Below are 57,671 nucleotides of genomic sequence, written 5' to 3' on the forward strand. Positions count from 1 at the left end.
AAAAAATCTACGTTATGTTTGAACAACAGCTTGAGCAAACATAGTGTTTAACCGCCATGCGGTACAGACAAAATCGTTACGATTTTAGGTCTGATAAGTGGCATTCGCAGTCGTTGAGTACCTAATTACCAACCACTGTATTTTATGTAAATGGAGATAATATCGTGTCGAACACATTAAAAAGAACGCGAATTGCACTGTTAACGGGATTAACATTATCAGCTACCCTACTGGCTCCACTCGCTACGGCAGAAGTCTCTGGTGCAATCACTGTAACCAACGACTATCGCTTCAGAGGTGTGTCACAAAGCGCAGCAGATCCCGCCCTACAAGGTAATATTGACTGGAGCCATGATAGCGGATTTTTCGTTGGTGCTTGGGCAAGTACCATTGATTTTGATGAGCCTGAATACAATGGCCCAGATGTAGAGATTGATTTGTATGCTGGTTATTACGGTGAAATTAACGATGACACTAGCTATGACTTAACCTTGTACCGTTATAACTACCCTGGAGAAAGTGATTTTGACTATCTAGAAGTCAGCGCAGGTATCGACTTTAGTGGTTTTAGAGCAGCTTACTGGTTTACTAATGATTATAGTGGCAGCGATCTTGACCTACATTACACTGAAATCAATTATGGCTGGGAGTTTGCTGAAAACTGGAGCCTAGATTTGCACTATGGTTACAATTTTGGCGACGCCATTGATGACGGAGAAGGCTTTGACAGCTATTCAGACTACTCTATTGGTGTATCAACAGAAGTATCAGGTTTTGCCATATCGGTTGCGTATTTAGACACCGACATTGATGGTGATAATGAAGTAAGTTCTGATCTATATAAAAACACCGGTACTTTATTAGCGAGCGTTAGTTACGCGTTCTAAGCCGAATTGAGTTAATCAGTACCCATCACTACAAGTAAGTCTTAAAAACAAAAAAACCGCCAATGGCGGTTTTTTTATGACTAATATTTAACGAAAAATAGTAGCGATACAATAAAAGCAAAAACAGAAATTACTTAGTCGTTAAACCTGTTAGCGGCTGCCCTTGGGCTTGTTTTTTAACGCCTTGCCAACCATCTGCAAGATTTTGTAATTGCTCGTTTCGTTGTGGAAACTGGCTGGCTAAATTACGCATCAGTGATGATTGAATCTCACAAATTTCGGCCCAACGATCAGCATTAGATAATGGCATTTTTAGTCCTTAAATAGGTTATACATCCGTTTACATGCGCTCATGCAGTACATTAATGTAGCACATCAAACTAATTTAGGAAGCAGTATTTACACAGTAAACCCGCCTAAAAAAGCGTCAAACACATGTCGATTGTGCTTTTATTTGATTTAAAAGAAATTTTGTTTCAAAAAAAAGAAACACGCATTCAATTAATTTGAGTCAATCAATGAACCGTTAATCTAAAGCACTTATATGACAAAAAAATGATATGACAAAAAATGATCAATAAACAAATGATGCCTTATAGACGCGGTATAACTTAGATCTTGCGCATAGATTTCAATAAAATAGCATTGCATCCATGGCATACGGGAGTATCTTATTGTTATAGCAACCGTTAAATATACGGCACAAAGGAGCGAACTATGGCTGATACAATCATAAAAATACTGATAATTGCAGGATTATTTTTTCTGGCCTATAAACTGATTTTTAGTGGTAGCCGTGGGTTAACACTTTTTGAGATGCATTTTAAAGATGGCAAGCTCAACAAGCATAAGGGCAAAATACCGGAGAAGTTTGAACGTGATTGTCGTGCCATAGCCAAGTCTAATAAACTGACTTGCACAGTCAGAGCTGAAAAATCTGGTGACGTACGTTTACACGTGTCGGCCAATATTGGCGATAATTTAATCCAGCAAATTCGTAACCAGTTTCCGTTTGAGTATTACGATAAAAAACAGTCAGACGCATCTAAACTTAAAGGCTAACATTGCCTGTTGAGCAAACGAAAAATGGACTCTAATGAGTCCATTTTTGTGTCTGTTTTCATGCTTAGTCGATTTGCCTATTCAATGACTTAGTCAGACTGCTTAGCAATAACCAAGGTGACTTGCGCAACCGTGATACCAAATTTAATAATATCGCTTTTATTGATAATGGTCTTCTCATCTACCAGAAACATCCAGTCGTCGAAATGGACTTCATATTCACTATCATCAACTGGCAATATCATGTCATAACGCCATCGCAATGCACTACCGCGAGACTCACCTTGAGCAATGCCTAATATGTCATTGGCTGTGCCCTCATAGAGCCCATTTCCTTTGTCAGTAATGTTCCACACACGAGTTTGCTTTTCGCCATCATCGTAAATAAACCATTCGTTTATCACACCCTGCTTACCTTCAGGCGAATCAACCCAGTGCGCTTCCATGGTGACGGTAAATTTGCGGGTCACCTTACCTGAAAAATCTTGCACGACTCCAGCTGCCGTTAATTTACCGTCAAAAAATGTGGCTAAATCTAACGTTGGTGTCGTTTGTTGATAATCTTCAATCGATGCTGATGAACATGACATAACGCCTAATGCTAGTCCTACATATAAGCCGGTTTGAGCCAGCTTTCGCGCGAATTGCTTAGTTAAGGGTTGAGTTAACCCTTGAGTAAGCATTCGGGCACAAAAATGGCGCTGCTGGCGGATGAATAATAGAATCGCGTGCATTAGTTAACTCCAATCAGTTGGTTACGTAACTCAGGACGGCTGGTTTTTTCAGACAACCAAATGTCGAGGAACGCCTCAGGGAACTGGGCATTACTGACTTGATAATAAGGCGTATCGTTAAGCAAAAATGCCGCATCTTCAGGGTTGTTAACCCTAAAAGTCAGCCTGTCGCCCTCTTTAACATCTGGCCAGGCATTAACTAACTGCTGCCTGTACAGTGCAATATTGGCTTCGGTAAAACCTAAATGCTGCCATTGCTCAATAGTGGCATCAACTAAATCAATAGCGTCAATATCGCGGTGGTATTGAATGTCGAGAGTCATAGGAAAACGGTTAGCTTGGTACTTACCGTCAATAGAAAATAACTTCGCACTATAGATATCAAGCCACAACAGGCTCATGTCTGCTGTGCCTACCTGAATCAATGCCGCTTCGCTTATACCGCTCTTATCGCTTTTATCTTTCTTATCGTTCTTATCGCTCTTATCGCTCTTATCGCTTGTATCGCTTGTATCGCTTATATCACTTATATCGCTCTTATCGTTCTTATCATTTGCAGACGCATCGTTAATGCTCACTGCAACAATCAACGTTAATACTAACGCACCCATCACACCGAACAGTAGTTCGACAAACCAATGTGATGATTGAAACTGCTTGATGTGTGGTTGCGACTTGTCGCCGTTATGTAAGGTTTTCATCTACCATCCTCCAAAGCAAGGTCCACCGTTGTGATGCGAGAGCTAATAATGAGTAATACGGGAAATAAGCAACTCCAGATCAATACCAATATAAGCCCACTCCAAACCTCGCCTAAGGGCAGCATAACGGCATCAAACTTAGCTCCAGCGAGATAACTTAAACAACCAAAAATACCGCCTAATAAGGCTTGTAACAAAAGAGGAAACTTTCTAAATAAGGCTAAGCTGTAATCCAAACAAAGCGCAAAGTAAAGCCACAACAATCCCAACCAGTAAGGCATATTGTCGAACTTAAATACGCCAAACCACACCAGTAGACTGTCAACCGTTATGCCAATAGCACCACAGACACACATTACCAGCGCATCATGACGAACTGATTTTGATAACAAAAAATGGCTAATGAGCAATAAAATAGACAACAAGATAAGTTGGTTGTGCGCTAGCACTCCGGCCCACCAAACCAATTGGAAGCACACGGCGTTGATTAATATAACTAGTTTTGACGGGAGACAATGAGTAGACATAACACCTCGCACAAACAGGAGGAGACGTCCCGGTAACTCATTACCGGGGAATATAATCACTACAAAGCTGAGAAACGATATTATTTTGGGCGGTATTGAGGTCGAACAGCAACAAGGTGAACCGTGCTAGTAGTGCGCTCTAAAAAGCCACCTTCGCAGTAGCTCAAATAAAATTTCCACATCCGGATAAAATCATCACCGTAGTTTAAAGCTTTTATTTTATCGTAGGCTGCATCAAAATTTTCATGCCAGTGCTTTAAGGTACGCGCATAGTCCTTACCCATGTCATCAATAGACCAGGTTACCATGTCGGTTTTCTTGGCAATATGTTTGGTCATTTCACTCACCGACGGTAAACAACCACCAGGGAAAATGTAACGTTGAATAAAGTCGACGCTCTTGCGGTAGCTGTTGTAACGTTGATCAGCAATGGTAATAGCTTGAATAAGCATGCGACCACTGGGCTTAAGCAGATGCTGTAGTTTTTCAAAAAAGCCTGCTAAATATTCATGCCCCACGGCTTCGATCATCTCAATTGAAACCACGCGATCATATTCACCAGTCAGTAATCGATAATCTTGTTTTAGTAAAGTAATCTGCTCTTCAAGCCCTTCTTGCTTAACGCGATCTTGCGCATAATCGAACTGGGCATCAGAAATGGTAGTGGTAGTCACATGTACGCCATAATGTTTTGCTGCATAAATGGCCAACGCGCCCCAACCAGTACCAACCTCAAGCAAGGTTTGACCTGGAGTTAACTCTAAACGCTCGCAAATGGTATGCAATTTATGTAATTGCGCTTCATTCAAGCTGCTGTCATCTGCCGGATAAAGTGCACTTGAATACATCATTTCTGGGTCAAGAAACTCCTTGTACATGTCATTACCTAAGTCGTAATGAGCCAGAATGTTGCGTTTTGAACCCGTTTCAGAATTACGGTTAAAGACATGCTTAAAACGATTAATGCCGTTGCTCAACCATGAAAAATAACGTTCAATATTGTCTAGTAATGCTAAATTTTGGGCAAAAACCTGCACCACTTTAGTTAAGTCTGGGCTACACCAATGGCCTTGAATATAAGCTTCGCCAGCCCCAATTGAACCACCAAACACCACTTGACGATAAAAGTTGGCATGCTGAACTTGCATAGTTGCGTGAACTTCGCTTTTGGGATCGCCAAATTCTGATGTTTGATTACCATCAACAATCGTTAAATGACCTTCTGCAAGATGTGCTAATGCACGAAGAAGAATTTTCCTTGCTAGGCTGTCAGATAAACTCGCTTGAGTCATGCTGCTTTCTGTCGCCGTATTTTCCATGTCATCTCTCCAGTTCATACACTGTCTAATTGGTTCGCTTTATTGGCGTAATTACAGACTAATACGTGATAAGCATCTATTTGGTTTACATTTTGTAAAATTAGTTAGCTTTAATGGTTTGCTTGCTTACAAAAGGGATTCGTTTAAAAAATAGCTTCATTGCTTGCCAATAAATACCCAGCATAATTTTGCTGGTCATCAAGGGATAATTCAGCATAAATCGGCGTATAGAACTCGAATTTATAGATTGGCGCTTTAACACTAAACCGGCATCAAATAATTTATCGTTATTGGCATTTCGATTTTCAATGGTCACTTTCAAGTGTTTAGCCGGAGGCGTAATACGCCACAAGTAATGCATGTCTAAATTCATAAACGGAGATACATGAAAGACTTTGTCTGTTTGAGCGGTATTCGCAATATCAACCAGATAACAATGGCGCTCATTCCAAGGAGTATTACTGACCTCGGCAAGCATATAAACCATGTCATTTTGATGATAACAAAAGTAAAAATTGACCGGACTGAAATAAAAACCAAAATGGCGTATCTGCCCAGAAAATATCACTTTATCGCATGTTTGCGTGGCACCTAAATGCTTTATCGTTGCCAACACGCGTTGCTTTAAAGCGCCGGCATCATCCCCTCGGCTCGCTGAGCTCAGCATAAGTTGATCGCCAAATTGTTGCTTTAGGGAATTGAGGTAATCGCTAGGATTAAATTTAAGCGGGGTAAACTTGTCTGTAGAAAACAATTTACTGACCGCCGTTAATGCCGGCAGTTCATCTAAATCAATTGCCATCATCGCAATGTTATAACCAAAACTGTGCAACTTAGGCGTATGACGGCGATGGTTTATCTTGCCGCAATAAATGCCACTGTTTAATTGATCATGTTCCATTATCGATGTGGTTTGACTCATAGACTTATCCCAAACAGATCGCATACTTCAACTGCGCTACGAACGCCGTCTTCATGAAATCCATTGTGCCAGTAAGCACCAGCAAAATAGGTATTATGTTTACCATTAATGAGTGATTTTTTCGCTTGCGACTTCATGCTGGCATCGTTAAATACTGGGTGAGCATAATTAAACTTTCGCAAAATTTTACTTTCATCAATCGATGCAGTTTGATTTAACGTGACACAAAATGTAGGTGCACTACTCGGTAAACACTGCAAAATATTCATATTGTACGTCACGCTAGCCGGACGCTGAGCAATATCTTGCTGATTAACACCATCTAAACGATAGTTCCAACTTGCCCATGCCGCTTTACGCTTAGGCAATAAATTAATATCTGTGTGCAGCACCACTTCATTATTCTGATATTCCATTGCGCCTAAGACGTCTATCTCATCTTGAGTGGCATCGGTTAACATGGCTAGTGCTTGATCGCTATGGCAACTCAACACCACATCGTCAAAGTGCTGCCATTCGCCGTTGGCAACCTGAACATACACACCATCATCGCTACGTTTAATACCACTCACGGGTGAATTAAGCTGGATACGATCTTTAAACGGTGCGGTTAAGGCTGGAATATAACTGCGCGATCCACCTTCAAGTACATACCATTGCGGGCGATCATTAATATTTAATAAACCATGATGCTGGAAAAAACGAATAAAGAATCGCAATGAAAAGCCGCGCATATCATCAATACTGGCAGACCAAATTGCCGCGCCCATAGGCAAAATGTAATGCTCACAGAAAAAGGCCGAGAAACCTTGTTGATCAAGATACTCACCTAGTGAAGACGTTGGGTATTTGTCGGCCTCATAAATAACTTTACAACCATTATTGAAACGAACAATTTCACCTAAAAACCGGTAAAAACTTGGGCGTAACAAATTACGACGTTGGGCAAATAAGCTCCACAAATTATGGCCGTTATATTCAAGCCCTGTGAGTGCATTATTAACACTAAAACTCATTTCAGTCGGTAAAGACTTAATATTAAGTTGTGCCATTAATATTTCAAATAGCGGATAAGTCCGGTCATTAAACACAATAAAACCAGAGTCAATTGCATATTGCTGCCCAGCCACTTCCACATCAATGGTCGCAGTGTGACCACCAATATAATCATTAGCTTCAAACACGGTAACCGTGTGTTCACGGCTTAATAGGTGGGCACACGTTAACCCCGAAATTCCAGTACCAATTACAGCAATATTTTTCATTTAGTTAATCCTTGACGCTAATACTTGTTCTTGTTGTGAATTGACTTTGGTTTACTATTTAGGTGCCAGCAAAAATACTAATAACTTTTCTGGTAATAAAGAGGCTAATTTGAGTAACCAAGTAAATTTAGTTGGGAAATGGATTTCACGGCGTTGACGCTGCATACCATTATAAATAGCCTGAGCCGCCTGCTGAGCTGTGATTTGCATTGGCATAGCAAAGTCATTTTTAGCCGTTAAAGGGGTTTTAACAAACCCCGGACAAATCACGCTAACCCCAATACCATGTTGTGCAAGGTCAACACGTAAACTACGGCCTAAATAACCAATAGCGGCTTTTGATGAACCATAGGCTTCGGCACGCGGGAACGGTAAATAAGTGGCACTTGAACTCATTAATCCAAGCTGTGCACCACGGCTCAGTAAAGGTAAAAAATGTTCCAGACAATACCCCATCGCAACCACATTGGTATCGATGACTCTGGCAAATAGCGCTGAGTCAAAATGCAGTGCATCGTCAATGTATTCACAGCTGCCAGCATTAAGTATCACCTGCTGTAACTGCCAGTGATTATCGTGTAATAGCTGCTTAAGCTTGGTTGCAGCGGCTTGCACCTGAGTGCTGTCGGTAATATCAAACGCTAGCGGAGTGGCGCCAGTTATGGCTTGCAAGGCTTGGGCATTTCGACCACAAGCTATAACGGCAACGCCTTTAGCGAGGTAATGCTGCGCTAAAGCTAAACCAATGCCAGAACTAGCACCGGTAATTAATACCGCTGTTGTATTTGCGGAAACGGTTGCCATTACTTAGTCACCCTATTTTTAAGTAAGCCAATCAAGCCACCTAAAAACGGTACTTGTTCGTACAGCATTTGGCCTAGATCAAAATAGTCTCTGTGGGAAAAAATCTTATCGGAAAATTTAAGTTGCGACATGCCTTCAACATTAATCAGCTGGCCTTTACTTAATTTAGGGTGTGAATAGCTCATGGTCCAATACAATGCTGCTTGTTGCTTATCAGCACTGATCACCACTTCTTTAATATCAAACTCAATGTGAGTGACATTTTGATACATGTTGGCAAAGTAATCGGTTAATGCTTCGATTCCCTCAACATGATGCATTGGATCTCTAAAGCAAATATCATCCCGGTAAACTTGGCGCAGTAAAAATAGATTATCTTTATTAAGCTGTTGATACATATTAATAAAAGCACCAACAATAATTGGATGACCATCAACGGACGCAGAGCGGTCAGCATTTAATGATTCGGATTGAGTATCAACTGTCGACTGTGCACCTTGCATTAACAGACTCCTATTACGCTACCAAGAAAGAATACACGCAACCTAGATATAACAATGCCTTATATGACAATAAGATAAAAGTATTTCATGGCCGTGAAGTAAATAAAAACTCATTAAGTATTTATACGAGATAGCACAGGAAGTAGATCACCCTTTAAAAGAACCACAAAGCAAAACGCCTAAGCATGGCTTAGGCGTTAGTTGTGTTTATAAATTGAAACTGTTCTTTAGTAACCCTTTTTGGCTACCGGCTGCCAGTGCTTATCAACTTCTTGTTTAATAAAAGCTTGTTTGGCTTTAATGGCGTCGGCTTCAATAAAGCCAATAGCGGCGTGGGCTTTTTCTTTGGTACTGTAATCTGGGTACTCAACCTTGGTCACTGACATTTGACTCAATATGCGGGCTAATGCTTCACGGGCATAAGTAACCTGTTCAGTCGATTTATCCAGTAACTCAATCCCTTCTTTAGGATTATGAGCGTACATTCCATGCGATGCTGTGGCAAAATCCCAGCGCCATTGTGAATGACGAATAGCCATAATCGCATCATTCATTTGCGGCCATGTGGCTCCTGCATCCCAAGCCGCTTTGGCTTCGTAATGCGCTTTAATCAGCAATGACTCTACATTACGAGATTTAGCATCAATATTAGCTTTGGTTTTATCAAGCTTTTTGGTGATGGCCGCTTTACTGCTATGGCAACTTGTACAAGCGCGATCAAAATTGTCTAATGCGCCAGCAACCTTGTGGTCAGTAAATGTAGCGCCTTTTTCATCTGTCGCAGCTGGCATATGACAGGTTATACACGTCACACCTTGCTTAGCGTGAGCCGAACGACTCCAATGCTCAAACTCTGGATGACGCGCTTTTAATATTGGGGTTTTAGAGATTGGGTGGATCCATTCGTAAAAGCGACGAGTGTCGTAATACTTTTCAATTTCATCAGCAGTGCTACCAAAAATCCATGGAATATTAACTTTGTTATTATTTTCAGGCTGGAAATAATAACTCACATGACATTGACCACAAACCTGAGCGCCTTGCATGCTGCGGTCTTGCTTATCAAAAGGCAGTTTGATTTTCTCCATCGCATTTTGAGCATGAGGGCGTGGTAATGCGAGTTTAGCACTGCCATCAACATGACAATCACTACAGTAAACAACGGATTTGATTTCACGGCCTAAATCGACAAAATTGGCACCTGAAAAACCTTGAATACCCATTTCTTTAATCAATCTTGGTGCATCGGGTGTTTTACAGGTCCAACAACTGGCAGATAAACCTTTGTCGCCTTCAGCTATTGCAACACCAGTACGCAAGGTATGTGTCACGTCAGCCACAGCAAACTGATGCCCGCGAGGGCTGTGATATTCTTTCGCAAATGATGAACCTGCCCACAAAATGATATTGGCAGGATATTGTGCCAGTATATCGTCTCGTTCAACTTGCTCTTCTGTTGCTTGCCAAGAATCATATTGTTGTGGAAACTTTAGTTGATTAGGATCCACTTCAGCACTTTGAAGCGACCAAGACGTTAGACTCAGCAATGCCATTGCGCTAATAATAATGCTTAACCCTACCTTGCTTCGCATTGGCCGAGTCGCTTTCATTATCACATCGATAAGTAGATCCATCATATTACTAACCTTTCTCCAATCTCTTAATTTACAGCGCTACATTGTTCGATAAGTCTGTAGCACTACTTTTGCACTGTTTAGTGTAGTTAACTGTTTAGTTAGTTAACTTTAGTTACTAATTTAGTTGGTATTATCCTGGACGGCCATCAAGACGTGGTCGTAGTAAAATCGGCGCGTAAAACCACACAAATAAACCAAAACCGACAAACCAACATGCTCCAGCTGCCCATAACCAAATTTGGGTGTACTCAGGCATCAACAAAGGCATTCCTGCACGTAAAACAGCAGCGAGAGGCAAACATAAAAATGCCCACGTCATGTTGGGGCCTTGATAGATATTGCGACTAGTATGCCCAAGTGAAACGCGAGAAATCATTGATAAACATAATGATGCGATGCCGCCAATAGCAAATAAATGCAATAAGGTACGATAGGCATATTCGTTATCAATGTTGATTGCCATTAATAACAATGTGATTGGCAACGATAGATACGAAATATGCAATGACCACAGCATCGGCTCTTTTAGGGTTTTATGTGCTTGCCAACGAGCAAAACGGACTAAATGCAATATGCCTGCTACTGCTAAAAGTGCTTGTTCAACTCCTTTGGGGAACCAGTGACTTATTGCTTGAATAAACAGTAAACCCATCGCTAATAATAATGCATTTTCTAACACATTAATGGGATCAGGCTTGGGTTGTTGAATTTTCATTGCGGTAAAAAATGGGATGACTCGACCGCCAACAATGGTAATAACCATGGCTAGCCACCAAATCATTCCTTGCCATAATTGGGTCGATAATGAAAAGTTACGTTCGGACAAGGCGTAATAACTGGCTAAATTAACCAACAATGCGACTACCAGCATGAAAGGAAAACCTATATTGCGCCATTGTTTAACCGGATAAATACAACGCCACAATGCCAACGCACTTAATCCTAAAAATAAGCTGTCAAATATTGCAGGTAGTATCAAAGGGATGTTCATTGGTAATAGCAACATTAAGCGGGCAATGAGCCAACAACCAAAGGTGACCATTAATGCGCGTCCCGTAATGGTGGGTTGATTGGTCCACGCTTGTACTGCTGTGAGTAAAAAACCGCACACAATAGCCATAGCGAAACCAAATAACATTTCGTGAGGATGCCACCATAGCGGCACAACATTGGCCCAAAACTCACTGTTAAATAAGCTATATTGCGGAGTAAACCAGCCCATTAACCACAACGGAATGTATAACGCTGCGACACTCGCCCCACCCAAAAAAAACGGTCTAAAACCCAAACGCCATATTGCAGGAGTTTTATCAATTTCAGCAGGATCATCAATATTCAGCATAAGCAGTGCACTCACTTAGTGGATTAACATCAACAAGATTTAAACATGCATAATATATAAATCTTTAATGTAGCCATTCTATGCTGTTAATTGATGTGCTTCAATCAATACTCATCAATCCACTAGCCAGCCAAGCTCATAGTGTGATCTAACGCAAAAAAAGCCGCTATTATCATAATAGATAATAGCGGCCTAATAGTGTTGTTGCTGATTTATCGAATCAAGATGGACTCAGTAACCTGAGTTCAGAGTAACAAACGGCTCTCAAACAGCCTTTTGTCTTGCAAACTGCATTGAATGTTAATCGAAACAATTAACCACGCTTTAATGCGCTTAGTACCTCTATCGCCCGCAAGCGTGCCATCTTGTGTTCGACAATAGGTTGTGGGTATCGATCATCCTGGCGTTGTGCAAATAAGTCATTAACATTGATGGTTTTGGGTTGATGAATATCGGCCAATGACCATGCTGATAACTCGGAAACATAACGCTTTATGAAACTTGCATCTGGATCAAACTTACTGCTTTGGGTCATTGGATTAAACACGCGGAAATAAGGTTGCGCATCGCAGCCTGTTCCGGCTGACCATTGCCAACCACCATTATTAGCGGCTAAGTCACCATCAATTAGTTTTTGCCTAAAATATCGCTCGCCCCAACGCCAATCAACCAATAGGTGTTTAGTTAAAAAGCTAGCTACCACCATGCGTAATCGATTATGCATCCAACCGGTTTGATTTAATTGGCGCATAGCAGCATCAATAATTGGATAGCCTGTTTGGCCATCACACCAGGCGGTAAACTCAGCAAGATTATTACGCCACACAATGCCGTCGCCTAACTCATTAAAGTTATGGTTCATGGATAAGCGTGGAAACGCCACCAGTAAATGGCGATAAAACTCACGCCAAATTAATTCATTTAACCACGTTTTTGCTGGACAAGTGTCTTCGACTAAAGCTTGGGGATAACGCGCTAATATGGCTGCGACACATTGACGTGAACTAATAACCCCAATAGCTAAAAAAGGCGATAATCGACTGGTTCCTTCAAGGGCAGGAAAATCCCTTTCGGCTTGATAATCTGCAACTTGGTTTGCTAAAAACTGATCCAGTATTCGCTTTGCAGCCCCTTCTCCAGCAGGCCATTGCTCACTAGACATTTTATAGCAATTAAATACCACTTCATTAGGCGTTGCCAGTACAGCAGCGATTGGCGCAGGCACCGCAACGGGAACAATCGCACGCTGGCCAGCAATGCTTTTCCACTTTTTAGCAAAAGGGCTGAATACCTTATACATATCACCAGCCAAGTTTTTCACTTGTCCAGCTGCTAATACGCAATCTTGGTCGATTAACGTTAGGGGTACACCGCTATCAATTAATGCGCGGTCTCGACGACGTTCATTTATTTCTGGCTCATTGGCAGCATACACAGCGGCAATATCATGCTGTGCGATATAAGCGGCTAACAGGGTTTGTACTTCATCAAAGTCTTGTGCGTGCAACACATCTAGATGAATACCTAACACCGCCAATGCCTGTGCTAACAAATTGACATGTCGCTGGATAAAATCAATTTGTATCGGCGCAACATCATGTTGTGCCCATTGTGCTGGCGTGACAAAATACACAGCTCGAACATGACCACGATTACTGCTAGCAAACTCACATGCCGCCACTAAAGCCGGATTATCTGCCACCCGTAAATCTTGCCTAAACCACATCAAACTATTCATAGAAGTCATTCACTATCGACCTAATAAGCATAACGAAGCTTAAGCGCTTCTGGGTGTGGATTTAAATACACCTGGTCTTGAATATACGGGGTATGAAACTCACGTACATAATGGTTAATCAAGGTAATTGGCACTAGCAAAGGCAACAGCCCTTGGCGATATTTTAAAATTGACTCACTCAACTCTTCTTTCTGTTCAGCGGTCAATTGCTTCTTAAAATAGCCTTGAATATGCTGCAAAGTACTGGTGTGATTTTTACGGGTGGCAATAATTTTGAGTGCCGTCATAAAGCCTTCAAAATATTGTTGTGCAGTTTGCTCAACATCTTGAATATCGGCCAATATAGGTCCTAAATCGCGGTACCACTTTGGGCTATGAGCCATTAATAAATACTTATAACGCGAATGAAACTGCATTAGTTTGTGCTTAGTGAGACCCGATTGAGTCATTTGCTTCCAATCGTTATAAGCAAATACACGGGTAAAAAAGTTTTCTCTTAATGGCAAGTCATGTAAACGTCCTTCTTCTTCTACAGGCAGAAGTGGATAGCGTTCCATTAATTTCTTTGCAAAAACACCTACGCCAGTTTTGCTACCATTATTGGTACCAATTTTGTACTCGGTGACTCTTTCCATGCCACAGGTTGGTGATTTAGCACATAAAATATAACCGCCAAGGTAATCTAGTTCTTCCACTTTGGCTTGGGAGTATTCATTAAGCTTGTCTGTCACATCGAGCGTTCCATCAGCACTGCGAATATGCACTACATCGCCATCCCGTATTTGACGAATACTTTTACGTGGTGTGCCCATGCCGATCGCCATTTCAGGGCAAACAGTGGTGTATTCAAAAAATGGTTCTATTTCTTGTCTACAGTAATAAGAGTTTTTGTGTCCACCATCAAAGCGAACTTGGTTACCCAACAAGCAACTGCTGATCCCAATTTGGATTTTTTCTGGCACAAATGTATCGATATTTGGCATATTATGCACTCCTGTGGCAACCGTAATATTCCCAAAGTGGGATAAAAAAGGTGTCATGCTAACAACGCATGAGATTAATTAAATATACGAGTAAAACACTCATTAAGTTCATTATTTATAGAGGTATTTATCACTTTTGCAAAATGAGTCTTCATATTAGCCAAATAACGCACACAAAAAAGCAGAACCTAAGTTCTGCTTTATCATTTAGCTTCAACTCAAACTTCAGTCAATTTGCCCAGATTAAGCTTAAACAGGATTAACTATTCGCTTTGTTGCCGACGCGTTCTAATCCCCACACCAAACCAATTCCCACCAGCAGACATACTATGGCAATGATCATTTGTGACGACTCACCAGTGATTTGTTCAAATTGAAACGGAGATAAATTTTGCTCAACCAAAGGCACTAATTCACCCTTAGAATTCTCGCGCCAACTGATAACTTGTTTCCAAGGCCAAATTTTACCCAGCGTACCGAGCATCAATCCCGTTAAAAATAATAACGTCATATCATGAAATTTACGTAACAAAGCCGATAACACATGACTAAAACTTAACAATCCGACTACTGCACCAATCGCAAAACAGGCTAAATAAACAATATCAAAGCCTTTAGCTGCCGCTAATACCGCAGGGTACATCCCTAAAAGCAGTAAAATGAAGCTACCTGAAATACCGGGTAATATCATGGCGCAAATAGCAATAGCACCACAAAAGAAGAAGTTAAGATAACTCACCTGCATTTCGATAGGATGTAACACTGTAATTGCCCACGCAAAGGCGACACCAACAATAAACATGGCAATCCGAATTGCATTGAATTTGTTCACTTGCTTAAGCATATGAACCACGGAAAATAAAATTAATCCAAAAAAGAACGACCACACAGGAATAGGATGCGTCACCAATAGCCAAGAAATCAATTTAGCTAAGGTAAAAATACTGGTGAGGATCCCACCAAACACGCACACGAGAAAAGGACCATTAATGTGTAAAAAGGCGGCTTTAATGCCTTTTTGCTTGATAATGCCCACTAACGACCAGTTAATTTTGCGAATGCCATCCAATAACGGATCTAAAATACCGGTAATAAACGCAATAGTGCCACCCGACACTCCCGGCACAACATCTGCTGCGCCCATGGCCATACCTTTGAAATAATTCAATAACAGTGAGTCAGTTTTCAAAATTCATCCTTAATGTGTCTAATCACGTAAATTATACCTGTGCCCTTTGCAATGAGCGATGGAAAATATTCAACGGGGCTTTTCCGCAGGTTACAACAATGTTAATCTCGTCCGACCAGATAATAATTAGAGTTCATTTATGACCCCAACTAAACCCAATAAAGTCATGTCGCTGTATAAGAAAGTCACTGCTTATCCATTTGGTAAACAGATTTTCTCTAAAATGGTGTCTCGAATGGCGCCCTATTTTGGCACAGTACACCCTTACATAAGTGATTTACGCGTTAACCGCTGCGAATGTTTAATCAAAAAGCGCAAGAAAGTCCAAAATCATATTGGAACCGTGCATGTGATTGCCATTTGTAATGGCCTGGAAATGGCCATGGGCACGATGGCAGAAGCATCAATCCCGGCTCATTTACGCTGGATCCCTAAAGGCATGAGCGTTGATTACACAGCAAAAGCTGGCAGCGACATTTTATGTGTTGCAGAGGTAAAACCAGAACAATGGCAAGTGGGTGATATGTTAGTCGACGTAAAAGCCTATGACACTAACGGTGTTGTGGTGGTCCAAGGGCATATTAAGCTTTGGATTTCAGAGAAACCTCAAAAATAACCAGGTAAATTAATCACCTTTATTCACTTTGCTAGGGAAGCATAATGTTAAAAAATGGTCTGGCGCAAGCTAACACAAATCATCTCGGTAAAATCATTCCTGCCGCAGTTTTACTGCTAATGCTGATCAGTTTATATGGTAGCTGGTATACCATTGATCAGGGCGAACGTGGGGTATTGCTGCGTAACGGTAAAATTATCGATACTGCAGAACCAGGTCTTGGATTTAAAATTCCACTAATGGATACCGTGGTTAAGATCTCAACCCAAACTCACACCGCAAACTACCAAGGTTTACAGGCGTATAGCCGCGATCAACAACCTGCCACATTACGCGCATCAGTCACATTTAGCATACCGCCAGATCGTGTTGAAGAAGTGTATGCTAATTTCAAAAGTATCGACTTAATGGTGTCGCGTTTACTCGACCGCCAAGTACCAACACAGATTGAGAATATTTTTGGTAAGTATACGGCTATTTCAGCCGTTCAAGAGCGTATCAAGTTTGGTATTGATGTGACTGACGCCATTACTAAATCGATTAAAGGCCCGGTGACCATTAATTCGGTACAGATTGAAAATATCGACTTTAGCAACGCATACGAGAAATCAGTAGAAGACAGAATGCGTGCAGAAGTAGAAGTACAGACACAATTACAGAATCTTGAAAAAGAGCGTGTTAGTGCCCAAATTGCCGTGACTCAAGCACAAGCTGAAGCAGACTCACAATTGGCCCGCGCAATTGCCGAAGCTGAAAGTATCCGTATTAAAGGTAACGCAGAAGCATCAGCCATTAAAATTCGTGCTGAAGCACTAGCGCAAAATCAAAATTTAGTTGAATTAACTAAAGCGGAACGTTGGGATGGGCGCTTACCAACAACTATGCTACCTACTGGTACTATCCCGTTCCTTGAAGTACAAACAACCAAATAAGCCTGCCGACTTACTTCACAAAATACTTAACAAACCAAGCGTGCGGCATTACGCTGATCGCTTGGTTTTTTTATAATCGTTCCCCTTCCCTAAACGCATTATCTAGTTGCATTACCGTATTTGGCTGGTAATCTCTAACAGCGCCTCTTTAATGAATAAAGAGGGTTTATAAACAGCTAAAAGCAAAAGGAATTCAGCGATTAACACTGCAACGAACATGGATGAGCATGACGCTCCAATCAAACAAGCACGTTTGGCTAATCTTGACGCTATCAGAGGGCTTGGCGTATTAGGTATTTTCTTCCTTAATATCTATTTTATGGGCAATAGTTTTTTCGGTTACGCTCCTCATGAGGTTCAACCCACCAGCGACATTATCCTGCTCATTTTTAGCAATTTCTTCTTAGAAGGTCGTTTCTTTAGCCTATTTGCGATGATTTTTGGGGTGGGAATGTTAATCCAATACCAACGCCAGCAAATGAGAATGGACACTGCCACCACTAGCCAGCGGAATAAACGCATAAAATGCCGTCTGTATTGGTTAATTGCCTTTGGCGTAATACACGCTATTTTCATATTTCCTGGCGATATATTATTGTCTTATGGTGTCAGCGGATTATTGGCCTTTCGCTACATTAGCCTCAGTGCTGATGAGTTAATCCGTAAAGCTAAATGGTTTATCTTTTTATCATTAATCCCCATAGCACTTATTTCGCTCATGCCTGACGATCAAGTTTATTCACGAGATTCAGCATTCTTCATCGAGCAACTTGCTGCTTGGACTGGTAGCTACCAACAACAACTGACCCTGCACCTAACCATGTTTGCATACATGCTAGCGGTTATTCCATTAACGTTAATGTGGTATATCACCGGCCTAATGCTTTTAGGGATGGCGTTATATAAACGCAATATCTTTGTTGATGGATTGGATAATAAAACCCTGTGGCAATGTGTATTTTGGGCCATCACATTAGCATCATTAGATTCGATTTTAAGTCTAAGCGGCAATCAGATGTTGGAGTCGATGTCAGATCTTTTATTGTGGTTCAGCGCTATTGCGACGGCTTTGATTTACATCCACATTATCGTCAAATTTTGCCAAAATACGCCACATAGACTAAAACTACTGCAAAACGTCGGGCGGATGGCGTTTAGTTTGTACATTCTCCAGTCAATAGTCGGTATTTTACTGTTACGTTATATCGCACCAGACTGGCTGTACTCACTAGACAGGATAGGTTACGTCTCAATTGCGATTATCTACAGTGTATTTCAACTGTTGTTAGCGGATGTCTATTTACGCAAATTCAACCAAGGCCCATTAGAAAAGCTGTGGCGTGTGTTAGTCTCCCGCACAAGCTAATGAAAAATATACACTTAAAAGAAGAATCTATGCAACTACCATTGTGTGCAATGCTGATTGATCTCATCAGTATGACAAAATCAGTATGATAAAATTAATCTCACAGAGCAGGCACTAAAATGAATAAGTTTGCTTGGTTGATGTTGCTGCTCATTGGCGCTATTTTTGCCACTATCCAGCCCTGGTTAGCTGGGGTATATGGCCTAATTAATCTGGTCACTTTTAGTTTGTATTATCGTGACAAATCGGCCGCTAAACAGGGGCAATGGCGCATAAAAGAAAGCACCTTGCAGTTTTTTTCTTTAATTGGCGGCTGGCCAGCAGCGCTACTTGGCCAGTATCACTTACGTCATAAAACCCAAAAATCGTCTTTTAAACGGATATTGTGGTGTTGCATCGTACTCAACTCAGTTGGAGTCAGCTTATTGTGTTATCAGCAGTGGCATCCGTTATTCAATGCATACCGTTAAGCTGTTGGTTCAATTATCGCTTCAATCGTGTTGATGAGTATTAGCCCAGCAATTTTTACGCTAAACTAGTCGCACTATCTACCCAACAATTCGAGATCAATTATGCGTATGATTTTGGCCGTACTGGTCATTGCGGGCGTTATTTTTTATTTTTTCACTCAATCTAACAATTCTAAAGCCGCCAAAGAAAACATTGAGAAAGGTAAGATTTTTTTAGCTGAAAATGCCAAACGCGAAGGTGTAATCCAAACCTTATCTGGCCTGCAATATGAAGTGCTAGTTAAAAGTGAGAATACCGAACACCCTAGCGCAAAAAGCAAAGTTACCGTGCATTACCACGGCACACTCATTGACGGTAGCGTATTCGACAGCTCTGTTGATCGCGGCGAAACAATCAGCTTTGGCTTAAACCAAGTGATCGCCGGTTGGACCGAAGGTGTACAACTCATGAGTATTGGCGACAAATTCCGTTTTTATATTCCAAGCCAATTGGCTTACGGCAATCGCTCAACCGGTAAAATTGAAGGTGGTTCAGTACTGATTTTTGATGTTGAGTTATTTGAAATTAACTAATCAACAATGAATATCAGTTTAAGCAGAAAATGAAAAAGCCTCCATGTCGGAGGCTTTTTGCTATTGATTATCGGCTCTTGGTTATTTAAATGGGGCCTTTACTCCATAAACATCTGATTATCATGCTAGATAAAACGGATCATCAATAGACTTCGCTGGCGCTGTAAACCATTTAGGCCCTTGCGCGGTCATGTAAAAATGGTCTTCATGACGGATCCCAAATTCCCCAGGTACACATAACATTGGCTCGTTGCTAAAACACATACCAACAGCCAGTGGTGTAACATCATTACGCACCAAATACGGCCATTCATGAATATCTAAACCGATACCATGACCAGTACGATGAGGTAAACCTGGCACGTTATAGTCTGGGCCAAAGCCTGCGGCTTCTAACACGACACGAGCCGCTGCATCAACGTCACCACACAGGGTTCCTAAGGTAGCAGCATCAAACGCAGCAATTTGTGCATCTTGCTCAAGTTGCCATAATTGACGCTGACGAGCATTAGGCTCACCAAATACATAAGTGCGTGTAATATCAGAGTTATAGCCTTGTAACTGGCAACCGGTGTCAATCAATACCGTGTCATTTTTCTCAAGCGCTTTAGGTGATTTAACCCCATGCGGATAAGCAGTATCTTCACCAAATAGCACGATACAAAAATACGAACCTTTGGCTGCGCCCACGGCATAGTGAGCTTGGTTAATAAAGTCTTCCACTTCCGTAGTGGTGATGCCTTCACGTAAGATACTGGCGGTGGCTTTATGCACTTCAAGTGTCATGTCTTTAGCGCGTTGCATTAAGGCAATTTCGGCAACCGACTTAATCATCCGACATCCTGCCGTTACTGTTGTCGCACTTACAAATCGATGCTGTGGAGCTGCTTGGGCAATGCCATCGCTAATAAAAAAGGCGGTTGACTCATCAATACCGATTTTTGCTTGGCTCAAGCCGATGTTATCCAGCACATCGGCAAATAATTGATATGGGCTTTCATCTTCATGCCACGTATTTACTTGACCTTTAACGGTCATATAACCCTGTAACGTGTCGAGCTCAAATGCAGGTGCAATATACTGAACCTCACCCACAGCGGGGATAATAGCACCCACCATACGCTCGCTAGAAAACCAACGAGTACCAGTAAAGTAGTACAAATTAGTACCAGCATTCACATAGATTGCTTCTAAACCATGTTGCGCCATCAATCGTTGTGCATGTTGAATTCGTTGATTAAATTCATCATCACTTATCGCAGCTACACCGTGAGTCATATTAGTTAGTGTGGCTAATGCTTGTTGCGGGCTAACGCCGCCGACACCGATTGTCATAGGTTTTCCTTTGGTTATTTTTATTGTTATTTATCTAGAGTCTGTGGAAATCAAATCGTCTTACCTTGTTTAAATATACAAGGTAATCAATACCGACAAGGATACCGCCTGTATCGCTTTGTTACCATTGTATACAATATAAGTTTACAATTTTAAACTGCTTACTCCACATTATGTCAGCGACTTCACTTGCCAGTTTGCCGTCACGCTTGCGATAATCGCAGTTCATTCTACAGAGCTGAGTTCATCAGTCGCCTCCAACGGAGAAACCATGTTCAATATTATTGCTACGCGTCTTAACGCCATTCGCCAACAGCTTGAAGTAAACCACATAGACGCATTCATCATTCCCCGCGCTGACGAATATTTAGGTGAGTATGTCCCTGCTCGTAACGAGCGTTTACATTGGGCCACTGGCTTTACGGGGTCTGCAGGCATGGCAATCGTGTTAAAAGACCGCGCAGCAATATTTACCGACGGCCGTTACACAGTGCAAGTACGCCAACAAGTAGACGGTAACTTATTTGAATATTTAAGCCTGTATGACGACCCGCAAATTGACTGGTTAATTGATACATTACCTGCAGGCTCCAGCGTCGGCATCGACAGTCGCTTACATACCCTTGCTTGGTTTCAACAAACCAAAGCGCAATTTGATAAAGCCCAAATCAATTTAGTTGAAGTAGATAACAACCCGATTGATGTAAGTTGGTTAGACCGCCCAGCACCATCAGCATCCATCATGACTTTATTTAGCCACCAAGGTGCAGGACGTAATAGCGTCGAGAAACGTCAACAAATTGGTCAGCTGGTTAACAAGCAAGGCGCCGATGTTGCCCTTATTGCCGCATTAGATTCATGTTGTTGGTTACTGAATATCCGTGGTAATGACGTTCCACGCTTCCCCGTCATACTTGGCTGCGGATTATTATCGACCAATGGCGATATGACCTTTTTTACCGATTTAACTAAAGTGCCGCAAAATATTGAACAGCATGTAGGTGCTGGGGTGAGCTTTAAAGATGAAGCAGAACTGGCAACCGTATTAGCGCAAATGAATGGCGTTAAGCTATTGGCCGATCCACATTCTGCCAACGCCTATTCGCAGTTACTGGCACAAAAAGGTGGCGCTAAACTGATTGTGGGTACCGACCCTGTTGCATTACCTAAAGCACAAAAAAATAACGCCGAATTAGCTGGTATGCGAGCGTGTCATATTCGTGATGGCGCTGCCGTTAGCCGTTTTTTAGCCTGGTTAGACAGCCAAGTTGAACAAAACATTATGCACGATGAAGCACAACTGGCTGACAAATTAGAAAGCTTTAGATTACAAGATTCGCTATACCGCGAGCCAAGCTTTGACACTATTTCAGCCACTGGTGCCAATGCCGCTATGTGCCATTACAATCACAATAATGGCACCCCAAGCACAATGACCATGGACAGCATTTACTTGGTCGATTCTGGTGCGCAATACTTAGACGGCACCACTGATGTTACCCGCACCATCGCTATTGGCAAAGTGACCGATGAACAGAAGAAAATGGTCACCCTGGTATTAAAAGGCCACATAGCCCTTGATACCGCTCGCTTTCCTAAAGGCACCTCTGGTGTGCAACTCGATGCATTTGCTCGTCAGTATTTATGGCAGCATGGTTTTGATTATGACCACGGAACGGGCCATGGTGTCGGTCACTTTTTAAGTGTTCACGAAGGCCCTCAGCGCATTGGTAAAAACGTCAATGGCGTGGCATTACTACCAGGAATGGTATTGTCGAATGAGCCTGGTTATTACCGCGCCGATGGTTTTGGTATTCGCATCGAAAACCTAGTCACAGTGCAACATTGCCAAGCATTGGCAGGTGCAGAGCGTGAAATGTATGAGTTTGATGTATTAACCCATATTCCAATGGATGCACGCTTAATCGATAAGTCATTGTTAACTGATTTTGAAGTGAACTGGTTTAATCAATATCAGCAAAAAGTTCGTCAAACCTTAGCGCCATTAATGCAAGGTGACGAGTTAGCATGGCTCAATAAAGTGACTGTCGCGATTTAAGCGCCATCCAATTCAGCATAACGCGTTAGCATTTAATTTAGGGCTTTGGACCAATAACACGTCCAAAGCCCTTTTTGTTAAAGCACCATCAAGTGCAAACTAAGTCACCCAAAACGCTAGGGCACTATCTGCGCGGCAATACTTTTCCTCGCCATAACCAACATACTTATTGCCAGATTTGCGATGAATTGAGCATTCGAAAATGTCCTCTACCGAGCTTACTCTTAACGATTTACTGCTACTTCACCAATACGACTTCACCACTAATACTCAGCAATAGCAGCTTAGAATGACCAAAGTAGATCTTGAACTCGCGCCAGTTAATCGACCTACTCACAGCAAACACAATTATCCCTAAACAATGGTATTAAATTGCTATACCAAGGGCGGTAATCCGTTATAAGTGTTGAATACTCAAAGGCAGTGATTACAACAGCGAGTGACTTTTATGGTGAGATATACGAGCAATCTGTTTTTGGGGTGCGTTTTTTACCCATATAGCAAAAAATGTTAGCCGCTTCCTATTTCCACATTGTTGATTGTTGTAAACTCCGCGCCGACAAAGGCTGTGTTGGTAAGAGTAAATTTTACCAGACATGTGTATAACAAATTTGTTTATCACAATATTCGCAGGTCACTAACGCTATATGCGTCAAGTGGATCTCTCACCCAAGTATTTCTCGTTTGGGGCTCTACCTGCCATAGCCGTGTCGCCAATGAATGACCATTGGTTAACTCATCATTTAAGAGATCAAAAGGTATCATCACTATGAAGTCTGAACAGACTCTCTCTAACACTGCTGTTTCTGATTCATTTTTGGATCGCTATTTCAATATTTCTGCCCGAGGAAGTACCTTAAAACGTGAAGTCATTGCTGGCTTAACAACGTTTTTGGCTATGGTTTATTCGGTAATTGTAGTGCCAAACATGTTGGGCACTGCTGGGTTTGACCCTGCGGCGGTGTTTATCGCTACCTGTTTAATTGCCGCGTTTGGTTCGTTGCTCATGGGGCTATGGGCTAATTTACCTATGGCCATTGGTTGTGCAATTTCACTCACCGCATTTACTGCATTTAGCATGGTGCTAGGCCAGGGAATATCGATTCCTGTCACCCTTGGCGCTATTTTCCTAATGGGTATCGTGTTTACACTTGTGAGTGTCACAGGCATTCGTCAATGGGTACTCACTAACCTGCCAACCGGTATTGCTCACGGTACGGGTATTGGTATTGGTTTATTTTTACTGCTTATCGCAACTAACAGCGTTAAATTGATTGTTTCAAACGATGCCGGTTTACCGGTAAAGCTTGGTGATATTAATAGCTTACCGGTTATCGCTACAATTGTTGGTCTTGCTATGACGATAGGGCTTGAGCGCCGAGGCACACCAGGTGGCATATTGCTGGTAATCGTCGGGTTATCGATCTTTGGGTTAATATTTGATCCTAGCGTAACTTATCAAGGCCTATTTGCTTTGCCTGACTTGATGTCTGAAACATCGCTAATTGGTCAGCTCGATATTATGGGCGCACTCAATCCAGTGGTTCTGCCTATTGTGTTGGCGTTAGTGATGACCGCTATCTTCGATGCCACAGGCACAATTAGAGCGGTTGCAGGGCAAGCGGAACTTCTCGATGATAAAGACAATATTGTTGGTGGTGGTAAAGCACTGACATCAGACTCAGTCAGCAGTATTTTTGCAGGTGTGGTCGGCGGCGCCCCGGCGGCAGTTTATATTGAATCGGCTGCAGGAACCGCTGCGGGTGGCAAAACTGGCCTGACAGCGACCATCGTTGGCATACTATTTTTGATGATGATGTTCTTAGCGCCGTTAAGCTTTTTGGTACCGGCTTATGCTACTGCGCCAGCGCTGATGTATGTTGGATTACTGATGCTAAGCAACGTTACCAAACTTGATTTTGACGATAAAGTGGATGCTATGTCGGGCCTAACCTGCGCGGTATTCATCATTTTAAGCTGTAATATCGTTACCGGGATTATGCTTGGATTTGTTACCTTGGTTATTGGCCGCATATGCAGTGGCGAGTGGCGTAAACTGCGACTTGGGGTTATGTTAATCACCCTCGGTTTAGTCGCCTTTTACATGGGTGGCTGGGCGATTTAATTCGATTATAAACTCAATGTTAAGACCAGCCATCGAGGCTGGCCTTTTTGTTGTCGCCGGAAATATTGGCAACGACAATGCGATAATCTCCCGCCCCAAGATCTGAAAGATGGCAATCAAAGTCACGACAGCCGACATCGCTAACTTGTCGATTATTCAATAAATCATTTCAACCTCATTACTAACCACCAGCAGTGCCGTTATTACTCATTTATTAGACAAGGTTAAGTAGAGGTTGAACCGCTCTATTACTCTGAATTGATCTGCGTCAACGCAAAGCACGCCAAAAGGTTTTTAATAAAGTAATGGGCTAAATATTTGCAAGCATTTTGTCAGGATTGATTACTCAGTTTTACGTTGGATATGTGTTTGGTTGAGCTAATGCGTTGGTCTATTCTAGGCTTGTTGACACCTTTAAATAATAACGTCCGTATTTGATTTTTACTGATACTGGTCATCGCCAATCGCATGGTAAAACGGCTCCGCTAGTACTATAACTAATAGACCAATAACACTCGAATAGAACAATTAATTGGCTAACGTCCATAAATGGAGACTGACACTTAATCAAAGTCTAACGACGATGACAAGTCAGTAAGTCTTCTATTATTTACCTCTATGCACTTCAATCTGGTTATCGGAGATAATCGACAGAATATGATGGATAGAAAAAATGCCTCACCCAATTCAGGTACAGTTATAGCGATACGCGGTAGTGTCGTCGATATTCTGTTTGCTGAGCAACTCCCTCCTATTCGTTCCTTATTAACTACTGGGCACCAACATCAAATTTTAATCGAAGTTTTTTCGCAATTAGATGAACATCGAGTGCGCTGCATTGCGCTAACACCAACACAAGGGCTAGCAAGAGGCATGTTGGTAGAAGACAGCGGCGGCCCCTTATTGGCACCTGTAGGTAAAACCATTCTGTCGCGCATGTTTGATGTTTTTGGTAACGCCATTGATCGTAAGGCACCGCCAATAGGTACCCAATGGCGTTCAGTTCATAACGAACCGCCGGCCATCGCTCAACTGGCGACTAAATCCCAAGTATTCGAAACGGGTATCAAAATGATCGATGTGTTAATGCCGCTTGAGCGTGGTGGCAAAGCGGGGTTATTTGGTGGTGCTGGTGTGGGTAAAACGGTATTACTGACAGAAATGATCCACAACATGGTCGGCCAACATGCTGGTGTGAGTATTTTTTGCGGTATTGGTGAGCGTTGTCGTGAAGGCGAAGAGCTCTACCGTGAGATGAAAACCGCAGGCGTGTTGGATAACATGGTAATGGTGTTCGGCCAGATGAATGAACCACCTGGAGCACGCTTTCGCGTAGGCCATGCCGCATTGACCATGGCCGAATATTTTCGCGACGATGAACATCGCGATGTGCTGTTACTGATTGATAATATTTTCCGTTTTATTCAGGCGGGTATGGAAGTGTCCGGTTTAATGGGACAAATGCCAGCCCGTTTAGGATATCAACCAACCTTGGGCACCGAGTTGTCGCAACTCGAAGACCGTATCGCCAATACTGACAGCGGCGCGATTACATCCATTCAAGCGGTATATGTACCAGCAGATGATTTTACCGATCCCGCTGCGGTACATACCTTTTCGCATCTCTCGGCATCAATTGTACTATCGCGAAAACGGGCCAGTGAAGGCCTTTATCCAGCCATTGATCCGCTGCTATCTAATTCAAAAATGGCCACACCGAGCATTATCGGTCGAAGGCACTATGACTTGGCGCAGAAAATACGCAGCACACTGGCACAATACGCAGAACTTAAAGACATTATCGCCATGTTAGGCATGGAACAATTATCGCCAGCGGATCATAAGATTGTGGCGCGCGCTCGTCGTCTCGAACGCTTTTTTACCCAGCCTTTTTTTACTACCGAACAGTTCACCAGTATGCCCGGAAAGCTGGTGAGTCTTAATGATGCTCTGGATGGATGCGAACGAATTTTACACGATGAATTTAAAGACTATCCAGAGAGTGCCCTATATATGATTGGTTCAATTGATGAAGCTGTTAGCAAGTATCGCCCTAAGCTCGACAGAGTAAACAGTCAGTAGTCGTGGACAAGTAAACAGACAAACAAGGACCGGAATATGCAGTCTGCACACATGAACCTTAAAATTTTGCTGCCTTATAAGGTTTTTGCTGAGCAGAAAAATGTGGTGCGCATTGTCGCGGTTACGCATCAAGGTTCGTTTGGCATCTTGCCACATCGGCTTGACTGCGTGGCGTCACTGACAGCTGGGTTATTGGTGTTTGAGTACGATGGTGCTGATGAAGTGTACGTTGCTATTGATGAAGGTGTACTGGTTAAAACGGGCTTTGATGTACTGATTTCGGTGCGTAATGCCATAGGCGGTTTGGCGTTGAGCGAATTACATCAAGCCGTTGAGCAAGAATTTATGCACTTAGATGAACAAGAACAGCAATTGCGTTCGGTACTGATCAAGATGGAAAGTAATTTCATGCGACGCCTGACTGAGTTCCATCATGACAGAGTTTAGGGCCTATCGTTCTATCAAGATGAATGTTGCCTGAAGGGTTCGGCTTAACGCTTTAGTGTTTTTAAAAGCTGAATGGTTGTTGTTGAGTGTTGGCTATTGGCTTGAATGACAAGACGCCACACAGAGTTAGTGTCGCAATGTTATCTGAAGAGTTAGACCTTAGGACACATATTAAATATGGAAAACAACAGGCTCTCACTATGAATCATAAACCAGAGGAAAACATCACTCCGGAAAAGTCACATTCCGAACCGCCAAAGCCTGAAAAAGATAAGTCCAACAACGACAAGTTTAGCCAGCAAGTTGAAGACATGGCGACACGAAAACTGAAGGCGCAGCGACATATCAATAAAACCGTCTGGACCGGTTTTGGGATGATGGGGCTTATTGGTTGGTCGGTGGTAATCCCAACGGTGCTTGGTGCAGTACTCGGAATGTGGCTGGATAAACACTATCCTGGCGAACATTCCAGAACCTTAATGTTATTGATTATTGGGTTATGCCTGGGTTGTTTTAATGCTTGGCATTGGGTTGATAAAGAAGATAAGGAAATTCACCGAGGTGATGAACTCGATTGATTTTTTAGGCCACTTATTTGATGCAACTTATTGACGCAACTTATTTGATACAAAATTAGTTGGTAGCAAATGACTCAATAGAAAAGTACTTGATGGAAAAGTCATTATGGAAAACGTATTGGTAGACAACATATTTGTAGAGCTCACATTGGCATTACTGGCAGGTGCATTGCTAGGGGTCTTTTTTTTCGCCGGACTTTGGTGGACGGTTCGCCAGCTAAAATCGACTCAACATGTTGCGTTGTTATTTATCGCCAGTCTGTTATTTCGCTCCGCCATTGTGATCGCTGGCTTCTATTTTATCGCTGGCGACAATGGATACCATTTATTAGCCGGATTACTCGGATTTATGTTAGTGCGCCTCATGGCAACGCGATACACCCTGCAGGTAGAGCAGGCTCAACCGTTGAGAAAAACACTTATAGTCGATAAACAAGAAGACCGTTTATGAACCTTAGCCCCGACCAAATTATTTTCTGGCAAATGAGCTTTGTAAAGCTCAACGCAACCATTGTATTTACTTGGATAGTAATGATGTTATTGGTGATTGGCTCAATCCTGATTACCAGAAAGTTATCCAAGGATATGCAGCGTTCTCGCTGGCAAAATTTGCTGGAAGTGGTGGTCATTACCATTAGCAAACAGATTGAAGAGGTTGGTCTGAGTAATCCTCATAAATATCTTGGATTTCTCGGTTCGTTATTTTTGTTTATCGCCACCTCAGCTATCTGTACGGTGATCCCCGGCTTCGAACCGCCTACGGGTTCACTTTCCAGTACCGTAGCGCTGGCGCTATGTGTATTTGTAGCAGTACCTATGTTTGGTATAGAGAAGCAAGGCTTGCGCGGCTACCTCGCCTCCTACACAAAGCCTACTGTCATTATGTTGCCATTTAACCTTATCAGTGAAGTGTCGCGTACGCTGGCCTTAGCGGTGCGACTGTTTGGCAACATGATGAGTGGAGTGATGATCCTCGGTATTCTGTTGAGTATTACTCCCTTTTTGTTTCCTATTGTCATGACTCTGCTCGGTTTACTCACTGGCATGGTACAGGCCTACATCTTTTTTATTTTAGCAACCGTGTACATCGCTGCGGCGACTCGCATTCAACAACCGGAGCGCGAACTTGCGCAAGATGGCTCGGCCTCCACCGAGAAACAAGATACAAAAACGGGCTCTCAACAATGAACCAACACCTTGAATTGATTTAGGAGTGATTATGGACAGCATAACAATTATAGCAATGGTATCGATTATCACCGCAGGGTTTACCATCACCATCGGTGTTATTGGACCTTCACTCGGTGAAGGAAAGGCGGTAGCGACGGCTCTATCCTCTTTGGCCCAGCAGCCAGATGCATCAGCCACCATTACCCGCACACTGTTTGTTGGTTTGGCGATGATAGAATCAACCGCGATCTATTGTTTTGTGGTAACGATGATACTGCTATTTGCTAACCCTTTTTGGAATTACGTGATCGACCAAGCTGCGGGTATATAGGCTATGTTAATCGATTGGTTTACCGTATTTGCGCAAGTGATAAATTTTTTGGTACTCGTGTGGCTACTGAAGCGGTTTTTATATCGGCCCATTCTTGATTCCATCGATGCCCGTGAAAAACGAATTGCCGCAGAAATAGCAGACACTAAGGCTAAAAGAATTGAAGCAGAGCTTCAACGAGAAGAGTTTCAACAAAAAAATGCCGATTTTGAGCAACAAAAAACCACTCGTATAAATAAGCTAAAAGATGAAACAGAAGCCGAACGTGTTCGTTTATTTGAAGCTGTAAGACTGGAGTCACAAGACCTACGAAAAAAATTACAATTAGCGCTTAAAAACGAGCAACTCAATTTGCAAGTGGCAATCAGCCAACGCGCACGGGAAGAAATATTCTCGATAGCCCGTAAGGTACTTGGCGATCTTGCTGGAACCTCTCTAGAAGCAGCCATGACAGATATTTTCATTCACCGTTTGAATACCTTAAACGATGAGGAAATAGCCTCGCTACAATCAGCAATATCTCCAGCAATTAATGCCGCTGCACAACCTATTTTAATTCGAACCGCCTTTGCACTTCCAACACCGCAGTGCTCACTTATTGAAGCGGCTATTAAAAAAATATTGAGTCACGACATACCAATCCAATTTTCAATAGAGCCCGATGTCATCAGTGGAATTGAACTCAGTATCAAAGGGCAAAAAATCTCATGGAGTATTAACGAATACCTCAGTTCATTAGCAAAACGGGTTGACGAGTTACTGCAATCCCCTATGAATATTGAACAAGCTAACGATACTCACTCAACAACAAAGACAGACAGTCATGAAGCTAGCGCCTGATTTACTGCAAGCAACCTTTGAGCAGACATTTTCGATTCTGCAGCAAGCGCGACGGTCTTTTTCGCCACAACTGCAACCACGAGAAATAGGCACCATTACCAGTATTGCTACTGGCATAGCAAAAGTGTCAGGTTTACCTGGGGTCGGTTTTGAAGAAATACTGAAATTCCCCAGTGATATTTTTGGCATTGCCTTTAATGTTGATGAAGATGAAATAGGCGCGGTACTGCTTGGGGATTACTGGCATTTGCAGGCAGGTGATGAAGTCGAACGCTGTGGGCATCTAGTTGATGTGCCAGTGGGAGAAGGCCTGCTCGGCCGTATTATCAATCCTATCGGTGAGCCCTTAGATGGCAAAGGCAGACTGATTGCCAGTGCACGCTTACCCATTGAGCGTCCCTCTCCTGCAATTATGAATCGAGCACCTGTTAGTGTGCCTTTGCAAACCGGCATTAAAGTTATCGATGCGCTTATTCCTGTTGGCCTTGGGCAACGTGAATTAATCCTCGGTGATAGGCAAACGGGTAAAACCGCCATTGCCGTTGATACCATACTTAATCAGCGTGACAAAAATGTACTCTGCGTATATTGCGCGATTGGTCAGCGCGCCTCAGGTGTGGCAAAAGTGATTGCGACACTGCATGAACAAGGCGCCTTAGAATATACCGTTGTGGTGGTTACCGAAGGCAATGATCCTCCAGGCCTTGCTTATATTGCCCCTTATGCAGCGACCAGTATTGCAGAATACTTTATGCAGCAAGGCCGCAATGTATTAATTGTGTATGACGACCTGACCCACCATGCCAGAGCCTATCGAGAGTTATCTCTGCTGTTACGTCGGCCGCCCGGTCGTGAAGCTTTTCCCGGCGATATCTTTTACATCCATTCGCGATTGCTAGAGCGGGCAACTCACTTGAGCCCAAATTTAGGCGGAGGATCATTAACCGCGCTACCCATTATTGAAACCGAAGCGCAGGATATTTCCGCCTATATTCCGACAAATCTTATTTCAATTACCGATGGGCAAATATACCTTTCACCCTCGTTATTTGAATTGGGCGTACTGCCCGCTATCGACGTCGGGAAATCGGTTTCTCGTGTTGGCGGTAAGGCACAACGAGCCGCTTACCGAGCGGTGGCATCAAATCTCAAATTGGCTTATGCGCAGTTTGAAGAACTGGAAACATTTGCGAGTTTTGGCGCACGATTGGATGACAGCACACTAAAAACTATCGACCACGGCCGACGCATTCGTGCTTGCCTGAAACAAGCAGAGTCCACGCCTATTTCGATGATTGAGCAAATAGCAGTATTACTGGCATTAACCGCTAATCTATTTGATGAAGTCCCTTTAGATGTAATGAGCCAAGCCGAGCATGCAGTACGCGCGGCCACTGCCGATATCCCTGTTGAAATTACCGCAAGATTAGCAAGCACCGAAAAATTAACAGATGAAGATCGCGACGGGATTTTGCAGCCGGTCCGTGATGCACTTGCACCATTTATGCACAGTCAAAAGCGAAAGGAAATCACATGAGTGAAGGCGTTACCAGTCTACGTCACCAAATCACCAATGCGGAAGAACTTGACTCTGTAGTGCGAAGTATGAAAGCCATGGCGTCGTCTAATATCAGTCAATACGAAAACGCAGTTCGCTCGTTGGATGATTATTATCGTACCGTGCAACTTGGGTTAACAGCCTGTTTTCAGCAACATAAATCCACCCGTTCCATCGCTAAACAAGCGCAACCAGATAAAGCATCCATTGGTGTAATCGTATTTGGTTCTGACCAAGGCCTTGTCGGGCAATTCAATGAAGTCATGGTGGAGTTTGTCAGCAATTCATTAATGAAGTTGCCAGGCAATAAAACCCTATGGGCTGTAGGCGAACGTCTTCAGTCACGGCTAGCAGACACCAAGCTGACGCTGGAGCGAGGTTTTATGCTGCCAAATTCCATCAATACTGTTTCGACACTGGTGGGTAACATTTTGATAGAAATGGAAACGCAGAGAGAACAAGGCACTATTGATAAAGTATATCTTTTTCATCATCGTCCCCATTCTGGTTCAATATACACCCCAGTAAGCCAACAACTTTTACCGCTAGATCACCACTGGCAGCATAACCTTGCTAGCATTCATTGGCCGACCAATAACTTACCCGAGGTCATGCCCGAGCGGGAGCAAACGTTACGCGCTATGGTGCGCGAATATCTTTTTGTCAGTCTGTTTAGAGCTTGCGCAGAATCACTTGCCAGTGAAAATGCCAGTCGCTTGTCTGCAATGCAGCGGGCAGAAAAAAACATCGACGAGCTGCATGCAAGCCTTAAGCAAAAATTTCATAGCCTACGTCAAAGTGGTATCGATGCGGAATTGTTCGATGTCATCTCTGGATTTGGATCAATGGAATAAAAATAGGTTGAATATCAAGGAGCCGAATACTGCTTTGTTTTATTTCAGCTCTACGACTGTAATAATTTGAAGTGCTGCAACCCCCAACCCATACTGAAATGACTAACTAACCTGAACTAGGGATAACTAACTGAGAAAGCCAACCGGACTAAGGAAAGCATAAAATCATGGTGTTAACCAATCCAACGACTTTGTAGATTACTGGGTAACTAGAACGCCTTAGCTGATGGCAAGTTACAATTGGATACAGTGTCCTGATTACAACTGCAATATAGTGACCCCACTAACATTAAACAGACGTAATAAGGATCCAAAAATGAAAAAAATCTGCTTCGCGATTTCAGCAATCGTAATGTCAAGCCATGTCATGGCACAGGACAACACTTACATTCGCAACGGTAATATATACAGTAATCTGGGCCAGTATTTTGTTGGCGCAGGCGTGGCCACTGGCAGCAAGTTTTTTAAAGGGCAAGACGACCAAACAGGGGTGTATTTTAACGGTGGTTACCACGGTGAAGACTTTAACGCCGATTTAAGCGGTATCAATTATCGTTTTTTAGGTGACAATGACAGCGCAATAAATTTCAGTGTTTTTATTGTTGCCAACCCAGGCTTTGATGCAGACAGCGCCGATGTGCTAAAAGGCATGAAAGATCGTGATTTCAGTGGTGATTTAGGCTTAAATGCCGATTTCCATGTAGGCGAAGGCACGCTTTCGGCTAAATTTCAGCACGATGTCACCAGTGTTTACAATGGCTATCAGGCTGATATTACCTATTACCATCCAATGGATTTAGGTTTTGCCAGCTTAGTACCTTATGCCGGCGCCCAATACTTCAGTAAAGAGTTCGTCAATTACTACACTGGCGTATCATCTTTGGAAGCAACCTCAGCACGTCCAGCTTATCAAAGCAACGGTGCACTGGCCCTCAAGGTCGGTTATGCCTTGGTTATTCCTATCACGGAAAACCTAGATCTTACACAAAGTACAGCTTACACCCACCTAGGGGCTAACATGGCTGATTCACCTATCGTAGCCTCTGATAATCAATGGTTAACAACCTTTGGTGTGAGCTATAGCTTTTAATCAATAGCGAGATAACAGGATGAAATCAATAATTAATTTATGCTTATGCGCAGGCATAGCATTAGTGCTGACGGCATGTGCTACCCCCTATGATACCCAAAAGCATTTCTGGTCGTTTGGTGAAGGATTTGAAACCGTGCAAATTGCCCCTAATAGCTGGCAAATCAGCTTTGTGGGCAATACCAATACCGACAGAGGTTTGGCACGAAAATACGTAATGCGAAAATCAGCCGAGCTTAGCCAACAGGCGGGGTTTGCCTACTTTGCTTTTACTAATGAACATTTGGATCGCGACTCAGTAGGTCAATTTGGTGTCGGCTTTGAAGGTGGTCATGACACCTTATGGGGAAGCTCAAGCACAACTCAAGAAACCTCAGTTCTGGTGGAAGTAACAGGCCTTCATGTCAAAGAAGAACACCAAGGATCTCGAGTGTATGACGTCAACTTCATTTTAAGCAATGTGGATGTAGAAGGTTAACCTCTAACAGTATCCGACTTACGTTCGCGCCGTACTAGTACGAATGCACTGGCTAGGCGCGAACCCGCTTTACACAATCAAATTCAGATAATAACTTAGCTAATAGTTCATCTTATGGACCAAATACCTGCAAGAGTGAGCATTAGCTTCACGTCAATATTCTGGTGTATTAATGTATAAGGTTTTTATGAACAAAATTGTCATCTTATTACTGACAACTCTGCTTGTATTACAAGCTTGTGGCTGTTCAGATAATAAAAAGGTCGTCGTTAACCAAAAGGTCAATGACGTTCATATCATTCAACCTGATAACGTCGCCGAATATATTGAGACGTTTAAGTTGCAATATGAACAGCTGGATCTTCAAATTGATGGCGTAAAATACAAGATTTTATTTGTTGATAGGGATGAAACTGACAAGGTCATCATAGCTAAATATGATAAAGGGCTGATTTATCTTGGTTTTGATTTTGAAAAAGAACAGCCCATCAACAGCATCATGCTACTAGAGGGCGACACCAGCAATCTTGAACACTTCAGCCCTACTGCTATATTTAAAGGCATTAATATTGGGCTCAGTGAGCAAGAAGACTATATGGTTTACCAAGGTTCAATTGAAGAAGTTAATACCAAACATCTTCATTCAATTAGTGTTGTCATCAATGAATCGCTACTAGGGGCTGGAGATTCAACATTAACTCTTAATGGTAACGTGGCGACGTTAAATGGCACATTAGGCACATCTACCTATATTCAAATGGATGAGTTAATAAAAACAAAATCCTTCGATACGCTTAAGTTTGGCAAAGTGAACGGCTCAATAAATGATGATATTAATATGCATACAGGCCGCCTTATTCGCGCAGCTAATTTAACAACATTGATGCCAAAAGGCAGCTTCGCTTATTCTGGTGGTGTTGATCTATTTGCCGCTGGTAGTCAGAGGATTTACCAAGATGGTGGTGAATTAGGGGTTCATTCTTGGTGCTGTATTGCCGGAAAAGATGCAGGTCAATTAAGTAAAGCAGACCCTGCCCATGGGGCACAATTAACGTACTTTAGAGAAATGCTTGGCGCAGAAAAAGGCCCCGAATTTTATTTCTTTACCATTAACGCAGCCCCAGCCGCTACTGTTTATAAGATGCAAAGAGCCGATATGATAAAATATAATCTAGTCACTGAGTAGCCACCTAAAACTCAGTTACACTAGCTCAGTAATAACTAGCACTTCCCCTTATAATACCGAGAGCTTGTTGTTTGTTTCAGATAACAAGCTCTCGTTCTGTCTTTATTTACTGACTCACAGTGCTTTAACATTATACAGTCAGACTGCACTGTCTGAAATCGAGCACGATTCAAAAGCCAGTGATAGCCTAGCTCCGCCTAATTCTGGCGCTCGGCTAATGTGAAGCTTTGATCCCATCCATAAACCAATACGATCCACAATTGCTAACCCCATGCCATGGCCCATATTGCCGCGGCTGTGTTTACCCCGCACGAAAGGTTTGATCACTTGCATCGCTTCTAGCTCGTCTATACCTTGACCATCATCATCTACGTGGATCCACAGCACTTGATGCTCAACAACTAGACTTACACGAATATGTGAACAGCTAAAACGCTGGGCGTTGCTGAGTAGATTATTCATCTGCATAGATAAGTATTTAGGATCGACATTAACTGTGACTGCTTGAGGTATAGACAACAATTCAATCTGATGTTCACCATCATCATGATCTAATACTTTATTCTGTAACCAAGCATTTAACTCTATGGTCTGCCTATTTAACGGAATGTCACCTTGGCCTAATCGAGCATAGCTTAGCAAAGTCATCACTAAGTCTTCCATGGTGTCTAAGTCGCGATTTATGCGTTGGAAATACTTAATTTTTAGCTGTGGATTTTGCGTTTCTTCCAATGCTTCAATGCCAAATCTTAACCTTGCTATGGGGGTTTTTAAATCATGCGACACAGCGCGGCTCAGCAATTTATTGTCATCGAGTAGCTGCTGAATGCGGTCAGCCATGCGGTTGAACTCTGCTTCAATAGTGCCGATATAGGAGGTCTTACTCACTGCAATCCGTTGTTGTAATTCCCCCATACCAAATGCTTGAGTGGCTTGACTTAAATTGATCAGACGGCGAATCAACGGTGACACCCACAACAGTAAAATCAGCACCACACCAAGGTAAAACAACATGGTATACAGCCTATTAAGGTTCAAACCACTATCGTTTTCTATTATCAACGGAGTAGTGATATTGAGCACTTGGCCAGTACTGGATAATAAATAGTGCAACGATATGCCTTCATCGGATTCCAACATCAGAAACTTATCGGTATCGAACTGGGCTTTTAGCGTCGGCGGTAATATAAATTCAACGCTGCCCATTAAAGCCAGCTGCTCAATATTATGTTGATTCCAACTCGTCAGAAAAGCTTGGCTTTGAAGCTGATGATTATCTAATGTTTTGGCTAACCCCGTCCCCATTAAGGTTAGCGCGGCAAGCTGATTGGCCGGATTAGGTTGATCATCTTCTTGATGATAAAAACTGGCAAACTCACTAATAGACCACCCTAGACTGGCAATGGTCACTAGCACCACCAACACCAAAGAAACGATAAGTTTTTTCATGATGTAGTCGCTGCATCATCGCGGCAAAACAAATAGCCTTTGCCACGAATGGTTTTGACTTTATAGGGCTGGTCTTGAGCTTCTTGAAGCTTTTTGCGTAAGCGAGATACGCGGATATCCACGGAGCGATCTAGGCCATCATATTCTATGCCCCTAAGCTGTGACACTAGGTCAATACGGCTCACCACTTTGCCCGCCTGCAATGCCAGCAGCCATAAGACATCGAATTCATTGTCATTAAGTCCCAATGCTTGCTGATGAACCGTGACCGTTTTAGCGGTAGCATTAAGCACTAGGGCACCAAATACCAGCTGTTGTTTAGGCTCTTCATCATTGGCGCGGCGCAGTAACGCTTTAATCCGTGCCAGCAAGACTTGCGGCCGAATAGGTTTGGTGAGGTAATCATCGGCGCCCATTTCCAACCCCTGAATTTCATCCCCATCTTCAACACAGGCGGTCATAAATAAAATAGGCCCTGAATAAAAACCCCTCGCCTCTTTGCAAACATCGAAACCGTTTTTCACTGGGATCATTACATCCAGTAAGACCAGATCCGGCAGTTCTTCAGCGATCATGTCTAAGGCATAATCACCTTGACTGGCAACAGTTACCTCATAGTCATGATCCAGTAAATAATCACTGATCCACTCAGCCAAAGAAGTGTCGTCTTCTACCACTAATATGTGCTTTTTCACTGCCATAACTAAAATAACCTCCAACCTGATTGGCTCTGTTTGGGAGCCTTATAAACCCAAGTCACTACTACTTTAACTCTAGCCAAGGGATCAGCTTTATCATCGGTGATTAAACTGAAAGAGGTTGTCTTATCACCTTCAAAACTATAGTGATATTCTTGCAAGCTTGCCCCATTCCAACACGTTAGCTGACGCCCACTTTTACTCATCACTAGGCAATAGTCGCCTCGACTTGGCGTTTGCCAGCGAAACAATACATCTTGATAGCAAATTTGCCCTTTATGCAAGGCAACGCAACGCTCAGGAGTTGCAGTAAAGGCGATGGTATTGTCCTGACTAAAAGCGGAGATAGGAGTAAAGATGGCGACGCAGATAACTGAGTGGAACAGTGCCGAGAAAAATGCAAAAGAGACATTAAATTTCTTCATAATGCCCCCTAAAACACATAGCTAATAGAGGCGTTAAAAAACGACCCATAATCAGCTTGATTAAAAGGACTATTCGTTATTTCCTTGGAGAGCACATTGAGGCGATACATGGCTCGAAATACCAGTTTCTCACTCAGTGGATAAGCTACACCGAGCTCTATACCGTATGTTACAGCGCTACCGGGGCGATACTCAGGAAATAGCTCAGTCGCTTCTGAGCTCTCAACGCCAAAAAGGCGCCGACTGAGCTTCGATGATGCGTATTCAATACTGGCTAATGCATGAAAATTCCAATTACGAACCTGCCAAGATTTCCCCAACCGAGCAGAGCTAGCAATACCTTGAGCATCAAAATAATCACTTACTATTCGATACTGAAAAATATAGTCATCATCCCAATAGCGTGTAGCCCTGAAACCGGCACCAATAAAGAGTGAATCCATCGACATTAGGTATTCATTACGAACAGCTTCATCCAAAGTATTAGGGGCATCATCTGGATTACGGCTGGTGGAACTTTGCAAGTTGGCGGCTAGAAAATCTAGTGACCAATTAGGTGAACTCCACAGATTTAAACCCAAATTAATCCCATCTTGAGATTCATGTATCATCTCTATAAATAGACCTTTGTATTGATACATGCCGCTGATGAGTAAAGAAGGCTGCACTGACTCATGTTCAGTTTGGCGAATATCTAACTGATTGGTACCGTAAACACTGGCTCCAAGCTCAAAGTAACCGCCATCAGCAAGGCGTGATTCTCCGCCGCGGCTCACGCTAGTCGCTATGTCTGAAGCCACTACTAAGTTAGGCGTTAACAGCAGTCCCAATAACAAACTTCTAAGTAAAATTACATTCATTTTATTCATATTTTTTATCGTGATGTTAGTTTCATAGTGCAAAGAGTTGGTGACATTTCAGCTCGGCATAAAAAAGTTATATGCATGCCCACTAGGGTATTTATTCCCCACAGTTCTATTGGCCTGCTTTTTAAACACTGCGATTAACACTATAGGATTGAAAGTTTAAGATTAACAAAGTATTGCTGCCGTTAGTTTACCCTATTACTCTCTAAGGCTAAATCCGCTACTTAGCATATTATCTCTTACAGCTATCTTTTCAGATTCTGAGCCATTTCTAATGCTATAGAATTAAATTGATCAACTTGTCTCTCCGTTATTGAATCCAGCATGACTTTCATGATGTTATTTTCAATATGCAATAATTGCTTCAAAATTTCTTGTCCAAATTCAGATAATTCGATCAAATGGCTTCTGCTATCCAATGGATTAAGCACTTTATAAATTAAATTCTTTTTAAGCATATCTCTAACTAGTCTAGCTACTTGCCCTTTATCCCTATCTAGTTGTTCGGAGATATAAGCCGCCGTACAGCTACCAATGCGATTAATACAATGAAGCGACTGAATTTCCATTGGAGCAATATCAATACCTGCTTCACGTATTTCTTTGTTTACACATGATTTAAAGGTATGAGTAAGCGATAAAAAAGAATCTGGGATTTGTATAGTCAAAATTGACACCTCTTAATAAGTTGACACTATCAACTATAGCAGCTAAGATTCGACCTGTACATTGTTGACAGTATCAACCATTTTTAAAAGGTGATGAATATGAAGAAAATAGCAAAGAAAATCCTAGTTACGGTGTCTTTAATTTTGACGCTAATCGGTAGCCTTACTTTTGTGATGACTTATCAAAATATCGGCTTTGGCGAAAAGTTTTTTTATCAATGGATAGTGTCGACATTATTAGCAGCCACTACTATGGCTCCAATAGGATTCATGATGATTACAGTCATCAGTAAAATTGCTCTTCTTATTTTCCCCAATGTCTCAGAAGCAAAGCGTAACGTTGCTATTGGTGTCGCAATGGCATTGGTAATGGAAGGTATTATGGCATTAGTAACAACCCTTAATAACATTGGATTTACGGCATTATCAGAACTCATTACAGCTTGGTGGAGTGCGCTAATTATTGCTCTACCACTAGGACTACTAATCTCTTTGATGATGACAACATTAGTTAAACCTAAGCTTGAACGGTACCTAGCTAGATAGATAGAATATTTACATAGAATAATACGGAATTGAGTGTGATTATGATGAGATACAAACATGTAAAAGCTGGCGATGCCGAAAGATACAATCTTAACCAAGGTGAAATAACTTCAATTCTTGCCTCTGGTGTTGACACAGATTATCGAGTTTCCATCTTTGATAGCATGCTTCCTAAAGGCAATGAAGCTCCTTGGCATTACCATGAAATTGATGATGAAATATTTTATCTGATTTCAGGAGAAATTGAGTTTGGCGTAGAGAATGAGGAGTTTGTTGCACGTGCTGGCGATCTTGTTATTGCAGGGCCTAATGTAAAAAGGCGTTTTAAGGCTATCATTGATAGCCATTTACTCGTCATCAATGCACCATCTGGCCCATCGGAGAGTTTTATTAGAGATATTTCAAAATTCAACCAGGATAATTTACCAACTGATTCAGACAAGCAGATGTTTATAGATAAATACAAAATTTACATACTCTAACAATATAATATTACTAGGTTTAACAAAAGTTTCTGATGGGTTTTTCGTTGCACTTAAAATCAGTCGCAAATGCGGATATTTTCGCATATTCGATAGCCATCTATTTTATCATCGAAATCCTATTAACTAAAACCACTTTTCTAACTCACTTCAGTCCAAATGTGAGTTATCTGACCCACACTCAAGGTGCTGCAAATAACATTGCTATAACGCCATATCACCTAAACAATTCTCGACTAAAAAATCTTATCGTTAGGCACAGATAAAGTTCAGGATTTAAACAAAAGTTTGTTATACTCCGCGGCCGCTTATCGATGGCGCTCAATTGGGTGTATCATTCAAGCTTAACGTTTTTCAACTATCCTAAGACGTTAATCAACCCAGTTAAGCATAAGTTCAGCCATTTAATAATGGCTATCGGCCCAAATATTCTAGATTGACCTTGTGCAGCTAACTTAGCTTGCTACAACTTAATCGCTTTGTTTTGATGTACATACAGGAACCGCACCATGAAATTCGAATCTTTTAGCTTCGCCCCAGAAATATTACGCGCGATCGCTGAGTGCGGTTATCAATCTATGACGCCAATTCAACAACAAGCGATTCCGGCAATCCGTCGTGGTGAAGATGTCCTAGCAAGCGCTCAAACAGGCACGGGTAAAACAGCAGCATTTGCACTGCCTATATTACAAAGAATGTGTGATAACCCAAAAGAGACGATGCCGTCTAACACTCGTACCTTAATTCTGACTCCAACTCGTGAGCTTGCCGCACAGGTTGCAGACAACATTAGCGCTTACAGTAAGCATCTTAATTTAACGGTATTAACCATTTATGGTGGCGTTAAAATAGATACCCAGTCACAAAAACTTAAACGCGGTGCCGACGTTATTGTTGCTACACCAGGTCGTTTACTTGAACACATTGTGGCGTGTAACTTAAGTTTGTCGAATGTTGAGTTTTTAGTACTCGATGAAGCCGACCGTATGCTTGATATGGGCTTTAGTGCTGACATTAAAAAGATTCTCCAAGCAGTAAACAAAAAGCGTCAAAACATGTTGTTCTCTGCGACCTTCTCTTCTGAGGTTAAAAAGCTGGCGAATGACATGCTTGAAAAGCCTAAAGTGATTACTGTTGATAAACAAAACACTACTGCCGACACCGTTAGCCAGGTGGTATATCCAGTAGAGCAGCGCCGTAAGCGTGAATTAATATCTGAACTTATTGGTACCAAAAACTGGCAACAGGTGTTGGTGTTCACCGCGACTCGTGACGCAGCAGACAAATTGGTCAAAGAGCTTAACTTAGATGGTATTCCATCGGGTGTGGTTCATGGCGAGAAAGCACAAGGCAGCCGTCGTCGTGCGTTACGTGAATTTGTTGAAGGTAAAATTCGCGTATTAGTGGCCACCGAAGTCGCCGCTCGTGGCCTTGATATTAAAAATCTTGAATACGTTGTTAACTACGATTTACCATTTTTAGCCGAAGATTACGTACACCGTATTGGCCGTACAGGTCGTGCAGGTAAAACCGGTGTGGCAATTTCGTTTGTGAGCCGCGAAGAAGAACGCACCCTAGCTGATATTGAAAAGCTAATCGGTCAGCCAATTCGCCGAGTGACGGTACCGGGTTATGAAGTCGGTAGCCGTGAAGTACTGCTTAAGCAAATTGAAAAGCGCCGTAGTTTTGCTAAAAAACAACAACGTGGTGATAACGCTGGCGCCCAGATGATTGCTGAGAAAAACATGGACGGACGTCGTGTTAAAGTGGGTAAAGTCAGCAGCACGGTTAAATACAAAAAGATTAAATAACTCAACTCGAAAGAGTTAATGGTAATAGAAAAAAGCGCTTAGGCGCTTTTTTTGTGTTTGAATGAAATGAATTGTGTGATTATGAGGTCTACTTTAGTCGGGACATTACTCTATAAGGACTTATCATGTTAAAAACTCTGCTTATTGCCACCGCACTTACGTTAACCAGTTTAGCTAGTGTGGCTAAGCCTATTGCCAGTGACGAGAACAATGTCATGCCACTGCTCAATGGCCACCAGATACCAGCAATAACCCTGCAAGATGTTGATGGTAAAGCGGTTGAACTCAGTAAACTTGTGGCTCAAAAGCCGACTATATTTTTCTTTTACCGTGGCGGTTGGTGTCCATTTTGTAATTCGCAAATGGGTCAGTTAAAAGCCATTGAACCAAAGCTGATTGAGATGGGTTTTCAATTAGTGGGGATATCACCTGACACGCCAGAAAAGATGCGCGCGTCGATGAATAAACAAGAACTCGATTATTTATTGCTGTCTGACACCTCAATGGCGGCATCGCAAGCATTTGGTTTAGCCTATTACACCAGTGCAGATATCACTAAAAAATATACTGCCAGTTTAGCGGTAACCAATGAACTGTTTACTACCCCAGCGGGTGACAAACGTTTAGTGTTACCCGTGCCTGCTGTCTATTTGGCAGATAAAAGTGGTTTAATTCATTTTCAATATGTGAATCCAAACTACAAGGTTCGCCCTGCGCCAGAGCTAATTTTAACCGCTGCAGAGTTACTCGTTAAACCTTAGTTAACGCCAAATTCAAATAGAATCTAGCCAACATTAATCCAATAATGTTGGCTTTTTTAACTTACTCTTTTGAGTCAGCACCCTCTAATTCAACACTATAGTGTTATGACACTTACCCAATCACACTTGGTGTTTTCAACAACCACACTTCTACACACCGATACATCTAGACTTATCGTAATTAAATACAATCTTTCATCACAAAAAACCTCGAAATACAGGCGTTTTTAGCCAATTAGTGCATTTTATATTGGATTTTTAATACCTCACCTCGCTACACTGTTCGGCATATAAGAATATCCCTACACAGAGGCTGTAAATTACCATGTCTATTGCTACTACATTTGGCACAGCAAATACTTCTGGCACGATTAAGGCGATGCTATTAGGTTGCGGTGAACTCGGCAAAGAAGTTGCCATTGAGCTACAACGTTACGGAATTGAAGTTATCGGAGTTGATCGCTACCCCAATGCCCCAGCAATGCAAATTGCCCATCGTTTTCATGTGATTAACATGCTGGATGCAAAAGCATTAAAAGCAGTTATCGAGCTTGAAAAGCCGGATTTAGTCATTCCAGAAATTGAAGCTATTGCCACCCAAACGTTAGTGGAACTAGAACAGCAAGGTTTACATGTGGTGCCAACAGCTAACGCAGCCAAACTCACCATGGATCGTGAAGGTATACGCCGACTTGCGGCAGAAACCTTAGCGATACCAACATCAAAGTACTTTTTCTGTGACACCCTAGCTGAATTTGAACAGGCCGTTACTGACATTGGTATTCCATGCGTGGTTAAGCCAGTAATGAGTTCGTCTGGAAAAGGCCAGAGTGTGATTAAGTCAACACAAACCATCCAGCAAGCATGGGCTTACGCCCAAGAAGGTGGTCGTGCAGGTAAAGGACGAGTAATTGTTGAAGCTTTTATTCCATTTGATTACGAAATTACCTTACTGACGATTAGCGCCGTAAATGGAATCCACTTTTGCGACCCAATTGGCCATAGACAAGAAGATGGCGATTATCGTGAATCGTGGCAACCCCAATCGATGTCGGCTGAGGTATTACACAAGGCACAAGCCATGAGCCAACGAGTTGTTGAGGCATTAGGTGGATATGGACTCTTTGGTGTTGAGCTATTTATTCGTGGTGATGAAGTGTATTTTTCTGAAGTGTCGCCAAGGCCACATGATACAGGTTTAGTGACCTTAATCAGCCAGGATTTATCTGAGTTTGCCTTGCATGTACGTGCGATTTTAGGATTACCAATAAGCAATATTGTGCAGCATGGTCCGAGTGCTTCTGCGGTTATTCTTGCCGAAGGCACATCCACCAATATCCGTTACCAGGGTATGGCTGCCGCCTTAGCGCCAGCCGATACCCAATTACGCTTATTTGGTAAGCCAGACATTGATGGCCGCCGCCGCTTAGGTGTGGCGTTAGCCCGCGATAACTCGGTAGAACAAGCGGTCGAAAAAGCAAAAACCGTTGCCAGCCATATCAAGGTACTGTTTTAACGTCTAACTTAATGATGAACTAAGCCGTGGAATATCTGCGGCTTAGTTTTTTGCTTTAGGCATTGGTTTAGGTAGAGGTTTATCCGCTAAATTAAAGTGCACTAACATCAATAATCGAAACAGCGCCTTAAGCTTACGATCTTACTCAAGCGTACCCGCGTTAATCAATTTGCGCAACACAGCTATTTTCATGTATAGATTGTTAACTAACACATCGCGTTGATGGTCTAAGTATTTATCAAACTCTTTATAACCGTCAATGGTTTGCGGAGCCAACTTAGTCTGACGAATATGTAATCCCGACAGCATCGCTTTATCAAACGCTTGAGTTTCTAGCCCCTTGATAATGTCGGCAGCACTGAATTTTGCCCCAAGCCATCCACAATAAAATGAATATTTGATTCAATTTCAAATTGCAGCGCATGAGTGTCATGAAGCACGTTATCAAATCTTGTACGTTCTTTATCGACAAAATCAAACAAAATTTTCAGAGTGACATGTGCAGGTCCCGTTCAGGGCTCAATGCTGAACACTAAAGTTTTACACTCAACACATTCAAAGTGAGTGATGAGTGCTCGTTTTTAGTCGTTAATTCGATTCAACATTTTACCTTGTTGAAATTTGCGTACATTTTCAACCGCAATATTAAGCAGATTTTGTCTAGCTTGTAATGTCGCCCATGCAATATGCGGCGTGATAGTAATGTTGGCTGCACTCAGTAGTGGGTTATTGCTACTGGGTGGCTCTGTCGATAACACGTCAACTGCCGCAAAGCCGTTACCATTGTTAAGCCATTGAGCGAGATCATTTTCATTAATCAAATCGCCACGGGCGGTATTCACTAATAAACAACCCGGTTTAAGTAAGCGTAAACTGTCGCTATTGATCATGTATTTGGTTGCAGCAATCAGCGGACAATGCAGCGAAATAATATCGGCTTGTTGCAGCAGGATGTCACGTTCGCACCATTGAATGGCATCAGGTAAATTGGTTTTAGGTTTAGCACTGGTAATCAACACTTTCATGCCAAATGCGACACCTAAATTGGCAACCTGTTGGCCAATATCACCATAACCTACAACACCCAGCGTGAGGCCTTTTAATGAAGTTAAGGGTGATAAGGTAAAACAAAAATCTCGTTGCGTTACCCATTGTCCTTGTTTTACGGCTTGGTCATGTAAAGCAACTTGTTGCTTATGATGTAAAATATGGGCAAACACCATTTGTGCTACGGCATCGGGGCCATAAGCAGGAATATTAGTGACAACAATGCCCTGCGCTGTTGCTGCATCAACATCGACCACATTGGTTCCAGTGGCGAGAACACCAATATAGGTTAATGCGGGCAGTTGCTTTAAGGTCGCGGCACTCAATAGGGTTTTATTGGTCAGTACGATGTGCGCACCTTGGCAACGACTGACGATTTGGTCGAGTGTTGTATGGTCGTAAATATCACATTCGCCTAATGCCTCAAGCGCTTGCCAACTCAAATCACCCGGATTAAGTGTATAACCATCTAATACCACTATTTTCATTTACTGCCCCATTTCATTGCTTACAAAAATACGTTATTGGCTTGCGCTAACGCATTCCTCTAGAGGTTTTAATGCGCTCATAAGCGGCTTGAATATCTTGTGCTTTGGTGTTGGCTAATTCCATCATCTCTTCAGGTAAGCCTTTAGCCACAAGTTTGTCTGGATGATGTTCATTCATCAACTTGCGGTAAGTTCGTTTTACGTCTTGATCGCTAGCAGATTCTTGCACGCCTAGCAGCACATAGGCATCAGTAAGCGGCATTTTATTACCTTGTGGCGACTGATGATGACTAAACTCAGCTTGCCAACGCGCCAGTAAAGCATCCAGTTGTGCAGCAAGGCCAAGCTTAGTGGCAATAACCGACAATATTTGCTTTTCATTGGCATGTAATTCACCATCGGCCAAGGCTGTTTGAATTTGGATTTCCAAGAACATTTGTGCTAGCTCAACCCGCCCTTGAGTGGCTTGTCGAAACAGTTCTAGCTGCTTTAGCAAATCAAAATCTGCTTGGCGACCTTGACGAAAAGCCGTTTGCGCATCGATACGAGACTGACCAGACAACTTCATTTGATCCATTAACATGGTAGCAATACGAATATCAGTTTCAGTCACTCGCCCTGACGCTTTAGCAACATGGCCCATTACGGCAAATGTAGAATTAAAAAACATCGCCTGACGTTCACTGCCTTTGCGCATTATCGAGGTTAGTCCTTGGCGCCTGTCAAAAGCATGGCCTAACCATAATCCTAAAATCGCACCAAAAAACCGCCCGAACATATACCCAATGATAAACCCAAAAACTTTACCCCAAATTCGCATGTTGTTTTCCACTACGGTTAATAATTAATACATAACTAGCCACCATCAGATGGCGTAGCTTAAAGCGGTAACAGAGTCTCTATATCGACCAAGCGACGCTGTAATTTATCCAATCGCTCAAGTGTGCCGACATCGCACCAATAAGCATCAAAATGCTCACCTTGTATTTGTTGCTGGCCAATGGATTCTTTAAGCAAAGGACCCAAAGCCTGTTTACCTTCAGGCAACTGACTAAATAATTGAGGATGATAAATCCCCAGTCCAGCAAACGTTAACCTTTGTTCATCGCTCAAGGTTAATTTACCTTGGGCATCAATAGCAAAATCACCCTGTTGATGATGTTCTGGATTATCCACTAACCACAAATAAGCTTGTGCTTCACCTTGGTAAACGCGCTGATAAGCCAAGGTGACGTCGGGCAAGTGATCGATAAAAATATCACCATTGATAACCAAAAAAGGTTCGTCCCCCAACCAAGGTAATGCTTGCTTGATCCCCCCAGCAGTTTCTAACGCTGTGGTTTCTTCGCTATAGTTAATCTGCAAACCCCATCGACTACCATCACCTAGCATTTCAGGTAACTTATACCCTAACCAAGCTTGATTAATCACGACCTCAGTCACACCAATTAACGCGAGTTTTTCTAAGTGATATTCAATTAAAGGTTTACCTGCAACACTCACTAATGGTTTAGGTAAGGAGTCTGTTAACGGGCGCAAACGCTCCCCACGACCTGCAGCCAGAATCATCGCTTTCATGCTTCGCTTACCACCTCATGAGTATTTTTGTGGTTTACTAACGGTAAAATCACCTTGTGGATCCACAGACTAAAATCGGCAATTTGTGGGTATTTAATCCCAATATCTGCGACATATTGCAAGGTTAATGGAATATCAGCCAGATAACCGCGCTTACCGTCACGATGATATAACCGCGCGAAAATCCCCGCGGCTTTGATATGGCGTTGTAACCCCATTAAATCAAACCACTTTGTATAGGTAGCAAAATCAACATTTTCATCAATCAATTGATGAGCTATAGCAAGCTGATAATGATATCGCATTAAGTGATTAACGATATCGTCCGGCCAACGCACGTAACAATCGCGCAGCAATGATACCGCATCATAAGTCACCGGCCCATGCACAGCATCTTGAAAATCTATCACTGCTAGCGCTTGATCATTTATCAGTAAATTACGGCTATGGTAGTCACGATGCATACCCACTTTCGGTTGCGCGAGTACATTGTCTGTTAAGGCGGAAAACGTGGTCGCAATCATTTGCTGCTCATTGTCCGTTAATACGTAATCTAAATGCTCTTTTAGTAACCAATCGACAAAAATAGCTAATTCTCTTGCCACGAAAGTATCATCGTAATCTGCTAACGGTCCATTGTCGGTTTCCGTTACCGTAGCAATGACCGGCAATAAGTTTAATGCCTGCTTATAATAGTCGGTTACATTGTCTTTATTCAGCACCGACAAGAGCTGTAATTCGCCCACATCAGTTTGTAAAACAAAACCATAGTCATTGCAGGTTGCAAGCACTTCGGGTACCAGTAATCCTGCATGTTGATAAGCTTTAGCCATTGCCAAGAATGGTGCTATGGGTACTAAGTCGATAGGTGAATCTGAAACGATATAATCAATGCCTTGATGATGAAGACGAAAATAACGTCGAAAACTGGCATCGCCGCAGATCAAGTTAATGGCAACTTTATCGCCGAAATATTGGTATAACCAGTTACTTAACGCGACAAATCTTGGGTCAGATAAAATCATCTCAATGGCTCTTAACGAAAAATTGCTTTATTATAGCCAGCATAACATTTGGAAACAGCTAAAGAATGGAATGTTTCATCTAGCTGAGTATCTTTTTCTCTCCAAAACTTTCCGGAATCAGAATTCATAAATTATTGACAACAATGCAGATCCGTTATTTTCTGGCACTAAGCCTACTCCCAAATATCGTGTTGGCTGATGAGCCAACAACGACCGAAGCGCCTTCATTGCAATGCGTTGTTGCTCCTCCTGTGTCTCGTTCATTCGAAGACCGTGAGGCATTAACCGGCATATCAGACGATCAAATTGTTATCATTAGTGATCACTCCAGCGTTGCTTACAATAATCAAGCTGAGTTTTCGGGTGATGTCAGTTTCAGCCAAGGACTTCGTCATATTGCGGCTGATAACGCTGTATTAGATCAAAAAGAACAACGCTTAAATGCAGACGGTAACCTTATCTTTAAAGATGAGTTATTTACCGTTACGGCAGATACCTTAGAAGCCCAGATGAGCACCAATAACGCCACCCTAAAAGGCGCTCAATATTGGCTACATGGGCAACAAGTGCATGGCGATGCTGAAAAACTACAGATCACTTCAGACAATAATCTATTGCTAACAAAAACCAACTTCACTACCTGTCCTCCTGGTGACGAATCATGGTTACTCGAAGCTGACATGATCAAAATTGACAGCAAAGAAGAATGGGGTGAAATTTGGAATGCCAAGCTGCGTATTGCCAATATTCCAGTGTTATATATTCCGTATATGACTGTACCTGTATCAGATAAGCGTAAAACTGGTTTCTTATTCCCAAGTTTTAGTACCAGCACCACTAACGGTGTAGAAGTTAGTACTCCGTATTATTGGAATATCGCGCCAGAGTTTGACTTAACTTTCACACCAGACTTCATGTCTTCGCGTGGGCTATATACCAAAACAGAGTTTCGCTATCTTGCTGGAGAACAGCAAAATGGTCAGTTCAATGTTGAATATTTAGGCAGCGATAGTAAGCTAACATCTAATGCTGACCGTTATTTGTATCACTGGAGCCATCAAGGCGCAGTTAACAAAAACTGGCGAGTGAGATCAGACTATACCGATGTGTCCGATAACAATTATTTCAACGATTTAAATTCTGACGTTAATCAATCAACCGATAACCAATTATCACGGATCGGTGAAGCCAGTTATTTTGAACGCGACTGGGACTTCAACATGCGCGTGCAAGATATTAAAGTGCTTGGCGAAGATGAAAAACCATATCAAGTAATGCCACAGTTAAACTTTAATTATCGTTCTGCAGACATTTTTAACACTATCGATTTTAAATTTAATTCAGAACTGACCAATTTCCGCCATCAAGATAACGAATATAATACCGCAACCCGCTTACATTTAGTGCCAAGCTTAATTTGGCCGATACAAGGGCCTGCAGGTTCATTTACCAGTGAAGTTAAATTACTGCAAACTCAGTATTGGCAGCAAAATATAGACGAAGACTCAACATTAAACGACAGTATAAGCCGTACGATCCCGCAAGCGCGTTTACATGGCCAGGTGAATTTTGAGCGAGCAACCCAATTGTTTGATGAACAATACCGTCAAACCCTGGAACCTCAAATTCAATATCTTTATGTCGGCTATGAAGACCAATCCAATATTGGTATTTATGACACCGCACAATTGCAAGAAGACTATTATGGTTTGTTCCGCGATCGCCAATATTCAGGCTTAGACCGTGTTGCAGATGCCAACCAATTTACTTTAGGTTTTACTACTCGTTTATTTGATCAAACTAACCGCGAAAAACTCAAGTTTAGCGTAGGTCAAATCATGTATTTAGAAGACTCTAAAGTCAGTATTGACGATACGTACGAAGAAACGGCCCAGTCAACATCGGTATTAGCGGCTGAATTAGATGCCCAATTATACAACGATTGGTTTGTGAGCGGTTCAGTGCAACACGACACAGAAACGGGTGAAAACAAAAAGAATGAAGTCACTTTAGATTATCGTCCAAGTAGCGACCGATTATTGCAGTTAAGCTACCGATATGTACCCGACTTATTAAATACTAACACCAATGACCAAGTTGATATTTCCCAAGCCGGCGTACGTACCTCGTGGCCTATTAGTGACAACTTATACTTTGTCGGCAACTACTATTACGATCTCAATGAATCTCGTAATATTGAAACTTACACAGGCGTACAATATGAGTCATGTTGCTGGGCATTGCGCTTAAGTTATCATTATCGTATCAAAACCAACTATGACGATGATTTATCAGAAAGCATTGATGGACGCGAAGAGTTTGAAAGCGGTGTTTACCTAAACTTTGTCATTAAAGGTTTAGGAGGTTCAGGTCCGTTAGGGGTAGACGACATGTTAAATGAAGGCTTATTTAACTACCGTAAACCACTTTACTTGAGGAATTAGCATTCTTTTGTGATAGATTGCTGAACCTAGCGACAAACTCATAGTCCAATAACAACAAACATGCTGTTGAGTATGAAGTAGTAACCTTATTTTGGCGATGTATTGCCAGTTTATATTGAATCGAATGTGCCAAGGATTTTGTGGATGAAACACAGTAAAAAAATAATTTTTGCATTACTAGCGTTAGCTATGAGTAACACCAGTATGGCTGCGCCAATGCCATTAGATCGCGTATCAGTACAAATTAATGATGGCATTATTCTTGAGAGTGAAATCACCAACATGGTTTCAACTGTTAAAGCCAATGCTAAAGCAGCGAATCAAACATTACCATCTGATGATGCCTTGCGCACTCAGGTAATCGAACGTCTCATTTTAACTCATTTGCAAATGCAAATGGCTGAACGTATCGGCCTGCAGATTGGTGATTTACAATTAGACCAAACGATTGAAAATATTGCTAAAGAACAAAAAGTAACCGTTGCGCAAATGCAGCAGACTATTGAAAGCGAAGGTACGAGCTTCAGTCAATATCGCGAACAGTTACGTCAAGAAGTCACCCTAGGTGAAATTCAGCGCATTCAAGTGCAACGCCGTATTCAGGTTTCACCACAAGAAATTAGTGGTTTAGTGAAATTGATTCAAGAACAAGGCTTAAAAGATGTTGAGTTTCAAATTGGTCACATTCTAATTGAAGTACCAAGCAACCCAACGAGCGAACAACTTGAAGGTGCTAGCCGCCGTGCAGAAATCGTGCTTAAACGTTTAAACAATGGCGATGACTTCCGTAGCACCGCTATTGCGTCTTCATCAGGTCCTAAAGCGCTAGAAGGCGGGATCTGGGACTTTATGAACATTAACGAAATGCCAACCTTGTTTGCTGAAGTTATCAGTAACGCCAAAAAAGGTGACATAATCGGTCCGATTAAATCGGGTTCAGGCTTCCATATTATTAAAGTAGTCGACACTCGTGGTTTACAAACCCAAGAAGTTGAAGAAGTAAAATCGCGCCATATCCTGTTAAAGCCATCTCCGATATTATCGGAAGATCGTGCTAAAGCGATGTTGGCTAACTTTTTAGCTCAAGTTCGTGCAGGTGATGCTGATTTTGCTAAATTAGCCACTCAGTACTCTGAGGATCCTGGTTCTGCAGCTAAAGGTGGTGAGTTAGGTTGGGCAGACCCAAGCATGTATGTGCCAGAATTTACTCAAACACTAGCCAGTCTTCAGGAAGGCCAATACAGTGAGCCTTTCCGAACTACTCATGGCTGGCATGTTGTCCAACTTGAATCGCGTCGCAAAACAGATGCAACTGAACAATTTAACAGTAACCGTGCTCATCAATTAATCTTCCGTCGTAAGTTTAATGAAGAGTTACAAAACTGGTTAGACGAAATGCGCTCTGAAGCGTATATCGAAATCGTTGAGCCAGAAAGCAAACGAGGCTAAGCAAAATTAATGACTAAACGTATTGCCATCACTCCCGGCGAACCAGCTAGTATTGGTCCCGACTTAGTCATCAAACTCGCTCAACAGGCATGGCCTGTTGAGTTAGTTGTTTGTGCCGACCCCAATTTACTCATGACACGAGCAAAAATGCTTGGACTGCCTTTACAACTCAGGCCGTATCAACCATCGCAACCACCGAAGCCGCAAACAGCAGGCACATTAACCATTGCTCCTTTTACATTAGCAGAAGAAGTTGAGTGTGGCGTACTGAATGAAGCTAACAGCGCTTATGTAGTAGAAACCTTGCGCTACGCTGGTGAAAAAAATATGTCGAATGAATTCGACGCGGTTGTTACCGGTCCTGTGCATAAAGGCATTATTAACCAAGCAGGTATTCCGTTTAGCGGTCATACCGAATTTTTTGCACTACAAGCCAATTGTGCAGATGTCGTCATGATGCTTGCAGCCCCAGGGTTACAAGTGGCGCTAATGACCACACATATACCATTAGCTTACGTTGCAAAAGCCATTACCCGCGACAGACTGCATCACATTATTACCATTTTGCATCGGGAATTGGTCAGTAAATTTGGTTTAGGTTCACCCAAAATTTATGTGTGTGGACTCAATCCACATGCAGGAGAAGACGGCCATTTAGGCCGTGAAGAAATTGATACCATCATACCTGCGCTCAACGAGTTACGAGAACAAGGCATGGATATTGTTGGCCCGTTGCCAGCCGATACCTTATTCCAACCTAAGTATCTTGAACAAGCTGACGTAGTATTAGCGATGTATCATGACCAAGGATTACCTGTGCTTAAATCATTAGGTTTTGGCAAGTCGGTCAATATCACCTTAGGTTTACCTTATATTCGCACCTCAGTCGATCACGGCACCGCGCTAGAATTGGCCGGCAGTGGTAAAGCGGATTGCGGCAGTTTTACCTGTGCATTAAACAAAGCCATCGAATTGGCCTCAAAAAGTAAGTAACCCATTTTAATGAGTAATAAAGTACATTTAGGCCACACGGCCAGAAAGCGTTTTGGACAAAACTTCTTAACTGATCAAGGCGTAATTAGCAGCATAGTCGGCGCTATTGCACCTGATAATGATCATGTAATGGTTGAAATTGGACCCGGTTTAGGTGCATTAACTGAACCTGTTGCTGATATGATTGATAACCTAACCGTTGTTGAATTGGATCGTGACTTGGTGAAACGCTTACAATATCACCCAGTACTTAAAGACAAACTGACCATTCACCAAGGTGATGCGTTACAGTTTGATTTTGGTCAGTTGCAACAGCCTGGCAAGAAAATGAAAGTGTTTGGTAACCTTCCTTACAATATTTCAACGCCGCTGATGTTCCATTTGTTTGAGTTTGCAGAACAAATAGAAACGATGCATTTTATGTTGCAAAAAGAAGTTGTTTTGCGCTTATCAGCAAGCCCTGGTACCAAAGCTTATGGCCGTTTAACGGTGATGGCACAATATTATTGCCAAGTAGTACCAGTATTAGAAGTGCCACCAACAAGCTTTACCCCTGCCCCAAAAGTTGATTCTGCAGTGATAAGATTATTGCCTTTTGAAGTCAAACCTTGGCCGTGTAAAAATGTCGATGTATTAAGACACCTAGTCACGACAGCATTTAATATGCGCCGTAAGACTTTGCGTAATAATTTAAAAACCTTACTGTCAGATGAAGACTTTGCAGAACTGCAAATTGATGCGAGCCTGCGGCCAGAACAAATTAGTGTCCCACAATATGTGGCAATGGCTAATATGCTGTGTGACAAAAAAGATTAATTATAAGGGCATGCATATTGAGCATGCCCTTTTGCTTTAGGACATAATATGAGCCAAGTTGAATCGCCTATTAAAATTAAAGTCGACACCCAATACTTAGAACAACAATCAGATGTCGCCGATAATAAATACCTATTTAGCTATACCATTACCATCATCAACCTGGGTGATAACAAGGTGACTCTTAAAGACCGTCATTGGATTATCACTGACGCTGACGGCGAACAGAATGAAGTAAAAGGCCCCGGTGTTGTAGGGGAAACCCCCACAATTGCACCTAATACGGCTTACCAATATACCAGTGGCACTGTAATGGAAACGCCAGTGGGCTTTATGCAAGGATCTTATGGTATGGAAAATCATAAAGGCGAGCGATTTGTAGCAACAATTCCGCCTTTTCGTCTTGCTGTTCCTGGGATATTCCAATAAGTCATGGCACACTATTTTGTCGGTGATATTCAGGGGTGCTATTCAGAGTTACAACTATTGTTACAAAAAGTGGCTTTTAACCCATCCAAAGATCAACTTTGGGCCGTGGGTGATCTTGTGGCAAGAGGTACTGAATCGTTAGCAACACTCCGTTTCTTCCAGTCGTTACAAGATTCAGCAAAAGTGGTACTGGGCAATCATGACTTACATCTTTTGGCTCTGCACGGGAAATTGAAGCGGCCCCATCCACAAGATCATCTTGATGAATTACTCAACGCTCCTGATATTGATAATTTAGTCAATTGGCTCCGCCAACAACCCTTAGTCAGAACCTTACCTGAACACAATATCATCATGACCCATGCTGGTGTGCCTCCACAATGGGATATAGCAATCCTTGAACATGAAGCTGAGCAGGTCAGTTTTGCATTACAGCAAGATGATTATCTAAGCGCATTAATTGCCCAAATGTACACAGAAGATGCTGAGCACTGGTCTCCATCGTTGCACGGTATCGACAGACTACGTTATTGTATCAATGCATTAACACGTATGCGTTTTTTACACCTTGATGGTCGTCTTGATTTTAAATGCAAATTACCGCCTAGCGAACAGCATTCTACCGAGTTACGCCCATGGTTTGAGTTTGCATCAAAAACAGCGCCGCAAAACACCCTTATATTCGGTCATTGGGCGGCGTTAATGGGCCAAACAGGTAATCCGCACGTTGTCGCATTAGATACAGGCTGCTGCTGGGGAGAGCATTTAACATTATGGCATCTTGAAAAGAATGAAATAATTACCCAAAAAAGGTTAATTTAACGTTAAACTAAAGTACCATTTAGCCGATAGTTAAATGTAGAATTTATTACGCTTGCCTGAGAAACAATCGCCCTTTAATAAATTCAATATCGTGATAAGCGATAACACATACAAGATAAAAATCAGGATCAAATAATAATAGCCGGAGTACTGTATGAAAATTAATGTAGCGACCAGAGTCATTGGTGGTTTTACCGTGGTGACACTGTTATTGATGGTCCTCGGTGGCGTGACCATGCTGAGTAACAACAGTATTAAAGACGGGACGACTATTCTTAAGACGATCAGCCTACCTGCACTTGAATCAACGAGTATCTTAAGTGAGAATTTAAGCACCCAACAAATTGAAGCATTACTTGCTTATTACAGTACTCATTCATCAAAAATTCCAGCAATAGAAAAAAGACTCACTGACTTAGATAACGCATTTGAAAAAGATCTAGCTCGCTTAAATAATTTAGTAAGCAAACAGAATCAACTTACTGCGCCGTTGGCAGCGTTAACTAAAAGCTACGCAGTATATGAAGCGAGTGCTACAAAAATGCTCGTAGAGCGCGAAAGTGCCCTAAGCTTGCAAGAAAAATTACTCAAAATGCGCAGTAACCTTGAAAATGCTGCAGACGACTCATCATCTATTTTATTAGACATCATCGACCTAGAAACTAGTGAAGATCAAACTGAACGCAGTTTGGCCGCATCAGCCAGCCTCGTTGATAGTACATTTATCAATATCATTACCACAATTTATGATTTAGTCGCCTCAACCGAACAAAGCAAGTATGACCTAATCATCAAAGAACTCGATTACATGGTCAGTGAAGCTTCATCCAAATTGGATCATATTGGCCGTCAAGGCAGTGGTATTGTCAGCAGTTCAATTTTAGAAGATTTAACCACAGAAAGTGCAAAAGTCTTTAAGTTACTAAAAGGCAGCGACTCACTTTTAGCCCTAAAACAACAACAATTAAATCATGAGTTTGCTGCTGCTAAACAGTTAGCAGATACGCAAAGCTCAGCCAAAGACGTCAACAAAAAAATGACCGTGTTAGCAAAATCAATCGACACGTTCGCGGGAGATATCAGCACTACAGCATTAGAAATTATTGATTCTGCAGCCATTAAAACGCTACTGGTGGTATTAACCGCCATCATCGTCGCCATTATTGTCAGTATTGCTGTTGTTAAACCACTGACCCGCTCGTTAGAGAAAGTCAATAAAGCCTTAAATGTTCTAGCATCGGGTGATTTAACCCATAAATTAGATGACACTGGCCATGATGAATTCGCAGAATTAGCCAAAAACTGCAACCGATTAGTCGACAGCCTACGGAGCCTTATTGTTGGTATCGTTGATCGTTCAAATCAGTTAGCTGCTGCGGCAGAAGAAACCTCTGCGATTACCTCGCAAACCACTATTGGTATTCAAGAACAAAAGAGTCAAGTGGACCAAGTTGCTGCGGCAACCACGGAACTGAGTTCAAGTGCACAACAGGTATCAATGAGCGCTGATCAAGCACTGAATGAGATTAAACAAGCTGACCAAGAAACACAGCATATGCGTACGCTTGCAGAAGAAAGCAAAAATACCATTCTTGCTCTTGCTGAAGAAGTTGCTAAAGCTGGTATTGTTATTAATAAAGTCCATTCCGACAGTG

At 42.2% G+C, this 57,671-nt stretch carries 59 protein-coding genes (2 of these 59 running past the window's edge); 34 read left to right on the forward strand and 25 right to left on the reverse strand.

Going from position 1 to position 57,671, the window contains the following annotated elements; genetic code table 11:
• Both SFRI_RS15625 and SFRI_RS15630 read left to right on the forward strand, forming a co-directional pair.
• Positions 1-44, forward strand: the end of a protein-coding gene (locus tag SFRI_RS15625) for a cupin domain-containing protein (protein ID WP_011638468.1). Its footprint begins 331 nt before the window's first position; 44 of the gene's 375 nt are visible here — the last part of the coding sequence; its start codon lies beyond the left edge, outside the window; it ends in the stop codon at positions 42-44.
• Between the two features lie 120 nt (positions 45-164).
• Complete coding sequence (locus SFRI_RS15630) at positions 165-887, forward strand: TorF family putative porin (protein ID WP_011638469.1); 723 nt, start codon at positions 165-167, stop codon at positions 885-887.
• 130 nt (positions 888-1,017) lie between these two features.
• Here the strand turns inward: SFRI_RS15630 and SFRI_RS15635 are convergent, their stop codons facing one another.
• Positions 1,018-1,197: a hypothetical protein gene (locus SFRI_RS15635; RefSeq protein WP_011638470.1), complete on the reverse strand. Its 180-nt coding sequence runs from the start codon at positions 1,195-1,197 to the stop codon at positions 1,018-1,020.
• Positions 1,198-1,604: 407 nt separating this feature from the next.
• Here SFRI_RS15635 and SFRI_RS15640 point away from each other — a divergent pair, with 407 nt between their 5' ends.
• Positions 1,605-1,949 (forward strand): DUF3634 family protein, encoded by a 345-nt coding sequence (locus SFRI_RS15640; protein WP_011638471.1) that lies wholly within the window; start codon positions 1,605-1,607, stop codon positions 1,947-1,949.
• 89 nt (positions 1,950-2,038) lie between these two features.
• On the opposite strand, the gene SFRI_RS15645 is transcribed toward SFRI_RS15640, so the two are convergent.
• From SFRI_RS15645 to SFRI_RS15710, 13 genes are all read right to left on the reverse strand, one after another.
• Positions 2,039-2,539, reverse strand: a complete 501-nt coding sequence (locus SFRI_RS15645; RefSeq protein WP_244262884.1) for a DUF3833 domain-containing protein — start codon at positions 2,537-2,539, stop codon at positions 2,039-2,041.
• A 143-nt stretch (positions 2,540-2,682) separates the two neighbouring features.
• On the reverse strand, positions 2,683-3,384 hold the full coding sequence (locus SFRI_RS21685) for a chalcone isomerase family protein (RefSeq protein ID WP_049763550.1): 702 nt from the start codon (positions 3,382-3,384) through the stop codon (positions 2,683-2,685).
• Positions 3,381-3,911 (reverse strand): DUF2878 domain-containing protein, encoded by a 531-nt coding sequence (locus tag SFRI_RS15655; protein ID WP_049763551.1) that lies wholly within the window; start codon positions 3,909-3,911, stop codon positions 3,381-3,383. Before SFRI_RS15655 ends, SFRI_RS21685 begins: the two co-directional genes overlap by 4 nt.
• An 80-nt stretch (positions 3,912-3,991) precedes the next feature.
• Positions 3,992-5,230, reverse strand: a complete 1,239-nt coding sequence (locus tag SFRI_RS15660; RefSeq protein WP_011638475.1) for an SAM-dependent methyltransferase — start codon at positions 5,228-5,230, stop codon at positions 3,992-3,994.
• Positions 5,231-5,330: 100 nt separating this feature from the next.
• Positions 5,331-6,152 carry a DUF1365 domain-containing protein gene (locus SFRI_RS15665; protein ID WP_011638476.1) on the reverse strand — a complete coding sequence of 274 codons (822 nt, stop codon included), beginning with the start codon at positions 6,150-6,152 and terminating at the stop codon, positions 5,331-5,333.
• Complete coding sequence (locus tag SFRI_RS15670; RefSeq protein ID WP_011638477.1) at positions 6,149-7,417, reverse strand: NAD(P)/FAD-dependent oxidoreductase; 1,269 nt, start codon at positions 7,415-7,417, stop codon at positions 6,149-6,151. Before SFRI_RS15670 ends, SFRI_RS15665 begins: the two co-directional genes overlap by 4 nt.
• A gap of 54 nt (positions 7,418-7,471) precedes the next feature.
• The gene (locus SFRI_RS15675) at positions 7,472-8,221 is read right to left on the reverse strand and encodes an SDR family NAD(P)-dependent oxidoreductase (protein WP_011638478.1); all 750 of its coding nucleotides are present in this window, start codon (positions 8,219-8,221) and stop codon (positions 7,472-7,474) included.
• Positions 8,221-8,619, reverse strand: a complete 399-nt coding sequence (locus SFRI_RS15680) for a nuclear transport factor 2 family protein (protein WP_049763600.1) — start codon at positions 8,617-8,619, stop codon at positions 8,221-8,223. Before SFRI_RS15680 ends, SFRI_RS15675 begins: the two co-directional genes overlap by 1 nt.
• Before the next feature lie 332 nt (positions 8,620-8,951).
• Entirely contained in the window at positions 8,952-10,361 is a 1,410-nt protein-coding gene (locus SFRI_RS15685) for an ammonia-forming cytochrome c nitrite reductase subunit c552 (RefSeq protein WP_011638480.1), read from the reverse strand.
• Positions 10,362-10,491: 130 nt separating this feature from the next.
• On the reverse strand, positions 10,492-11,703 hold the full coding sequence (locus SFRI_RS15690) for an NnrS family protein (RefSeq protein WP_011638481.1): 1,212 nt from the start codon (positions 11,701-11,703) through the stop codon (positions 10,492-10,494).
• A gap of 313 nt (positions 11,704-12,016) precedes the next feature.
• On the reverse strand, positions 12,017-13,450 hold the full coding sequence (phrB, locus tag SFRI_RS15695) for a deoxyribodipyrimidine photo-lyase (protein WP_011638482.1): 1,434 nt from the start codon (positions 13,448-13,450) through the stop codon (positions 12,017-12,019).
• An 11-nt stretch (positions 13,451-13,461) separates the two neighbouring features.
• Positions 13,462-14,424, reverse strand: a complete 963-nt coding sequence (locus SFRI_RS15700) for a YbgA family protein (RefSeq protein WP_011638483.1) — start codon at positions 14,422-14,424, stop codon at positions 13,462-13,464.
• A gap of 259 nt (positions 14,425-14,683) precedes the next feature.
• Entirely contained in the window at positions 14,684-15,613 is a 930-nt protein-coding gene (locus tag SFRI_RS15710) for a polyprenyl-phosphate transporter (protein ID WP_011638484.1), read from the reverse strand.
• Between the two features lie 139 nt (positions 15,614-15,752).
• Here SFRI_RS15710 and SFRI_RS15715 point away from each other — a divergent pair, with 139 nt between their 5' ends.
• The 5 genes from SFRI_RS15715 (at position 15,753) to bamJ (ending at position 19,570) form a co-directional block, all read left to right on the forward strand.
• Complete coding sequence (locus SFRI_RS15715) at positions 15,753-16,229, forward strand: hotdog fold domain-containing protein (RefSeq protein ID WP_011638485.1); 477 nt, start codon at positions 15,753-15,755, stop codon at positions 16,227-16,229.
• Between the two features lie 44 nt (positions 16,230-16,273).
• The gene (locus tag SFRI_RS15720; protein WP_011638486.1) at positions 16,274-17,161 is read left to right on the forward strand and encodes a prohibitin family protein; all 888 of its coding nucleotides are present in this window, start codon (positions 16,274-16,276) and stop codon (positions 17,159-17,161) included.
• Between the two features lie 217 nt (positions 17,162-17,378).
• On the forward strand, positions 17,379-18,527 hold the full coding sequence (locus SFRI_RS15725) for a DUF418 domain-containing protein (protein ID WP_011638487.1): 1,149 nt from the start codon (positions 17,379-17,381) through the stop codon (positions 18,525-18,527).
• A gap of 119 nt (positions 18,528-18,646) precedes the next feature.
• Positions 18,647-18,997: a DUF1294 domain-containing protein gene (locus SFRI_RS15730; RefSeq protein WP_011638488.1), complete on the forward strand. Its 351-nt coding sequence runs from the start codon at positions 18,647-18,649 to the stop codon at positions 18,995-18,997.
• Positions 18,998-19,099: 102 nt separating this feature from the next.
• The gene (bamJ, locus tag SFRI_RS15735; RefSeq protein ID WP_041413175.1) at positions 19,100-19,570 is read left to right on the forward strand and encodes a BamJ family beta-barrel-assembly machinery protein; all 471 of its coding nucleotides are present in this window, start codon (positions 19,100-19,102) and stop codon (positions 19,568-19,570) included.
• Between the two features lie 120 nt (positions 19,571-19,690).
• Here bamJ and SFRI_RS15740 read toward each other — a convergent pair whose 3' ends face one another.
• Positions 19,691-20,905 (reverse strand): M24 family metallopeptidase, encoded by a 1,215-nt coding sequence (locus SFRI_RS15740; protein ID WP_011638490.1) that lies wholly within the window; start codon positions 20,903-20,905, stop codon positions 19,691-19,693.
• A gap of 271 nt (positions 20,906-21,176) precedes the next feature.
• Here SFRI_RS15740 and SFRI_RS15745 point away from each other — a divergent pair, with 271 nt between their 5' ends.
• The 14 genes from SFRI_RS15745 to SFRI_RS15810 all read left to right on the forward strand — a co-directional run bounded on the left by SFRI_RS15745 (position 21,177) and on the right by SFRI_RS15810 (position 35,703).
• Positions 21,177-22,964, forward strand: a complete 1,788-nt coding sequence (locus SFRI_RS15745; protein WP_011638491.1) for an aminopeptidase P family protein — start codon at positions 21,177-21,179, stop codon at positions 22,962-22,964.
• A 769-nt stretch (positions 22,965-23,733) separates the two neighbouring features.
• Positions 23,734-25,089 (forward strand): NCS2 family permease, encoded by a 1,356-nt coding sequence (locus SFRI_RS15750; protein ID WP_011638492.1) that lies wholly within the window; start codon positions 23,734-23,736, stop codon positions 25,087-25,089.
• 657 nt (positions 25,090-25,746) lie between these two features.
• Positions 25,747-27,171, forward strand: coding sequence for a F0F1 ATP synthase subunit beta (gene atpD, locus SFRI_RS15755; protein ID WP_041413177.1), 1,425 nt, complete (start codon positions 25,747-25,749; stop codon positions 27,169-27,171).
• Between the two features lie 36 nt (positions 27,172-27,207).
• Positions 27,208-27,618: a F0F1 ATP synthase subunit epsilon gene (locus SFRI_RS15760; protein ID WP_011638494.1), complete on the forward strand. Its 411-nt coding sequence runs from the start codon at positions 27,208-27,210 to the stop codon at positions 27,616-27,618.
• Between the two features lie 200 nt (positions 27,619-27,818).
• A complete protein-coding gene (locus tag SFRI_RS15765; protein ID WP_011638495.1) occupies positions 27,819-28,196 on the forward strand; it encodes an AtpZ/AtpI family protein in 378 nt (125 codons plus the stop codon).
• 106 nt (positions 28,197-28,302) lie between these two features.
• The gene (locus SFRI_RS15770) at positions 28,303-28,647 is read left to right on the forward strand and encodes an ATP synthase subunit I (protein WP_011638496.1); all 345 of its coding nucleotides are present in this window, start codon (positions 28,303-28,305) and stop codon (positions 28,645-28,647) included.
• Complete coding sequence (locus SFRI_RS15775; protein WP_011638497.1) at positions 28,644-29,384, forward strand: F0F1 ATP synthase subunit A; 741 nt, start codon at positions 28,644-28,646, stop codon at positions 29,382-29,384. The genes SFRI_RS15770 and SFRI_RS15775 overlap by 4 nt, the downstream gene beginning before the upstream one ends.
• A 31-nt stretch (positions 29,385-29,415) precedes the next feature.
• On the forward strand, positions 29,416-29,697 hold the full coding sequence (locus tag SFRI_RS15780) for a F0F1 ATP synthase subunit C (protein WP_011638498.1): 282 nt from the start codon (positions 29,416-29,418) through the stop codon (positions 29,695-29,697).
• Between the two features lie 3 nt (positions 29,698-29,700).
• On the forward strand, positions 29,701-30,537 hold the full coding sequence (locus tag SFRI_RS15785; RefSeq protein WP_011638499.1) for a F0F1 ATP synthase subunit delta: 837 nt from the start codon (positions 29,701-29,703) through the stop codon (positions 30,535-30,537).
• Positions 30,521-32,074, forward strand: a complete 1,554-nt coding sequence (locus SFRI_RS15790; RefSeq protein WP_011638500.1) for an alternate F1F0 ATPase, F1 subunit alpha — start codon at positions 30,521-30,523, stop codon at positions 32,072-32,074. The genes SFRI_RS15785 and SFRI_RS15790 overlap by 17 nt, the downstream gene beginning before the upstream one ends.
• Complete coding sequence (locus SFRI_RS15795) at positions 32,071-32,949, forward strand: F0F1 ATP synthase subunit gamma (protein WP_011638501.1); 879 nt, start codon at positions 32,071-32,073, stop codon at positions 32,947-32,949. The genes SFRI_RS15790 and SFRI_RS15795 overlap by 4 nt, the downstream gene beginning before the upstream one ends.
• Before the next feature lie 316 nt (positions 32,950-33,265).
• Positions 33,266-34,039, forward strand: coding sequence for an outer membrane protein OmpV (gene ompV, locus SFRI_RS15800; protein ID WP_011638502.1), 774 nt, complete (start codon positions 33,266-33,268; stop codon positions 34,037-34,039).
• A 19-nt stretch (positions 34,040-34,058) separates the two neighbouring features.
• Positions 34,059-34,517, forward strand: a complete 459-nt coding sequence (locus tag SFRI_RS15805; RefSeq protein ID WP_011638503.1) for a CC0125/CC1285 family lipoprotein — start codon at positions 34,059-34,061, stop codon at positions 34,515-34,517.
• A 187-nt stretch (positions 34,518-34,704) separates the two neighbouring features.
• Positions 34,705-35,703 carry a hypothetical protein gene (locus SFRI_RS15810; protein WP_011638504.1) on the forward strand — a complete coding sequence of 333 codons (999 nt, stop codon included), beginning with the start codon at positions 34,705-34,707 and terminating at the stop codon, positions 35,701-35,703.
• Positions 35,704-35,841: 138 nt separating this feature from the next.
• Here the strand turns inward: SFRI_RS15810 and SFRI_RS15815 are convergent, their stop codons facing one another.
• The 5 genes from SFRI_RS15815 to SFRI_RS15835 form a co-directional block, all read right to left on the reverse strand.
• Positions 35,842-37,152, reverse strand: coding sequence for an ATP-binding protein (locus tag SFRI_RS15815; protein ID WP_011638505.1), 1,311 nt, complete (start codon positions 37,150-37,152; stop codon positions 35,842-35,844).
• Positions 37,149-37,853, reverse strand: a complete 705-nt coding sequence (locus tag SFRI_RS15820) for a response regulator (protein WP_011638506.1) — start codon at positions 37,851-37,853, stop codon at positions 37,149-37,151. Before SFRI_RS15820 ends, SFRI_RS15815 begins: the two co-directional genes overlap by 4 nt.
• A gap of 2 nt (positions 37,854-37,855) precedes the next feature.
• Positions 37,856-38,275: a DUF3019 domain-containing protein gene (locus tag SFRI_RS15825; RefSeq protein WP_011638507.1), complete on the reverse strand. Its 420-nt coding sequence runs from the start codon at positions 38,273-38,275 to the stop codon at positions 37,856-37,858.
• 8 nt (positions 38,276-38,283) lie between these two features.
• Positions 38,284-39,135, reverse strand: coding sequence for a MipA/OmpV family protein (locus tag SFRI_RS15830; protein ID WP_041413179.1), 852 nt, complete (start codon positions 39,133-39,135; stop codon positions 38,284-38,286).
• Positions 39,136-39,386: 251 nt separating this feature from the next.
• Positions 39,387-39,818, reverse strand: coding sequence for a MarR family winged helix-turn-helix transcriptional regulator (locus SFRI_RS15835; protein WP_244262833.1), 432 nt, complete (start codon positions 39,816-39,818; stop codon positions 39,387-39,389).
• A 90-nt stretch (positions 39,819-39,908) separates the two neighbouring features.
• Here SFRI_RS15835 and SFRI_RS15840 point away from each other — a divergent pair, with 90 nt between their 5' ends.
• The 5 genes from SFRI_RS15840 (at position 39,909) to purT (ending at position 44,925) form a co-directional block, all read left to right on the forward strand.
• Positions 39,909-40,355, forward strand: coding sequence for a DUF2798 domain-containing protein (locus SFRI_RS15840; RefSeq protein ID WP_011638510.1), 447 nt, complete (start codon positions 39,909-39,911; stop codon positions 40,353-40,355).
• 41 nt (positions 40,356-40,396) lie between these two features.
• On the forward strand, positions 40,397-40,837 hold the full coding sequence (locus SFRI_RS15845) for a cupin domain-containing protein (protein ID WP_244262834.1): 441 nt from the start codon (positions 40,397-40,399) through the stop codon (positions 40,835-40,837).
• Positions 40,838-41,346: 509 nt separating this feature from the next.
• Positions 41,347-42,648, forward strand: a complete 1,302-nt coding sequence (locus SFRI_RS15850) for a DEAD/DEAH box helicase (protein WP_011638512.1) — start codon at positions 41,347-41,349, stop codon at positions 42,646-42,648.
• A gap of 125 nt (positions 42,649-42,773) precedes the next feature.
• Positions 42,774-43,409: a peroxiredoxin-like family protein gene (locus SFRI_RS15855; RefSeq protein ID WP_011638513.1), complete on the forward strand. Its 636-nt coding sequence runs from the start codon at positions 42,774-42,776 to the stop codon at positions 43,407-43,409.
• A gap of 325 nt (positions 43,410-43,734) precedes the next feature.
• Positions 43,735-44,925, forward strand: a complete 1,191-nt coding sequence (purT, locus tag SFRI_RS15860) for a formate-dependent phosphoribosylglycinamide formyltransferase (protein ID WP_011638514.1) — start codon at positions 43,735-43,737, stop codon at positions 44,923-44,925.
• 141 nt (positions 44,926-45,066) lie between these two features.
• Here purT and SFRI_RS21690 read toward each other — a convergent pair whose 3' ends face one another.
• The 5 genes from SFRI_RS21690 to SFRI_RS15880 all read right to left on the reverse strand — a co-directional run bounded on the left by SFRI_RS21690 (position 45,067) and on the right by SFRI_RS15880 (position 49,063).
• A complete protein-coding gene (locus SFRI_RS21690) occupies positions 45,067-45,234 on the reverse strand; it encodes a hypothetical protein (protein ID WP_167526097.1) in 168 nt (55 codons plus the stop codon).
• 272 nt (positions 45,235-45,506) lie between these two features.
• Positions 45,507-46,460 carry a D-2-hydroxyacid dehydrogenase gene (locus SFRI_RS15865; RefSeq protein WP_011638515.1) on the reverse strand — a complete coding sequence of 318 codons (954 nt, stop codon included), beginning with the start codon at positions 46,458-46,460 and terminating at the stop codon, positions 45,507-45,509.
• Between the two features lie 46 nt (positions 46,461-46,506).
• The gene (djlA, locus tag SFRI_RS15870) at positions 46,507-47,280 is read right to left on the reverse strand and encodes a co-chaperone DjlA (RefSeq protein ID WP_011638516.1); all 774 of its coding nucleotides are present in this window, start codon (positions 47,278-47,280) and stop codon (positions 46,507-46,509) included.
• Between the two features lie 59 nt (positions 47,281-47,339).
• Positions 47,340-48,038: an N-acetylmuramate alpha-1-phosphate uridylyltransferase MurU gene (gene murU / locus SFRI_RS15875; protein ID WP_011638517.1), complete on the reverse strand. Its 699-nt coding sequence runs from the start codon at positions 48,036-48,038 to the stop codon at positions 47,340-47,342.
• Positions 48,035-49,063: an aminoglycoside phosphotransferase family protein gene (locus SFRI_RS15880; protein ID WP_011638518.1), complete on the reverse strand. Its 1,029-nt coding sequence runs from the start codon at positions 49,061-49,063 to the stop codon at positions 48,035-48,037. The genes murU and SFRI_RS15880 overlap by 4 nt, the downstream gene beginning before the upstream one ends.
• 143 nt (positions 49,064-49,206) lie before the next feature.
• Here SFRI_RS15880 and lptD point away from each other — a divergent pair, with 143 nt between their 5' ends.
• The 7 genes from lptD to SFRI_RS15915 all read left to right on the forward strand — a co-directional run.
• Positions 49,207-51,507: an LPS assembly protein LptD gene (gene lptD, locus SFRI_RS15885; RefSeq protein WP_011638519.1), complete on the forward strand. Its 2,301-nt coding sequence runs from the start codon at positions 49,207-49,209 to the stop codon at positions 51,505-51,507.
• 144 nt (positions 51,508-51,651) lie between these two features.
• Positions 51,652-52,956 carry a peptidylprolyl isomerase SurA gene (gene surA / locus SFRI_RS15890; RefSeq protein WP_011638520.1) on the forward strand — a complete coding sequence of 435 codons (1,305 nt, stop codon included), beginning with the start codon at positions 51,652-51,654 and terminating at the stop codon, positions 52,954-52,956.
• Positions 52,957-52,965: 9 nt separating this feature from the next.
• Complete coding sequence (gene pdxA, locus SFRI_RS15895) at positions 52,966-53,949, forward strand: 4-hydroxythreonine-4-phosphate dehydrogenase PdxA (protein WP_011638521.1); 984 nt, start codon at positions 52,966-52,968, stop codon at positions 53,947-53,949.
• Between the two features lie 9 nt (positions 53,950-53,958).
• On the forward strand, positions 53,959-54,765 hold the full coding sequence (gene rsmA, locus SFRI_RS15900; protein WP_011638522.1) for a 16S rRNA (adenine(1518)-N(6)/adenine(1519)-N(6))-dimethyltransferase RsmA: 807 nt from the start codon (positions 53,959-53,961) through the stop codon (positions 54,763-54,765).
• Positions 54,766-54,813: 48 nt separating this feature from the next.
• A complete protein-coding gene (gene apaG / locus SFRI_RS15905; protein WP_011638523.1) occupies positions 54,814-55,194 on the forward strand; it encodes a Co2+/Mg2+ efflux protein ApaG in 381 nt (126 codons plus the stop codon).
• Between the two features lie 3 nt (positions 55,195-55,197).
• The gene (locus tag SFRI_RS15910; RefSeq protein WP_011638524.1) at positions 55,198-56,016 is read left to right on the forward strand and encodes a symmetrical bis(5'-nucleosyl)-tetraphosphatase; all 819 of its coding nucleotides are present in this window, start codon (positions 55,198-55,200) and stop codon (positions 56,014-56,016) included.
• Between the two features lie 154 nt (positions 56,017-56,170).
• Positions 56,171-57,671, forward strand: partial view of a HAMP domain-containing methyl-accepting chemotaxis protein gene (locus tag SFRI_RS15915; protein WP_011638525.1) — the 5' portion only. 521 nt of this gene lie beyond the right edge of the window; the window shows 1,501 of its 2,022 coding nt (coding positions 1-1,501); the start codon lies at positions 56,171-56,173; the stop codon falls past the right edge of the window.

Origin of the sequence: Shewanella frigidimarina NCIMB 400 (assembly GCF_000014705.1) — a bacterium.
Taxonomy (GTDB): Bacteria; Pseudomonadota; Gammaproteobacteria; order Enterobacterales; family Shewanellaceae; genus Shewanella; species Shewanella frigidimarina.

Bases quoted from the DNA above. Each gene is read 5' to 3' on its own strand.
- SFRI_RS15635 (WP_011638470.1), bottom strand. From the start codon at position 1,197: ATGCCATTATCTAATGCTGATCGTTGGGCCGAAATTTGTGAGATTCAA.
- SFRI_RS15640 (WP_011638471.1), top strand. From the start codon at position 1,605: ATGGCTGATACAATCATAAAAATACTGATAATTGCAGGATTATTTTTT.
- SFRI_RS15645 (WP_244262884.1), bottom strand. From the start codon at position 2,539: ATGTCATGTTCATCAGCATCGATTGAAGATTATCAACAAACGACACCA.
- SFRI_RS21685 (WP_049763550.1), bottom strand. From the start codon at position 3,384: ATGAAAACCTTACATAACGGCGACAAGTCGCAACCACACATCAAGCAG.
- SFRI_RS15655 (WP_049763551.1), bottom strand. From the start codon at position 3,911: ATGTCTACTCATTGTCTCCCGTCAAAACTAGTTATATTAATCAACGCC.
- SFRI_RS15660 (WP_011638475.1), bottom strand. From the start codon at position 5,230: ATGGAAAATACGGCGACAGAAAGCAGCATGACTCAAGCGAGTTTATCT.
- SFRI_RS15665 (WP_011638476.1), bottom strand. From the start codon at position 6,152: ATGAGTCAAACCACATCGATAATGGAACATGATCAATTAAACAGTGGC.
- SFRI_RS15670 (WP_011638477.1), bottom strand. From the start codon at position 7,417: ATGAAAAATATTGCTGTAATTGGTACTGGAATTTCGGGGTTAACGTGT.
- SFRI_RS15675 (WP_011638478.1), bottom strand. From the start codon at position 8,221: ATGGCAACCGTTTCCGCAAATACAACAGCGGTATTAATTACCGGTGCT.
- SFRI_RS15680 (WP_049763600.1), bottom strand. From the start codon at position 8,619: ATGTATCAACAGCTTAATAAAGATAATCTATTTTTACTGCGCCAAGTT.
- SFRI_RS15685 (WP_011638480.1), bottom strand. From the start codon at position 10,361: ATGATGGATCTACTTATCGATGTGATAATGAAAGCGACTCGGCCAATG.
- SFRI_RS15690 (WP_011638481.1), bottom strand. From the start codon at position 11,703: ATGCTGAATATTGATGATCCTGCTGAAATTGATAAAACTCCTGCAATA.
- phrB (WP_011638482.1), bottom strand. From the start codon at position 13,450: ATGACTTCTATGAATAGTTTGATGTGGTTTAGGCAAGATTTACGGGTG.
- SFRI_RS15700 (WP_011638483.1), bottom strand. From the start codon at position 14,424: ATGCCAAATATCGATACATTTGTGCCAGAAAAAATCCAAATTGGGATC.
- SFRI_RS15715 (WP_011638485.1), top strand. From the start codon at position 15,753: ATGACCCCAACTAAACCCAATAAAGTCATGTCGCTGTATAAGAAAGTC.
- SFRI_RS15720 (WP_011638486.1), top strand. From the start codon at position 16,274: ATGTTAAAAAATGGTCTGGCGCAAGCTAACACAAATCATCTCGGTAAA.
- SFRI_RS15725 (WP_011638487.1), top strand. From the start codon at position 17,379: ATGGATGAGCATGACGCTCCAATCAAACAAGCACGTTTGGCTAATCTT.
- SFRI_RS15730 (WP_011638488.1), top strand. From the start codon at position 18,647: ATGAATAAGTTTGCTTGGTTGATGTTGCTGCTCATTGGCGCTATTTTT.
- bamJ (WP_041413175.1), top strand. From the start codon at position 19,100: ATGCGTATGATTTTGGCCGTACTGGTCATTGCGGGCGTTATTTTTTAT.
- SFRI_RS15740 (WP_011638490.1), bottom strand. From the start codon at position 20,905: ATGACAATCGGTGTCGGCGGCGTTAGCCCGCAACAAGCATTAGCCACA.
- SFRI_RS15745 (WP_011638491.1), top strand. From the start codon at position 21,177: ATGTTCAATATTATTGCTACGCGTCTTAACGCCATTCGCCAACAGCTT.
- SFRI_RS15750 (WP_011638492.1), top strand. From the start codon at position 23,734: ATGAAGTCTGAACAGACTCTCTCTAACACTGCTGTTTCTGATTCATTT.
- atpD (WP_041413177.1), top strand. From the start codon at position 25,747: ATGATGGATAGAAAAAATGCCTCACCCAATTCAGGTACAGTTATAGCG.
- SFRI_RS15760 (WP_011638494.1), top strand. From the start codon at position 27,208: ATGCAGTCTGCACACATGAACCTTAAAATTTTGCTGCCTTATAAGGTT.
- SFRI_RS15765 (WP_011638495.1), top strand. From the start codon at position 27,819: ATGAATCATAAACCAGAGGAAAACATCACTCCGGAAAAGTCACATTCC.
- SFRI_RS15770 (WP_011638496.1), top strand. From the start codon at position 28,303: ATGGAAAACGTATTGGTAGACAACATATTTGTAGAGCTCACATTGGCA.
- SFRI_RS15775 (WP_011638497.1), top strand. From the start codon at position 28,644: ATGAACCTTAGCCCCGACCAAATTATTTTCTGGCAAATGAGCTTTGTA.
- SFRI_RS15780 (WP_011638498.1), top strand. From the start codon at position 29,416: ATGGACAGCATAACAATTATAGCAATGGTATCGATTATCACCGCAGGG.
- SFRI_RS15785 (WP_011638499.1), top strand. From the start codon at position 29,701: ATGTTAATCGATTGGTTTACCGTATTTGCGCAAGTGATAAATTTTTTG.
- SFRI_RS15790 (WP_011638500.1), top strand. From the start codon at position 30,521: ATGAAGCTAGCGCCTGATTTACTGCAAGCAACCTTTGAGCAGACATTT.
- SFRI_RS15795 (WP_011638501.1), top strand. From the start codon at position 32,071: ATGAGTGAAGGCGTTACCAGTCTACGTCACCAAATCACCAATGCGGAA.
- ompV (WP_011638502.1), top strand. From the start codon at position 33,266: ATGAAAAAAATCTGCTTCGCGATTTCAGCAATCGTAATGTCAAGCCAT.
- SFRI_RS15805 (WP_011638503.1), top strand. From the start codon at position 34,059: ATGAAATCAATAATTAATTTATGCTTATGCGCAGGCATAGCATTAGTG.
- SFRI_RS15810 (WP_011638504.1), top strand. From the start codon at position 34,705: ATGAACAAAATTGTCATCTTATTACTGACAACTCTGCTTGTATTACAA.
- SFRI_RS15815 (WP_011638505.1), bottom strand. From the start codon at position 37,152: ATGAAAAAACTTATCGTTTCTTTGGTGTTGGTGGTGCTAGTGACCATT.
- SFRI_RS15820 (WP_011638506.1), bottom strand. From the start codon at position 37,853: ATGGCAGTGAAAAAGCACATATTAGTGGTAGAAGACGACACTTCTTTG.
- SFRI_RS15825 (WP_011638507.1), bottom strand. From the start codon at position 38,275: ATGAAGAAATTTAATGTCTCTTTTGCATTTTTCTCGGCACTGTTCCAC.
- SFRI_RS15830 (WP_041413179.1), bottom strand. From the start codon at position 39,135: ATGAATGTAATTTTACTTAGAAGTTTGTTATTGGGACTGCTGTTAACG.
- SFRI_RS15840 (WP_011638510.1), top strand. From the start codon at position 39,909: ATGAAGAAAATAGCAAAGAAAATCCTAGTTACGGTGTCTTTAATTTTG.
- SFRI_RS15845 (WP_244262834.1), top strand. From the start codon at position 40,397: ATGATGAGATACAAACATGTAAAAGCTGGCGATGCCGAAAGATACAAT.
- SFRI_RS15850 (WP_011638512.1), top strand. From the start codon at position 41,347: ATGAAATTCGAATCTTTTAGCTTCGCCCCAGAAATATTACGCGCGATC.
- SFRI_RS15855 (WP_011638513.1), top strand. From the start codon at position 42,774: ATGTTAAAAACTCTGCTTATTGCCACCGCACTTACGTTAACCAGTTTA.
- purT (WP_011638514.1), top strand. From the start codon at position 43,735: ATGTCTATTGCTACTACATTTGGCACAGCAAATACTTCTGGCACGATT.
- SFRI_RS21690 (WP_167526097.1), bottom strand. From the start codon at position 45,234: ATGCTGTCGGGATTACATATTCGTCAGACTAAGTTGGCTCCGCAAACC.
- SFRI_RS15865 (WP_011638515.1), bottom strand. From the start codon at position 46,460: ATGAAAATAGTGGTATTAGATGGTTATACACTTAATCCGGGTGATTTG.
- djlA (WP_011638516.1), bottom strand. From the start codon at position 47,280: ATGCGAATTTGGGGTAAAGTTTTTGGGTTTATCATTGGGTATATGTTC.
- murU (WP_011638517.1), bottom strand. From the start codon at position 48,038: ATGAAAGCGATGATTCTGGCTGCAGGTCGTGGGGAGCGTTTGCGCCCG.
- SFRI_RS15880 (WP_011638518.1), bottom strand. From the start codon at position 49,063: ATGATTTTATCTGACCCAAGATTTGTCGCGTTAAGTAACTGGTTATAC.
- lptD (WP_011638519.1), top strand. From the start codon at position 49,207: ATGCAGATCCGTTATTTTCTGGCACTAAGCCTACTCCCAAATATCGTG.
- surA (WP_011638520.1), top strand. From the start codon at position 51,652: ATGAAACACAGTAAAAAAATAATTTTTGCATTACTAGCGTTAGCTATG.
- pdxA (WP_011638521.1), top strand. From the start codon at position 52,966: ATGACTAAACGTATTGCCATCACTCCCGGCGAACCAGCTAGTATTGGT.
- rsmA (WP_011638522.1), top strand. From the start codon at position 53,959: ATGAGTAATAAAGTACATTTAGGCCACACGGCCAGAAAGCGTTTTGGA.
- apaG (WP_011638523.1), top strand. From the start codon at position 54,814: ATGAGCCAAGTTGAATCGCCTATTAAAATTAAAGTCGACACCCAATAC.
- SFRI_RS15910 (WP_011638524.1), top strand. From the start codon at position 55,198: ATGGCACACTATTTTGTCGGTGATATTCAGGGGTGCTATTCAGAGTTA.